At 30.5% G+C, this 57671-nt stretch carries 52 protein-coding genes and 2 tRNA genes (1 of these 54 running past the window's edge); 25 read left to right on the top strand and 29 right to left on the bottom strand.

Annotated elements, in window-relative coordinates; all coding sequences use genetic code 11:
* Positions 1-378, bottom strand: the 5' end (the start) of a protein-coding gene (gene porQ, locus RSC72_RS09750) for a type IX secretion system protein PorQ (protein ID WP_332544504.1). 648 nt of this gene lie to the left of the window's left edge; only the first 378 of its 1026 coding nucleotides appear in the window; it begins with the start codon at positions 376-378; the stop codon falls past the left edge of the window.
* Between the two features lie 194 nt (positions 379-572).
* Here porQ and RSC72_RS09745 point away from each other — a divergent pair, with 194 nt between their 5' ends.
* Entirely contained in the window at positions 573-2780 is a 2208-nt protein-coding gene (locus RSC72_RS09745) for a DUF2339 domain-containing protein (protein WP_332544506.1), read from the top strand.
* Here RSC72_RS09745 and RSC72_RS09740 read toward each other — a convergent pair.
* On the bottom strand, positions 2777-4090 hold the full coding sequence (locus RSC72_RS09740) for a mechanosensitive ion channel family protein (RefSeq protein WP_332544508.1): 1314 nt from the start codon (positions 4088-4090) through the stop codon (positions 2777-2779). The two genes, RSC72_RS09745 and RSC72_RS09740, sit on opposite strands and share 4 nt — an antisense overlap.
* A gap of 160 nt (positions 4091-4250) precedes the next feature.
* On the opposite strand from RSC72_RS09740, the gene zupT reads away from it, so the two are divergent.
* Both zupT and RSC72_RS09730 read left to right on the top strand, forming a co-directional pair.
* Positions 4251-5036 (top strand): zinc transporter ZupT, encoded by a 786-nt coding sequence (gene zupT / locus RSC72_RS09735; protein WP_332544510.1) that lies wholly within the window; start codon positions 4251-4253, stop codon positions 5034-5036.
* A gap of 150 nt (positions 5037-5186) precedes the next feature.
* Positions 5187-5510 (top strand): hypothetical protein, encoded by a 324-nt coding sequence (locus RSC72_RS09730; RefSeq protein WP_332544512.1) that lies wholly within the window; start codon positions 5187-5189, stop codon positions 5508-5510.
* Between the two features lie 93 nt (positions 5511-5603).
* Here RSC72_RS09730 and RSC72_RS09725 read toward each other — a convergent pair whose 3' ends face one another.
* The 4 genes from RSC72_RS09725 to RSC72_RS09710 all read right to left on the bottom strand — a co-directional run bounded on the left by RSC72_RS09725 (position 5604) and on the right by RSC72_RS09710 (position 8353).
* Positions 5604-6020 (bottom strand): hypothetical protein, encoded by a 417-nt coding sequence (locus RSC72_RS09725; protein ID WP_332544514.1) that lies wholly within the window; start codon positions 6018-6020, stop codon positions 5604-5606.
* The gene (locus tag RSC72_RS09720; RefSeq protein ID WP_332544515.1) at positions 6013-7299 is read right to left on the bottom strand and encodes an AAA family ATPase; all 1287 of its coding nucleotides are present in this window, start codon (positions 7297-7299) and stop codon (positions 6013-6015) included. The genes RSC72_RS09725 and RSC72_RS09720 overlap by 8 nt, the downstream gene beginning before the upstream one ends.
* A gap of 130 nt (positions 7300-7429) precedes the next feature.
* Positions 7430-7510 (bottom strand) — tRNA-Leu (locus tag RSC72_RS09715).
* 60 nt (positions 7511-7570) lie between these two features.
* Positions 7571-8353 (bottom strand): MBL fold metallo-hydrolase, encoded by a 783-nt coding sequence (locus RSC72_RS09710; protein WP_332544517.1) that lies wholly within the window; start codon positions 8351-8353, stop codon positions 7571-7573.
* Between the two features lie 41 nt (positions 8354-8394).
* Here RSC72_RS09710 and RSC72_RS09705 point away from each other — a divergent pair, with 41 nt between their 5' ends.
* A complete protein-coding gene (locus RSC72_RS09705; protein WP_332544518.1) occupies positions 8395-9837 on the top strand; it encodes a TonB-dependent receptor in 1443 nt (480 codons plus the stop codon).
* A gap of 163 nt (positions 9838-10000) precedes the next feature.
* Here the strand turns inward: RSC72_RS09705 and recA are convergent, their stop codons facing one another.
* A complete protein-coding gene (recA, locus tag RSC72_RS09700) occupies positions 10001-11050 on the bottom strand; it encodes a recombinase RecA (RefSeq protein ID WP_332544519.1) in 1050 nt (349 codons plus the stop codon).
* 9 nt (positions 11051-11059) lie between these two features.
* Positions 11060-11515, bottom strand: coding sequence for a thioredoxin-dependent thiol peroxidase (gene bcp, locus RSC72_RS09695; RefSeq protein ID WP_332544542.1), 456 nt, complete (start codon positions 11513-11515; stop codon positions 11060-11062).
* 273 nt (positions 11516-11788) lie between these two features.
* Between bcp and nth the strand changes: the two genes are divergently transcribed.
* Both nth and RSC72_RS09685 read left to right on the top strand, forming a co-directional pair.
* Positions 11789-12409 (top strand): endonuclease III, encoded by a 621-nt coding sequence (gene nth, locus RSC72_RS09690; protein ID WP_332544543.1) that lies wholly within the window; start codon positions 11789-11791, stop codon positions 12407-12409.
* Positions 12410-12431: 22 nt separating this feature from the next.
* Positions 12432-12848: a hypothetical protein gene (locus RSC72_RS09685; RefSeq protein WP_332544521.1), complete on the top strand. Its 417-nt coding sequence runs from the start codon at positions 12432-12434 to the stop codon at positions 12846-12848.
* 2 nt (positions 12849-12850) lie between these two features.
* Here RSC72_RS09685 and RSC72_RS09680 read toward each other — a convergent pair whose 3' ends face one another.
* The 4 genes from RSC72_RS09680 to RSC72_RS09665 all read right to left on the bottom strand — a co-directional run bounded on the left by RSC72_RS09680 (position 12851) and on the right by RSC72_RS09665 (position 16660).
* Positions 12851-13324, bottom strand: coding sequence for a lipocalin family protein (locus RSC72_RS09680; protein WP_332544522.1), 474 nt, complete (start codon positions 13322-13324; stop codon positions 12851-12853).
* Positions 13325-13413: 89 nt separating this feature from the next.
* Complete coding sequence (locus tag RSC72_RS09675; protein WP_332544523.1) at positions 13414-13860, bottom strand: lipocalin family protein; 447 nt, start codon at positions 13858-13860, stop codon at positions 13414-13416.
* Between the two features lie 141 nt (positions 13861-14001).
* A complete protein-coding gene (locus RSC72_RS09670) occupies positions 14002-14445 on the bottom strand; it encodes a lipocalin family protein (protein WP_332544525.1) in 444 nt (147 codons plus the stop codon).
* Positions 14446-14521: 76 nt separating this feature from the next.
* Complete coding sequence (locus RSC72_RS09665; protein WP_332544526.1) at positions 14522-16660, bottom strand: TonB-dependent receptor; 2139 nt, start codon at positions 16658-16660, stop codon at positions 14522-14524.
* Between the two features lie 518 nt (positions 16661-17178).
* Between RSC72_RS09665 and RSC72_RS09660 the strand changes: the two genes are divergently transcribed.
* Both RSC72_RS09660 and RSC72_RS09655 read left to right on the top strand, forming a co-directional pair.
* Complete coding sequence (locus tag RSC72_RS09660; protein ID WP_332544527.1) at positions 17179-19002, top strand: hypothetical protein; 1824 nt, start codon at positions 17179-17181, stop codon at positions 19000-19002.
* Complete coding sequence (locus tag RSC72_RS09655; protein ID WP_332544529.1) at positions 18999-20174, top strand: hypothetical protein; 1176 nt, start codon at positions 18999-19001, stop codon at positions 20172-20174. Before RSC72_RS09660 ends, RSC72_RS09655 begins: the two co-directional genes overlap by 4 nt.
* Positions 20175-20831: 657 nt before the next feature.
* On the opposite strand, the gene RSC72_RS09650 is transcribed toward RSC72_RS09655, so the two are convergent.
* Positions 20832-21773, bottom strand: coding sequence for an endonuclease/exonuclease/phosphatase family protein (locus tag RSC72_RS09650; protein WP_332544531.1), 942 nt, complete (start codon positions 21771-21773; stop codon positions 20832-20834).
* Positions 21774-21835: 62 nt separating this feature from the next.
* Between RSC72_RS09650 and RSC72_RS09645 the strand changes: the two genes are divergently transcribed.
* From RSC72_RS09645 to RSC72_RS09635, 3 genes are all read left to right on the top strand, one after another.
* Positions 21836-22966 (top strand): 5-(carboxyamino)imidazole ribonucleotide synthase, encoded by a 1131-nt coding sequence (locus RSC72_RS09645; RefSeq protein WP_332544532.1) that lies wholly within the window; start codon positions 21836-21838, stop codon positions 22964-22966.
* Between the two features lie 5 nt (positions 22967-22971).
* Positions 22972-23475, top strand: coding sequence for a 5-(carboxyamino)imidazole ribonucleotide mutase (gene purE / locus RSC72_RS09640; protein ID WP_332544533.1), 504 nt, complete (start codon positions 22972-22974; stop codon positions 23473-23475).
* Positions 23476-23603: 128 nt separating this feature from the next.
* Entirely contained in the window at positions 23604-24788 is a 1185-nt protein-coding gene (locus tag RSC72_RS09635; RefSeq protein ID WP_332544535.1) for an AlbA family DNA-binding domain-containing protein, read from the top strand.
* A gap of 160 nt (positions 24789-24948) precedes the next feature.
* Here the strand turns inward: RSC72_RS09635 and RSC72_RS09630 are convergent, their stop codons facing one another.
* The 3 genes from RSC72_RS09630 to RSC72_RS09620 all read right to left on the bottom strand — a co-directional run bounded on the left by RSC72_RS09630 (position 24949) and on the right by RSC72_RS09620 (position 29104).
* Positions 24949-27111, bottom strand: a complete 2163-nt coding sequence (locus RSC72_RS09630; RefSeq protein WP_332544536.1) for a peptidylprolyl isomerase — start codon at positions 27109-27111, stop codon at positions 24949-24951.
* Between the two features lie 113 nt (positions 27112-27224).
* A complete protein-coding gene (gene lptC, locus RSC72_RS09625; RefSeq protein WP_332578484.1) occupies positions 27225-27797 on the bottom strand; it encodes an LPS export ABC transporter periplasmic protein LptC in 573 nt (190 codons plus the stop codon).
* Positions 27798-27829: 32 nt separating this feature from the next.
* The gene (locus RSC72_RS09620) at positions 27830-29104 is read right to left on the bottom strand and encodes an OmpP1/FadL family transporter (protein ID WP_332544540.1); all 1275 of its coding nucleotides are present in this window, start codon (positions 29102-29104) and stop codon (positions 27830-27832) included.
* A gap of 247 nt (positions 29105-29351) precedes the next feature.
* On the opposite strand from RSC72_RS09620, the gene RSC72_RS09615 reads away from it, so the two are divergent.
* A tRNA-Phe gene (locus RSC72_RS09615) sits at positions 29352-29424 on the top strand.
* A gap of 166 nt (positions 29425-29590) precedes the next feature.
* Here RSC72_RS09615 and RSC72_RS09610 read toward each other — a convergent pair.
* Positions 29591-31855: an aconitate hydratase gene (locus RSC72_RS09610; protein ID WP_332545000.1), complete on the bottom strand. Its 2265-nt coding sequence runs from the start codon at positions 31853-31855 to the stop codon at positions 29591-29593.
* Positions 31856-32219: 364 nt separating this feature from the next.
* Here RSC72_RS09610 and RSC72_RS09605 point away from each other — a divergent pair, with 364 nt between their 5' ends.
* Genes RSC72_RS09605 through RSC72_RS09595 form a run of 3 tightly spaced genes read left to right on the top strand, consistent with a single transcriptional unit; the run spans position 32220 to position 33535 of the window.
* Positions 32220-32594, top strand: a complete 375-nt coding sequence (locus RSC72_RS09605) for a hypothetical protein (RefSeq protein ID WP_332545001.1) — start codon at positions 32220-32222, stop codon at positions 32592-32594.
* A gap of 5 nt (positions 32595-32599) precedes the next feature.
* Positions 32600-32980: a hypothetical protein gene (locus RSC72_RS09600; protein ID WP_332545002.1), complete on the top strand. Its 381-nt coding sequence runs from the start codon at positions 32600-32602 to the stop codon at positions 32978-32980.
* A 3-nt stretch (positions 32981-32983) separates the two neighbouring features.
* A complete protein-coding gene (locus RSC72_RS09595; RefSeq protein ID WP_332545003.1) occupies positions 32984-33535 on the top strand; it encodes a hypothetical protein in 552 nt (183 codons plus the stop codon).
* A gap of 105 nt (positions 33536-33640) precedes the next feature.
* Here the strand turns inward: RSC72_RS09595 and RSC72_RS09590 are convergent, their stop codons facing one another.
* On the bottom strand, positions 33641-36403 hold the full coding sequence (locus RSC72_RS09590) for a bifunctional aconitate hydratase 2/2-methylisocitrate dehydratase (protein WP_332545004.1): 2763 nt from the start codon (positions 36401-36403) through the stop codon (positions 33641-33643).
* 558 nt (positions 36404-36961) lie between these two features.
* On the opposite strand from RSC72_RS09590, the gene argH reads away from it, so the two are divergent.
* Both argH and RSC72_RS09580 read left to right on the top strand, forming a co-directional pair.
* Positions 36962-38263, top strand: coding sequence for an argininosuccinate lyase (argH, locus tag RSC72_RS09585; protein ID WP_332545005.1), 1302 nt, complete (start codon positions 36962-36964; stop codon positions 38261-38263).
* Between the two features lie 239 nt (positions 38264-38502).
* The gene (locus tag RSC72_RS09580) at positions 38503-38721 is read left to right on the top strand and encodes a hypothetical protein (RefSeq protein WP_332545006.1); all 219 of its coding nucleotides are present in this window, start codon (positions 38503-38505) and stop codon (positions 38719-38721) included.
* 64 nt (positions 38722-38785) lie between these two features.
* Here RSC72_RS09580 and RSC72_RS09575 read toward each other — a convergent pair whose 3' ends face one another.
* Genes RSC72_RS09575 through RSC72_RS09565 form a run of 3 tightly spaced genes read right to left on the bottom strand, consistent with a single transcriptional unit; the run spans position 38786 to position 42532 of the window.
* Positions 38786-39379 carry a hypothetical protein gene (locus RSC72_RS09575; protein ID WP_332545008.1) on the bottom strand — a complete coding sequence of 198 codons (594 nt, stop codon included), beginning with the start codon at positions 39377-39379 and terminating at the stop codon, positions 38786-38788.
* Positions 39380-39424: 45 nt separating this feature from the next.
* A complete protein-coding gene (locus RSC72_RS09570; RefSeq protein ID WP_332545009.1) occupies positions 39425-41290 on the bottom strand; it encodes a lysophospholipid acyltransferase family protein in 1866 nt (621 codons plus the stop codon).
* Positions 41291-42532 (bottom strand): aspartate kinase, encoded by a 1242-nt coding sequence (locus tag RSC72_RS09565; protein WP_332545010.1) that lies wholly within the window; start codon positions 42530-42532, stop codon positions 41291-41293.
* Between the two features lie 189 nt (positions 42533-42721).
* On the opposite strand from RSC72_RS09565, the gene fbp reads away from it, so the two are divergent.
* Positions 42722-43738, top strand: coding sequence for a class 1 fructose-bisphosphatase (gene fbp, locus RSC72_RS09560; RefSeq protein WP_332545011.1), 1017 nt, complete (start codon positions 42722-42724; stop codon positions 43736-43738).
* Between the two features lie 72 nt (positions 43739-43810).
* Here the strand turns inward: fbp and RSC72_RS09555 are convergent, their stop codons facing one another.
* The 5 genes from RSC72_RS09555 to RSC72_RS09535 form a co-directional block, all read right to left on the bottom strand.
* Positions 43811-45286 carry a G-D-S-L family lipolytic protein gene (locus tag RSC72_RS09555; RefSeq protein ID WP_332545012.1) on the bottom strand — a complete coding sequence of 492 codons (1476 nt, stop codon included), beginning with the start codon at positions 45284-45286 and terminating at the stop codon, positions 43811-43813.
* 8 nt (positions 45287-45294) lie between these two features.
* The gene (locus RSC72_RS09550) at positions 45295-46527 is read right to left on the bottom strand and encodes an OmpP1/FadL family transporter (protein ID WP_332545014.1); all 1233 of its coding nucleotides are present in this window, start codon (positions 46525-46527) and stop codon (positions 45295-45297) included.
* Positions 46528-46668: 141 nt separating this feature from the next.
* On the bottom strand, positions 46669-47877 hold the full coding sequence (locus tag RSC72_RS09545) for an NAD(P)/FAD-dependent oxidoreductase (protein WP_332545015.1): 1209 nt from the start codon (positions 47875-47877) through the stop codon (positions 46669-46671).
* Positions 47878-47971: 94 nt separating this feature from the next.
* A complete protein-coding gene (locus RSC72_RS09540) occupies positions 47972-48808 on the bottom strand; it encodes a universal stress protein (RefSeq protein ID WP_332545017.1) in 837 nt (278 codons plus the stop codon).
* 107 nt (positions 48809-48915) lie between these two features.
* Entirely contained in the window at positions 48916-49743 is an 828-nt protein-coding gene (locus tag RSC72_RS09535; protein ID WP_332545018.1) for a universal stress protein, read from the bottom strand.
* A gap of 165 nt (positions 49744-49908) precedes the next feature.
* On the opposite strand from RSC72_RS09535, the gene RSC72_RS09530 reads away from it, so the two are divergent.
* Positions 49909-50415 (top strand): acyl-CoA thioesterase, encoded by a 507-nt coding sequence (locus RSC72_RS09530; RefSeq protein WP_332545020.1) that lies wholly within the window; start codon positions 49909-49911, stop codon positions 50413-50415.
* Between the two features lie 4 nt (positions 50416-50419).
* Entirely contained in the window at positions 50420-51475 is a 1056-nt protein-coding gene (thiL, locus tag RSC72_RS09525) for a thiamine-phosphate kinase (RefSeq protein ID WP_332545021.1), read from the top strand.
* A gap of 145 nt (positions 51476-51620) precedes the next feature.
* Here the strand turns inward: thiL and RSC72_RS09520 are convergent, their stop codons facing one another.
* The 3 genes from RSC72_RS09520 to rplU form a co-directional block, all read right to left on the bottom strand.
* Positions 51621-52088 (bottom strand): hypothetical protein, encoded by a 468-nt coding sequence (locus RSC72_RS09520; RefSeq protein WP_332578483.1) that lies wholly within the window; start codon positions 52086-52088, stop codon positions 51621-51623.
* A 281-nt stretch (positions 52089-52369) separates the two neighbouring features.
* The gene (rpmA, locus tag RSC72_RS09515) at positions 52370-52627 is read right to left on the bottom strand and encodes a 50S ribosomal protein L27 (protein ID WP_332546837.1); all 258 of its coding nucleotides are present in this window, start codon (positions 52625-52627) and stop codon (positions 52370-52372) included.
* Between the two features lie 42 nt (positions 52628-52669).
* A complete protein-coding gene (rplU, locus tag RSC72_RS09510) occupies positions 52670-52975 on the bottom strand; it encodes a 50S ribosomal protein L21 (RefSeq protein ID WP_019975660.1) in 306 nt (101 codons plus the stop codon).
* A 167-nt stretch (positions 52976-53142) separates the two neighbouring features.
* On the opposite strand from rplU, the gene RSC72_RS09505 reads away from it, so the two are divergent.
* The 5 genes from RSC72_RS09505 (at position 53143) to meaB (ending at position 57578) form a co-directional block, all read left to right on the top strand.
* Positions 53143-53391: a FeoA family protein gene (locus RSC72_RS09505; RefSeq protein WP_332546842.1), complete on the top strand. Its 249-nt coding sequence runs from the start codon at positions 53143-53145 to the stop codon at positions 53389-53391.
* On the top strand, positions 53392-55491 hold the full coding sequence (feoB, locus tag RSC72_RS09500; protein WP_332546844.1) for a ferrous iron transport protein B: 2100 nt from the start codon (positions 53392-53394) through the stop codon (positions 55489-55491). It begins immediately after the preceding gene.
* Between the two features lie 5 nt (positions 55492-55496).
* Positions 55497-55667, top strand: coding sequence for a FeoB-associated Cys-rich membrane protein (locus RSC72_RS09495; protein WP_332546846.1), 171 nt, complete (start codon positions 55497-55499; stop codon positions 55665-55667).
* Between the two features lie 126 nt (positions 55668-55793).
* Positions 55794-56438, top strand: coding sequence for a helix-turn-helix domain-containing protein (locus RSC72_RS09490; RefSeq protein WP_332546848.1), 645 nt, complete (start codon positions 55794-55796; stop codon positions 56436-56438).
* A gap of 168 nt (positions 56439-56606) precedes the next feature.
* Complete coding sequence (gene meaB / locus RSC72_RS09485; protein ID WP_332546850.1) at positions 56607-57578, top strand: methylmalonyl Co-A mutase-associated GTPase MeaB; 972 nt, start codon at positions 56607-56609, stop codon at positions 57576-57578.
* Positions 57579-57671: the final 93 nt, after the last annotated feature.

Below are 57671 nucleotides of genomic sequence, written 5' to 3'. Positions count from 1 at the left end.
ATTTGCTTTAAAATTTCCTGTTACATTCCCGTTTTGGTCTGTCCCAATTAACTTTCCGTAATCAACATATTGACCATGAACAGATAAAAAGTTATTTTGATCTATTTCATAAACCGTAGAAAATGTTCCGAAATTGACATCTGCAATATAATTGACATAATTGACACCAAATTGACCATGCATTTCGCTATTCATCAAAGCAGGATTCCACAATGATGAATTTGGATCAGCATCCCAAGAAGTTGCTGCATTTCCACCCAAAGCTGCTTGACGAGCCGAAGTCGTAATGTTCAAAAATTCATACACTCGTGTACCGTCTTGCGCAAAAATTGCAGACGAACAGACCAAAAGACATAATGTATAGAGTTTTTTAAACATTCAGCAAAAGTAAATATTTTGTAGGATAACGAAAATAGATTCATTTTGGTATATGTTGATTTAAATATTAAAACGTTTTAAAATAATTGCTTAACTTCAACCTACCTTATATTAATGCTATGGAATTTATTATCGCCACAATTATATTTGTTTTGATTATCATTTTGTTCAATAAAGTTTCCCAACTTAAAAAAATGATTGATTATCAAGAGTTGAAAATTAAATTTTTGCAAGAAGAATTAGATAAGCAACCAAAAACTCCTGCAAAACAACCTGAAACAATTCGTCCTGAAATTAATCAACCAAAGATTGAAGAACCAATTCAGGAAAAAATTGTTGCACAAGCTAAACCTCAACCCGTTTTATTCGAAGAAAATAAACCAATATTTGACCAACTTCCTCCGCAAGAAAAAACAGAAAACACGTTTGACCAGTTTATTAATAATACGATTTCTTTTGTAAAAGATAATTTTTTAACCATTTTCGGAATTGTAACTCTGGTTCTCGGAATTGCTTATTTCGTAAAATATGCGATAGACCAAGATTGGATAAATGAAACTTTTCGTGTAATAATAGGACTTGTTGTTGGATTAACAATTATCGGACTAGCTCATAAAATCAGGAAGAATTTCGAAATATTTTCATCTATCTTAATTGGCGGCGGATTAACTGTTCTCTATTTTACTTTAACCATTGCATTTCGCGAATATCATATTCTCAGTCAAAACACCACATTTACGCTACTTACCGTTGTTACAATTTTTTCTATCATTTTGGCATTTTTGTATAATCGTCAAGTTTTAGCTATTTTTTCTATAATTGGTGGTTTTTCTGCTCCGCTAATGATTAGCACTGGCGAAAGTAATTTTGTCTTTCTGTTTTCTTACATTCTACTTCTCAATCTAAGTATGCTACTTATGTCGTGGCGAAAAAATTGGCAAATTATTACACATATTGCCTTTTTGTTTACTGCGATTTATAGTTTTGTTTGGATTGATGTAGAACATACGCAAACGCAATATATTTTCTTTGTCCTTATATATATCATTTTTGCGACGACAACTTTGTTTAATTATTTCCGAAAAGAAGAATTCTCAGTCTGGAATTGCATTTTATTTATTACAAATACACTTGTTTCGGTTATTTTACTCTCTTTAGTAAATGCAGAAATTGATTATTCGGCAACTATTACGGCAATTTTCGGAGTTATAAATGCTTTGTTTGCGTTTTATATTTACAAAACAACGCAACACAAATTATTGCAAAATACATTAATTGCACTTAGTATTTCTCTGATTACGCTTGTAATTGCGTTAAGATTTGAAGCAAATGTTGTTTCTATTTGTTTTGCAATAGAATCTAGTCTGTTGTTATTTTTATGGAAAAAAAGTGGCGAAAACATTTTCAAAATATTATTTATTGTGATGTTTCCATTCTTATTCATTTTTCTTTGTATCAATTGGATTGATTATATCGACGCAGAAAATCATTTACCTGTTATCTTCAATCACATATTTATAACAAGTTTCATCGTTTCTATTTGTACAATTATCAATATTTATTTGATGAAAGATTTCGAAACCGAAGAACATTTTCTTGGTTTTAAACTCTCACATTCCAAATTTATTTTTATCCTAACGTCTATATTATTCATTTATACAGGAATTTTATTCGAATTAATTTACCAAATAGAACCTTATTTCTCTGCGACATTCATCACAAGTTATGTCTTTATTTATACATTATTATTTATTGCAAGTCTTTTATTCGTACGAGAAAAACTGAAATTAGGCGAAACAATTCAGCTCGTTTTACACATCGGTGGTGCAATTTGTATTTTACTTTTACCACTTTTTGCAGATATTCCGAATGAAGCAAATCAACTAAATTTCAAGATAAGCAGCTATTTCATTTATCTCGTTTACCTTATTCCGAGCGCGTATTTGTTTTATTTAATTTTTACAAGATCAGATTTCAAAACCTCAACTCCACTACAAATCATTTCTGTATTATTACTCGTTTACATCATAAGTTTTGAGAGTTATAATTTGTTTATGATAACAACAGTAAATTCTACTGAACATAATTTTGATCATCAACAAGATATTTTTACGATGATTTTATTACCAATAATTTGGGCAATTTCAGGATTTGGATTAATGTATTATGGTTTGAAAAAAGAATTAAAAACCTTTCCTATCGTCGGAATTATATTATTTGGATTAATTATTCTGAAACTTTATCTGATTGATGTTTGGCAAATGAGCAATGTTTTCAGAATTATATCTTTTATAGTTTTAGGAATTTTGATTTTATCGACATCATTTATGTATCAAAAATTAAAAAATCTAATGAAAAACTTGATCGATAAACCCAACGAAAACACAGAAGCAGAACTTTAGAGTTCTGCTTCTGTGTTTGAACGTTGTGCCAACGCTTTTGCAATAGTTTGCATATCGTCGGACGAAGGCGATTCAAAAATTTCTAAATGAAACAACGGAACAACCGCAATAACATGGTCAAAAATATCTGCCATAATAATTTCATATTCATTCCACGCCGTTGTATTTGTAAACATAAACAACTCAATAGGTAATCCGTGTTCTGTCGGTTGAAGTTGACGAACCTCAAACATCAAATCTTTTCTGATATTAGGACTATTGTATGTATATGTTTTGATATATTGTCTAAACAAACCAATATTTGTCATTCGTCGTCCATTCGCCAAAACAGTCGGATCAACTTTGTTTGACATATTATATAATTGTATTTCGTGCGAACGATCTACAATATAATCGTGCAACATGCGAATCTTTTTCAATTCTTCAATTTCTTGTTCAGAAACAAATCGAATCGAATTCATTTTTATATTTATCGAACGTTTTATTCGTCGTCCGCCTGCATTTTGCATTCCGCGATAATTACGAAAAGAGTCTGAAACCAACGCATAAGTAGGAATTGTAGTTATCGTTTTATCAAAATTCTGCACTTTTACGGTTCCCAAATTTATTTCTGTTACCGTTCCGTCCGCACCATATTTTGTCATTTCAATCCAATCACCAACACGCACCATATCGTTCATCGAAACTTGAATACTTGCTACAAATCCTAAAATAGAATCTTTGAAAACCAACATCAAAACCGCTGAAGCCGCACCCAATGACACCAAAAATGTGATAGGTGATTTTCCCGTCAGAATAGAAAAAGTAAGAATTCCACAAATAAAGAAAATCAGAATATTCGCAACTTGTAAATAACTGTCAATCGGTTTGTCGGCAAAAGATTTGTTTCCACGAAGAAAATCACGAAAAGTTCTGAAAATTGCATTAAATAAAAATCCAACCGCGATTACCAAAGCCACATCAGCAATTTGTGTTGCAATTTTTATCCAATTCGGAAATCCCTGAAAAATAAGCGGAATTGCTTCTTCTGCAAGAAAAATCGGCACCAAATGTGTTGAATATTGTAAAACTTTATTCTTTATTAATAAATCATCAATCTTCGTTTTTGTTTTCGAAATTGCTTTTGTTACAATCAACAACAACACTTTTCGCAACAAAAAATCGACTGCATAAAGTATAATTAACAATGCGATGGACAAAATAAATGAAGTCAAAAGAATAGTCCAATAACTTGAAAACCCCATTTTATCAACCATTTGCAACATCCAACGATAGGATTCACTTTGTATATTCTTGTCTAATAATTCCATTTTAATCTAAAAATCTATCCGAACAAAAATAAGTTTATCCAATTAGAAAACGTACTAAAAGTGATAAATTGTAAAGAAATAGTTGTAGAAATCATATTTTGTTTGGTTCAGTAAAAATAATTAAATAAATTTGTTAGACAATTCTAACTTTTGAAATTTAATGTTTTCAAACTCTATCATATTTGCCTTTAGTTTAACTTTTTTTGCAGGAATTAGCACCGGAATAGGAAGTTTACTGTGCTTGATGTACAAAAAATTCAATCCGAAATTTCTTGGCGCTATGCTCGGAATTTCTGCTGGAGTAATGATGTACGTGTCTTTTGTAGAAATTTTAGCAAAAGCAAAAACTTCATTAAGTCTAGTTTTTGGAGAAAAATTAGGATATAGTTATACCATTTTAGGATTTTTTATTGGAATTGTATTAATGATTTTGATTGATAAATTACTTCCACATCATCACGAAAATAAAGAGGATAAAAATGAAACTTCTGATAAAAAGTTATTACGATTAGGATTATTTTCTGCCTTGGCTTTATCAATTCACAATTTTCCTGAAGGTTTAGCTACTTTTATTAGTGCCTTAGACGACCCTGCTTATGGTGTGTCAATTGCATTTGCTATTGCAATTCATAATATTCCCGAAGGTATTGCTGTTGCAATTCCTATTTACTATGCTACAAAAAGTCGTAAAAAAGCTTTTACTTATTCTTTTTTATCAGGGTTAACGGAACCAATTGGTGCTTTAATCGGTTATTTTGTTCTTTTACAATTTATTGACGAGTCTATATTTGGAGCAATTTTCGCGAGTGTTGCAGGAATGATGGTTTACATTTCTATCAACGAATTATTGCCAACTGCACAAGAATATGCCGGAAAAAAAATATCTATGTACGGATTTATTGCTGGTATGTTTGTAATGGCAATTAGTTTGGTGTTATTTCTATAAAAACAAAAAACTCCTCATAGCGAGAAGTATTTTTGAGAAATGATATGAATAACACATGAGGATTATGTTGTTGCAAACTTACGGAACTCAATTTCTATAAAGCTTTATTAAACATTATCGGATTGTTAAGAGAATATTAAATAAACAACTATGAAAAAAATATTTTTACTTTCTTGTTTTTCTATAATTTTTAGCTGTTCGTCATCTTCAGACTTTCGTAGCTTAAATGAAAATATTGAAGATGGACTATATTGTGCGAATGTTCAGGTTGAAACAAATAAGTCTATAAAAAAATATCAATTAACTATAACTGTAAAGAACAACTATTTACAAAAAATAGATTGGCCAAATAAGGGTTGGCTAGATAATACACATTATAAACTTCCTGAATTTTATGAAAATGAAGCAACTTTTATCGATGATAGAGGTCGGAAATTTGATGTGAAAATTATACAAGAAGGAAAATGTAAATAAAAAAAGCTCGAAACAAATGTTTCGAGCTTTTACTTCGTACTCAGAATCATATATCTTTAAATATAAAAGCTATCTTTTTGATAGCTTTTATATTTAAATACTCGTTTCAAAAATTAGATTTTTAACTTCTAAACTAGAATTATATTTTTTAAATTTTGCTTTAGCTGTTTTAATCGCACTTCTTGTACTAGGGCTTGTTTTAGTAGCTACAATAATAGCTTTTTTACCTCTCTTACTTTTAGAATCTCCTACATAAAATTTATGAATTGTATCTTCTAGTTGTTCAATTCCTGATTTTATACCTTCTCCTTTTAATTCTACTAAAAAGTCAAAATTTTCAGTACTTAATATATAGTCACATCTTTTTCCTTGTTTAATATAACAACCATCAACTTCTATACGTTGTATTTCTATTTGATTATTATTATTTAATATAAATTTACTCCTTCCGCCCCTTTTATCTGATAACGTAATTATTTTTAAATTAATTTTTTTTATACAACTACTCATCAAACTCAATATTTAATAAACTGTCATATTCATCATCTATTAGATAAGAGGCACTATCTAAATAATCAGCGTCAATAATTTTAACCTCATCATCTATTATATTTTTAAACACCCCTTTTTCAACACTATAAGCACTAGTAATATTAGGTTTAACAATGTAATCTTCAGAGATAATTTCAAATATTTTAGTTTTATTCAAAGATGTTGATTCCTCTAATAAATTACCTGCATATAACAAATTATTAAATGTTGAAACTATATAAGGACTATGGGTTGTAATGAAAAGCTCGTTGTTCATTTCTAAATTATTCAATATACCAATTATCAATTCGACAACATTTTTTTGAGCAGAAGGAAACAAATGAGCTTCTGGTTCTTCTATATATAAAGTCAGTCCATTAAAATTGAAATATAAAAATGATTTTAAAATTAAAAGTAATGGTAATATTTCTTGTTGACCACTTGAAGCATAAGTTAAATTAACTCTCCTTTTGTCTTTATGAACAATGAGATCATCAGATTTGTGTCTAGTATATTTCCCTCCTAATATTGATTCTATTTTCTTATCAATATTGAAATCCTTTAATATCATATCCCTCTTTACCGCACTCCTTTCTGAAATAAATGGTTTTATTTTTTCATAGAAAGAACCAAACTTAACCAAGAAGGGATCAACTGATTTTGATTTTGAAAGCAAACTAAATATGGAGCTTTGTAAAGTTGAAAAAAATGCTCTACCTGCTGGAATAAATATTTGTCTATTACCAGCATCTATTCCTATATTTTTTTTGGTATACTCATAAAAACTCAACCTAATTTTATGATTTATTTCAAAATCATAAATAATTTCATCTGAACGATTAATTTCTTTTTTTACTTTATTATGTAAACGCTTACCATATTTAAATACTTTTTGAATATTTTCAGTAAACTCAATTTTAATATTTTTATTTTTTGAGTTTTTCTCTATTTTTACATAATCAATCTCATTGTAAAAAAATTGTATTTCAAAATCTTCATCTCCCCAACATCCATAAGGGAATAATTCATAGAAGTTTTCTTTTAATTTTCTAACGAAATAATGTTTATCTTCGGATTCAATTATTGTATCAAAAATTTCATGGAATATATCTTTAAAGTAATATACTAACTTTATGGTAATACTTTTTCCAGAAGCTGAACTTCCAATAAATAAATTAAATTTATTAATATCAATTTGAGCATCTTTAATTCCTGCAAATTTTTTAATAAATAATTTCTCTTTTTTAAAACTTTCCATCAGTGCAAATTAGACAATAAACATAATTAGAATATTTTAAATAATAAAAATAAATTTAAAATATATTGGCTAGATACTGGCTAAACAGCAAAAAAGAAAACCCTAACTAATTAAAGTTAAGGTTTTTATGTACTCAGAATGGGAATCGAACCCACACTCCAAAGGAACACGAGTTTGAGTCGTGCGCGTCTACCAATTCCGCCATCTGAGCCTTTTAGAGTTGCAAATATAATATTAGTTTGTTTATTTCTCCAACTATTTTTAAAACTTTTTACAGAATTATTTCTAATGTATCGTAAGCCAAATGTTTACCTATTGGCAATTTTGCTTCTATTTCGTCATGAAAACCTAAATGATGCGAAATATGAGTGAAATAAGTTTGCTTTGCACCTATCAAATCTGCATATCGAATAGCTTCATCTAATAAAATATGAGAAAAATGCTCGTTCTCTACTCTTAATGCACTAATAATTAAAATTTCAACTCCTTTTAGTTTAACTAATGATTCTGCTGGAATTGTTTTTACATCTGTCAAATAAGCTATTGTATCATCTATCAAATAACCTAAAATTGGCAAAGATCCATGCAATATTTTAATAGGTTGAATATGAAATCCTGCAACCGTAAATTTATCTTCTTCTACATAATTTTCTATTAGAGTTGGTACACCAGGATATTTATGTTCCGAAAACATGTATGGAAAACGATGGTGTAATTCGTCCAAAACACGTTTCAAACCATAAACATTCATATCCTCTCCAGATTTAAAAACCAACGGACGAATATCATCCAAACCTAATACATGATCATTATGTTCGTGTGAAAAAACAATTCCATCTAATCGTTGCGCATTATAGCGTAACATTTGTTGTCTAAAATCTGGACCACAATCTATTGTTATTACTTTATTATCTTTCTCTAATAATAATGATGAACGCAAACGCTTATCTTTCGTATTAGTTGATAGACAAACAGGTTCATCACTTCCTATAATAGGAATACCTTGCGATGTTCCTGTTCCTAAAAAATGTATTTTTATATTTGATTTAGCCATAATGATTTGTAAATTTACCACAAACTATTTGAAATATACTTATGGCATTAGAACAAGTTCTTACTCCTAAACAAAAAGCTTTAGAGATCAATTTGAATCCGAAAATTTACGGTTCTTTTGCAGAAATTGGTGCTGGTCAAGAGACCGTTCGTTTTTTTTATCGCGCTGGTGCCGCTTCGGGTACTGTTGCAAAAGCAATGAGTGCTTATGACAAGGAAATGTCTGATTCTATTTACGGAATCGAAGAGAATAGACGTTATGTTACTCAAGCACGTTTAAAGAAAATGTTGGATCATGAAATGAAATTGATGAAAGAACGTCTTGTGCATGATCATTACAAAGAAAAAGCATTCTTTACTTACGCAAATACGGTAACAACAATTGATTATTCTAAGAAAAATGAAGGTCAGGGTTGGATTGGACTTCGATTCAAATTAAATGCAGAAGAAGAAAAAGCAAATGAAATTATCTTTCATGTAAAATTCAAAGAAAATTCGGCTGCTTTACAACAAGAAACCTTAGGTGTTTTAGGTGTTAATTTAATTTACGGTGCATATTATTATTACGATAATCCTCGTCGATTAATTAAATCCTTATATGATACTTTAGATAAAGATCAGTTAGAAATTGATATGATTAACTTTCGTGGACCACAATTCAAATATGTCGACAATCGTTTGATGTCTTTACAATTGGTTAGAAATGGAATGACAGATGTTGCAGTTTTTAATCCACAAGGAAAAAATATTTTACCAGCAGATCTTCTTTACAAGAAAAATATCTTTGCAATTCGTGGTTCTTTTCGTCCTTTTATGAATGTGAATATGGACATGTTCAAAGGTGGTTTAGAAATCTTCAAACAAGAAGAAAATGTACGACCTGATAATACAGAAATTTTGTTCGAAATTACACTTTCTAACCTTATTGCTTCTGGTTTTGAAGGTGAATTGAATGAGCGTGATTTCTTAGATAGAGCAGATATTATTGGTAACTTAGGTTACAATGTTATTATTTCTAATTTCTCTGAATATTATAAATTGGTTGATTATTTTTCTCAATTTACCCGAAATCAAACCAAAATAGGTTTAACAATGGGTGTAAATAATTTGGTCGAAATTTTTAACGAACAATATTATGCTGATTTACCTGGTGGAATTATGGAAGCTTTCGGAAAATTATTCAAAAAAGATGTCAAAATCTACTTATATCCATTCTTAGACAAGGAAAAAGATTTATTATTAACTTCTAAAAACTTGCAGGTAAGCGATAGCGTACATGAATTGTACAAATATTTCTTGTACAACGGAAGAATACAAGATATTATGAATTATAATAGAGGTTATCTGGATTCATATTCGCGCCGAATTTTAGAAAAAATTGCAAATGCCGAAGAAGGTTGGGAAACCGAATGTCCCGAAGGTGTGGCTGCAATAATAAAAGAACGTGGAATGTTTGGGTATAAATTAAATTATTTGTTGGAGTAAATTTAAAAATGTCAATCTGAACTCGTTTCAGATTCTCACTAAAAATATGCGATGTTGAAATAAATTCAACATGACAAACCACTTCTAATGAAGTGGTTTTTTTTATTACACAAAAAAAGCTCTGAGTTTCCTCAGAGCTTAAAATCATTATATAAAAAAAGAATTAGTCTTCTAATAAATCTGCTGGATCATCAACAGAAACTTCACCTGTAATTGGCTCTCCTTTTATTAAAGCAACAATTTTTGCTTCAATTTCTTCTGCTAATTCAGGATTGTCTTTCAATACTTCTTTCACAGCATCGCGACCTTGTCCTAATTTGCTATCATTGTACGAATACCAAGAACCAGATTTGTTAACAATTCCTTTCTCAACACCCATATCCAAAATTTCTCCAACTTTAGAAATTCCTTCACCATACATAATATCAAATTCTGCTTGACGGAATGGTGGAGCAACTTTATTCTTCACAACTTTTACTTTAGAATGATTTCCGATTACTTCATCACCATTTTTAATTTGAGTTGAACGACGAATATCTAAACGTACAGATGCATAGAATTTTAAGGCATTACCTCCTGTTGTAGTTTCTGGATTACCGAACATTACACCAATTTTTTCACGTAATTGGTTAATGAAAATTGCTGTACATTTTGTTTTATTAATAGTACCAGTCAATTTACGTAAAGCTTGCGACATCAAACGTGCTTGTAATCCCATACGAGAATCTCCCATTTCACCTTCAATCTCCGCTTTTGGCGTAAGAGCCGCAACAGAATCAATCACAATAATATCTATCGCTCCCGAACGGATTAAGTTATCTGCAATTTCTAAAGCTTGTTCACCATTATCTGGTTGAGAAATAATTAAATTCTCTACATCTACACCTAATTTTGAAGCGTAATAACGATCAAAAGCATGCTCAGCATCAATAAAAGCAGCAATACCACCAGCTTTTTGTGCTTCTGCAATAGCGTGTAAAGTTAATGTTGTTTTACCAGAAGATTCTGGTCCGTAAATTTCGATAACACGTCCACGTGGATATCCTCCAATACCTAAAGCGATGTCTAATCCTAAAGATCCTGACGGAATAACTTCTATTTTATCATCAATTGCAGAATCGCCCATACGCATTACAGTTCCTTTACCGTAAGCTTTGTCCATTTTATCAAGAATAAGCTGTAACGCTTTTTTCTTATTGTCTAAATCGCTCATTATATTTTTTTATTTTTCTAAAATTTGTTTTGCGTGTTCTTTTGTTTTTACTTTTTCTATTACGTCTGTAATTATACCATTTTCGTCAATAATAAAGGTTGTACGATGAATTCCATCAAATTCACGTCCCATAAATTTCTTTGGTCCCCAAACACCAAATGCATTGAGAACATCATGGTTTTCGTCTGCAATTAGAGGAAAAGGTAAACTATTTTTCTCAGCAAAATTATTTTGTCTTTTTACTGAGTCTGCACTTACTCCGATCAAATGATAGCCTTGGGCTTTTAATGCATTTTCGTTATCACGCAAATCGCACGCTTCAGCTGTACAACCAGGTGTACTTGCTTTTGGATAAAAGAAAACAACTAACTTTTTACCAACAAAATCTTGGTAAGAAATTGCATTTCCATCTTGATCAACTCCTTTAAAATCTGGAACTTTATCTCCTACTTTTAACATTTTGATTTTTATTAGAACTTCTCGTAAAAATAATGATTAAATCTTTAATCAAATTGATTTAACTAATTAATCTTTTTATTTATAAGACAAATATAACCACATAGAACGTCAAAATAAGTCGTTATATATTTAAATTATTTATTCCAAAAAATATTTTAGATTCCTACATTTGTCGGAATGACATTTTATTGTTTGTCATTCTGAGTTTGTCAAAGATGTTTTTAATGATTTATATAAAGATGTTTTCCTTATTTTTACAACAAAGTTTCAGAACTTATGATGTTAAAGAAAGAACGTGTCCAATTTGTGATAGATGAATTAGAAAAATTATATCCAGTTCCACCAATTCCGTTAGATCACCAAGATGCATTTACTCTACTAATTGCTGTTTTGTTATCTGCTCAAACTACAGATAAAAAAGTGAATGAAGTAACGCCAGAATTATTTGCAAAAGCTGCGAACGCAAAAGCAATGTCGCTTCTGGAAGTGGATGAAATAAAATATTACATTCGTCAGATTGGTTTGTCTAATACGAAAGCAAAAAACATCAAAAGATTATCAGAAATTTTAATTGAAAAATACAATGGCGAAGTTCCCGAAGGTTTTGAAGAATTAGAAGAATTGCCTGGTGTTGGACATAAAACAGCTTCTGTTGTGATGTCGCAATGGTTTGGACATCCTGCATTTCCGGTTGATACACATATTCATCGTTTGATGAAGTTATGGAAATTAACAAAAGGAAAAAATGTAGAAGAAACCGAAAAAGATGCAAAAAAATTATTCCCGAAAGATTTGTGGAATAAACTACATATTCAGATTATATATTATGGTAGAGAATTTTCGCCAGCGCGCGCTTGGAGTTTAGAGAAAGATTTTATCACTCGAAAAATGTTCGAATAACAATTCGTATTAAATCTAAAGCATGAAAAATTATATACTTCTTATAATCTTCTTTTTTTGTAGTCTAACTTTTGCACAAAAATCTCCTTTTACAGGTTGCGAAAATCCAAAAGGTAGAGATATGAAAACCGTTTGTAAATCAAAAAATTTTCCTGCGTTGTTCTCAGAATATATGTATCAAGTAGTTCGTAATTATCAGAATATACCAGAAGGACGCGCAAAATTAAAATTTGTTATTACGTCAAAAGGAGAAATGAGTCAATTAAGTTATTCGGATACAAATAATGAAGCATTTGCTAAATTGGCATTGACTATTCTTCAAAATATTCAACAAGATTTTCAGCAATATAAAATATTTTTTATTCCGATTCGAGAAAAAGAAACCAATCAACCCATCAATTTCACTTACGAATTTCCTATCTATTACTCAATTGATTAAATTTATTTTACCGGTTGATAAACACTTAATTGAAGCGTAGTTATTGTCTGTCCAGCCTCATTTGTTTCACTTTTCAATGTTTCTTGTAAAATCAAATAATACGGATCTAGCTGATTCATATAGTATGTTTTCATTGTACCATCAGCCATTTTTAATTGCAATTCGCGCTTTTTATTCGCTGTATTGTAGACATATGTACCGTCAGTTTGCGTTTGCACACAGTTGTTATCTACGGTTTTGTAGGCTACAGAATAAAATCGTTCTATATCTGTAAAATCTAATGTCGATTGACGCTCGCAATCTACCAATTTATCTACTGTTGTTACATTATTCACCGCAATACGAATTTCTTTTAATTGCCATTTATGCGCTCTCAACAATTGATCTTGAGAAATTGCCAATGAATCGTCTTCTTTACACGAAAAAATAGTTAGAATACTGATTGTTAAAAGAAATAACTTAAAAATATTTTTCATTCGATTTTTATAAATATTACTGTAAAAGTAAAAATTTTGAATGATGTAAAATTAATATAAAAAATAAACCTGAAATTTATTTTTTATATCTATTCTCTACGTAAAATATCATAGCTAATAGTGTTTGCTATTTTTTCGAAATTCTTATCTGTATCTACAATTTTTTTATCAAGAAATGTTTCGAAAGTTATCGTTTTATCTTCATTAATTTTTACAATTCTTTCTTCTAAAATAGAATCATCAATGTAAAATTGTATTCTATTATCAACTATTCTCCAAAGAGTCAATCGAGGTTCACTTGGACTACAACTCCCCGTTTTACCTTCCACATAATTATAAATTGCATAATTATTATCCCAAATCGTATAATTTCTCATTAATCTACAATCATCAAAATTTTTAGAAACTTTTTTACCGTTTTCATAAAAACCAGCTTCTTGCAATTTCCAAAAACCAATTACATTTTCTGGTTTCAATTGCTGTGAAAACATTTTTGCAGAAAATAATAGAACTAGAATTAAAATTAATTTCTTCATAAGATTAGGTATATTTTGTAAAAAGATTACTGTAAAAGTAAAAATTTTGAATGATTATTAATAGAATAAACCTTACTTAATCTAAAAGTAAATTATTATTCTGATACAAATAAAAAGCCCGAGAAATCTCGGGCTTCTATTTTATTTAATAAATGTTGCTATAATTTTATAATCAATCTTTCCATCAGAGTTATAATCTTCTTCACCTACTAACAACATTTTATTAGAAGAAATTTCTTGTATCTTCAACTTCGCTTCTTCTTCATGATCAATTAAATATCCATTTTCTATACTATACTTCCCTCCGTAAATTTCATTTTCACACGTGTTTGTATTAGAATTTTCCGAATATTCATCAGTCTTATATGTTTTATCTGCATTATAAGTCGTAGTAGATTTTTTCTCACAATTATCAGGAAAATATACTTCATCCTTTTCTCCTTCTTCTTGATAAACAATTTTCTCTAATTTCCATGTTCCTAAAATTTTCTCTTCGTTAGAATTTCCAGAATCATCATCATTGTTACAACTCATCAAACCGAAGGTTGTAAAAGAAAGCGCTAGTACGCAGAATATTTTTTTCATATTACTGTAATTTAAATTGTTAATACAGCAAAAATAGAATTATTCTTTAATAAAAAAAACAACTACACATAATAGATTAAAATCTTATTCCAATTCCTGCTAAAATATTAAAACCAGCTTGTGGATAATAATTTGCTCCTTCGTAATAAAATCCATTCGATTCGTATTCAACATCAAACAAATTATTCATCAAAAACGAAAATTGTAAATTTTTAATTCCTTTTACATTTGGCTTATATTGAATTAACATATCCGAAACCAAATAACTGCTCAACTTACCATCAGCAGGTTCTGTATTTGATAAATATTGTTCGCCAACATATTTGTTTGTCAAATTAATTAGAACATTTTTTATTGGAAAAATCTCAAAACCAAAAGCAGAAATCACATCAGGAGAAAGCGCAATTTTTGTTTTACCATAAGCTTTTATAGATGAATTTCCTGCTTCATCCCAAACTTCTTCTTGGTAATTTTTATGTTTATTTTGACTAAATGTTATATTTCCAAAGACATTTAATCTATTCGGAATAATTTTATAATTCGCATCAAATTCTACGCCTGCTCTATAACTACTTCCCGAATTTTCTCGTATTGGTGTTCCTACATCATTCAATCTTCCTGTCGGAACCAGCTGATTTCTATAATCCATGTAATATAAATTCGCGCTCATAGAAAAACGTCCCGATTTTTTATAACCAAATTCATAATCTTGTAAAAATTCTTCCTTTGGTTTCTGTCCATTATTCTCATAATCTACACGTAAAGGTTCACGCTGTGAAATTCCGTAAGAAGCATACAAAGTATTGGTTGGATTAATCTTGAAATTTACTCCAGCTTTCGGGTTTACAAAATTGAATGTATCGGAAAAAGGTCTAAATTCATCACTAATATTTTCTCCATTAGGTAAATATTTCGCATCATAATCTACATAACGATACTGTAAATCGCCAAAAATTTCAAACTTATTTAACTGATACAATACTTTTGCATAAGCAGCAATTTGTTTTTTCACAGATCTATTGTTATAATATTTATACGATTTATTTGTCCAATTATAACTTTTCATCCAAACTACATTTCCATAGTGATCACCATCATATTCATTTGCAGATAAACCAAAAAACACTTTAAAGTTGTTTAATTTTTGATTTTCAACTTCTAAATTAAATCCATAAAAATCATTATCCAACCATTCTTGTTTTACGAGATCTGTACGTTTATCTCCTAAAGATTCTAATTTATAATCTTTTAATTTCGCTTTATTTTTATAGCTCTCGTAATAACCTTTCCCTTTTGTATAATGAACGGTAAAATTTGATTTCCAATTGTTCCCAAAATCTTGTAACCACGACAAAAAATAATGATTTTGTTGATAGTTATCAGTTTGATTTTTATAAAAATCTATTACTTCTCCATCATCATTTTTAATTTCTCCAGACGTATTATATCTCCGGTTTTTATCTAACGTTTCTTGATTAATTCCATTCCAAGCTTGATAAGTTTGTTCTTTTCCAAACATATTCTGAAATCTGAACTTTGTTTTCTCGTTCAATTCATATAATGCAGTTACATCATACGAAATCAAATCTGCCCAAGATCTATCAATATATCCATCAGAATCTATTTTAGAAAAACGAGCATCTATACTTAATTTATTATCAAGTATTTTACCCGTACCAGCCTGAACTGTATATTTTTGCGTTTTAAAATTCCCGAAAGAAATATTAGCTTCTCCAAAAGGAGTTGTAGACGGATTTTGTGATTCAATATTTATACTTGCTCCAAATGAAGCCATTCCGTTAGACGAAGTCCCTACACCACGTTGTATTAATATTGAATTTGTAGACGAAGCTAAATCAGGCATATTTACCCAAAAAACACCTTGCGATTCAGCGTTATTCAATGGAACGCCATTTAGTGTTACATTAATAGACTGTTCATTAAGTCCTCTAATTTTTAGTGAAGAATAACCTATTCCAGTACCAGTATCTGTAGTTGTTGTTACTGAAGTCGCCGAATTAAGTAATGATGGTACATCTTGCCCTAAATTCTTTTTCTGAAGAATTTTTCTTGTTACTTTCTCAACTGTAATGGGTAATTTCTCTGTAATAGAGACTTCTTGTAGATTAATTTCTTCCTTTTGGATAGAATCTTTTTCTTGTGCATACAGAATTGATGCACCAAACATTGACAATAAAAAAATCGACCTTTTCATAATTTATATAAAATATTATGAAAGGAGCCATCTTACACTTTTAAAATTTATGCGCGTATGTAATTTGGTGAAAACCATTTCCCTTAGCAGCATTACCCGCCCAGGTTCATTGGGTGTAATCTCAGCCTTACAATAAAGTAAAGCACCCCTTTCGATTGAAGCTCAAAATTACACTTTTTTTTTAATTAACAAGTTTGTAAATAAATATATGTAACGTATTTTTGTAAATATTTGAGCAAAAAAAAAACCTTCCGGTAGGTATGCCGAAGGTTTTTTTTAGGTTTGGTAATAAGAGGTAATTGATTTTTTAAATGATCAATTGGTTTAGGTTTGGTTGGTAATGTATAGGTTTAGATTTTTATTGGTTAATAATCTGATACAAATAAAAGGCGATTTTTATACACTCCAAAAAAAAACACATTTCATAGTGTCTACATAAAAAAAATAAATGTCTACAACTTGTCTACATTATTTTTTTAACTACCTTTATACCTTTATTATTAATGCTTTAGCATAACATGACAAATCATAATTTTATTAGAAAATTAGAGAAAAAAGCGATTTTTTTTCTGTTTTTTATTTTTTCAACTTCATTATTTTCTCAAATAAACATTGACGAGCAGTTAATAACTATTAAAAAAGATATTACTGACAGTAAATTTGATGTTGCAAAACAAAAATTAGATCAATTATTAAGAGATAATCAAAACAATAGTCTTAATAAAGTTAAAATATACACTAGTTATTCGAGTTTGTTTAGTTCTCAAAATAATTTTTCTGATGCATTTTACTATACAAATTTATCTAAACAAATATCAGAAAAAACGGAAACAAAACTAGACGACGCTTACACAAACTATTCATTTTCTATGATTTACACAAATAATCAGGAATATGACAAAACAATTGAGTTTGCCAATTTAGCGTTGAAAAATCTTAAAAAATATCCTTCAGAGAATATATTGTATGTTAATATATACTTAATAATGGCTTATACTCATTCAACAAATGGGATATACAGTGAACAGTACGAGAATTATATACAAAATGCTTTGGCTTATGCGATAAAGTCTAATGACCCGACACTACTAGAGTCGGCACATTCCAACTCTATGTTAATGTATTTTCATAAATATAATAAAACAAAAAGTCATACTGACCTAGATAATGTTTTTTTACAAGCAGAAACAACATTAGGCTATATAAAAAAATTTGAACATAAGATACCCTCAAAAAATAAAGCAATGTTATACAATAACTTAGCTTCTATAATCAATAGTTTTCCTTATAAAAATTTATCTCCAACAGAAAGATATAATTTAGCCGAAAGTTATCTAAATGAAGCATTTAAGCTGTTAAAGACGTATAAAAATAATTTTATTACGGCAACTTGTTATATAACTTTTGGTGAAATACAAGAAAATAAAGGAAATATAAAACTGGCCGAAGAGAGTTATTTAAAAGCTTATCCTTTTATAAAAACACAATCTGTCACAAGTGATATTGTAACTTTATTTGATTTATCTCAATTATTATCTGCCTTTTATGAAAAAACCAATCAAACTGATAAAGCATTAAAGTACAACAAAGAGTCCTTGCAATATATGCAAACTGCTTACGAAAAAACTTTAGAAAATAAACGAAAGTTTCTTGAAGCGTATTACGACTTAGAAAATAAAAATCAAGAAATCAAACAATTAGAAGAAAAGAATAAAATCTATACAAGACAAAGAATACTTTACATTGGTATTATCTCTTTGGCATTGGCTGGATTGGTTTTTCTAACTTATTTGATCCGTTACAGACATAAACTAAATAAACAAAAAACGGACTTATTAGAGTCTGAAAAAATAGAATCTGAACTTACTTTACAATTAGAGAAAGAAGAAAAAGCCAGACTTAAGGCAGAAAAAGATTTGGCAGAAATACAACAAGAACATTCTCAGAAGCAAGCTTTGGCGGTATCTATACAGCTAAATCATAAAAATACTTTTATCAATGAATTAAAAGAAAAAGTAAAAGATGAAAAAAGTATAAATATTGATCGATTTTTGAAAGATGAAAAAATAGTTGATAATAATTTTGATGACTTGAATAATACAATTCAAAATGTACATCCCAATTTTTTCAAAAAGCTAGCGTCAGTTTCAAAAAACAAATTGTCAAATCAAGATTTAAAATACGCAACGTACATTTATCTAAACATGGATAATCAACGAATTGCAACTTTATTAAAAGTAGAATCAAAAACTGTTAGAATGACGAAATATCGTCTGAAACAGAAAATTGGATTACAAAAAGAAGATAGTTTAACCGATTTCATTCAAAATCTAGACTTATGATGATAAAAGTTATATCAAAATATTATTTTGCATTTATATTATTCAACACAATATTATGCTATTCTCAGGAAGTACAATCGAATAATACAAGCAATACATCATTTCAGAAAGAATTTAATAACTATGATTTATTTTTTCAAGATAATAAATTTGATGAAGCTATTAAGACTATGTTAAAAGTTTCAAATTCGAAAAATGAATTGGAGCAAGTTGTAGCTTATGCTAATTTAGCAGATGCTTATTTACAGAAAAAAGATTATAACTTATCTAATTTATATCTTAATAAAACTAAAGTAATTGCAGAAAGTACAAAATCTAAAATTGATGATGCGTATTATTATCAAGTAAAAGGTAGAATTTTTTATCGAAAACAACAGAATGAGGAAGCTATAAAAAATTTATTAAAGTCAATAAAAATTCTCGAAAATGAATCGAATCAAGATATTATGCTTGGTTATAATTATTATTATTTAACTTCTATACAATCAAGAATTAGAATTTATTCGGAAGATTATAAAAGATATAGCCAAAAAAATATTGAATACGCCTTAAAATCAAAAAATTTACAATTAATTTTACTGTCTTACATAGAACAATCTTTATTTTATGAGGCAGCTTATGTAAAGTTTAATCGTAAAAAAGATTTAGAATCTTTATTTTATTATTCAGAAAATTTAGTCGATTTAGTTAACAAAAATATCACTAAAGGACTTATTTCTAAACGTATAAGCATAATGGTTTTTAATAATTCGGCAAGTTTTATTAATAATTTTCCTTATAAAAATTACTCTAATATTCAACGAGCAAAAATTGCTGAAGAGCAAGTTTTGAAAGGAATAAAAGTCGCTAAATTAGAAAAAACAGATTCGGATTTGTTGGGAGTTTGTTATTTAACATATGGTGAAATTCAGAGTTCTCTTGGAAATTTACAATTAACAGAAAAATATTATTTAGATGCTTACAAATTAATAAATCAAATAACAGATATCTATATTCGTAAGATTATTGTCCAATATATTTCTGATTTATACAAAAAAACAAATAAAATGGATTTGGCTTATGAGTATAAAGAAAAAGAATATAAATACTCTAAAGAATCTTATGAACAACTTTTAGTTGATAAAAATAAATATTTAGAAGCTTATTACAATACCGAACAAAAAAATCTATAAATAAAACAATTAGAAGAAAAAAATAAAATCTATAACAAACAAAAGTTCTTATATATAGGAATCATTACTTTAGCAATTGCAGGACTAATTTTTCTTATCTATTTAATTCGTTACAAACACAAGCTGAATAAGCAAAAAACAGACTTATTAGTATCAGAAAAAAATGAAACCGAGTTAACTTTACAATTAGAAAAAGAAGAAAAAGCTCGACTAAAAGCCGAACAAGAATTAAATTCGCTACAACAAGAACAATTACAAAAAACAGCTTTAGCAACGTCTTTACAACTTGACAAAAAGAATTCTTTTATCAACGAATTAAAAGAAAAAGCAAAAGAAGAAAAAAATATACATCTTGATAGAATCTTTAAAGATGAACGACTTGTTGATGAGGAATTTAATGAAATAAAAAATATCTCTCAGGAAGTTCATCCCAATTTTTTCAAGAAAATAAATGAAATTTCTAAGAGTAAATTAACCAATTTAGATCTTAAATATGCAGCATATATTTACATCGGACTAGATAATCAGAAAATTTCAACTTTACTAAAAGTTGAACCAAAAACTGTCCGAATGAGTAAATATCGCCTTAAACAAAAAATTGGTTTAGATAAAGAAGATGATTTACAATCTTTTATACAAAACTTAAAACTGTAATAATTATTCAATTTTAAGTTCTGCAACAATCGGAAAATGATCAGATTTAATATCTTTTCCACGATAAAAATTCGTTACCTTAATTGGCTTCGAAACCCAACATTGATCGATGTTTGTTCTCAGAATAGGAATCATTGCATTCCACGAATTATTCAATCCAAAACCAGAACGAGCATCTTTCATTTTATCCGATTGTACCAATTTGAAATTTGGCGAATAAACAGTCGAATTCAAATCTCCAATCAATATAATATTTGTAGTTATAGATTCATCAATTTCTTGTTTCATCAACTCAAATTGTTTATTTCTACGCTCAAATCTTGCTTGATTCGGTAATGGCGGAACTGGATGTGTCGCCAAAACTGTAACTAACTTACCGTCTACAAGAAAATCAGCTAAAATAGAAGGATGCATCGCGTCTACATAATTTTTTGTAGACACTTTAACAAATGGTTTTTTAGAATAAATTGCAATTCCGAAATTATTCTCACGTACTTCTTCTTTATAATATGGATATTCTTTTCGGACAAATTCTACATGCTTTTGCCAAGCTGGCGTCAATTCTTGCAAAACAAGCATATCTGCTTTCTCTTCGTTCAAATATTCTTTCAGATATTTATAATCATCATTTCCAGAGTAAATATTAATCGAAATAATTTTAAAATTAGATTGTTCGCCTTTTGCGTTTTCTCCAAAATAGAAATTTCCCATATTTTGATACACAACGTAAGGAATTATGAACAATGGAAGTAAGAAAAATGCATTCTTTTTCTCTTGTTTACGGATAGAATAATTATAAATCAAACATAAAAAAAAAGCAATAATTAATGCGTAAACTGAATAATGCACCAACATATCAAACACAAAATAGTTGTAAAAACTTTTTCCTGCCAAATAAATTCCTACAAACACAAAAAATAAAATTTTACTCCATTTTGTTAACATCTCTTCAATAGTTTTTTAATTCTTGTAAAAATAGAAATTATATTATTCATTAACTTCGCAATATGATAAAAATCGGAATTATAGGAGGAGGACAATTAGGCTATATGTTTTTGCAAAATGCATTGCAATATCCTTGCGAGTTAAGTATTTTAGATCCGGCTGCTGATACACCTTGCGCGCCACATGCTCATCATTTTGTACAAGGCGATTTCAAAGATTATGACACGGTTGTAGAATTTGGAAAAAACTTAGATGCAATCGGAATTGAGATAGAACATGTAAATGTAGAGGCATTGCGTTATCTAAAATCTATCGGAAAGCGTGTTGTTCCAGATCCTGAAGCTTTGGCAATTATTCAAGATAAAGGTGTTCAGAAAGAATTTTATGTGAAAAATAATATTCCGACAGCACCGTATTTTGTGTTGGATAATTGGGAAGATTTTAAATCTAAACAAGATGTAAACTATCCAATTTTTCAGAAATCTCGTCGAGATGGTTATGACGGAAAAGGCGTTCAGTTCCTAAAATCTGAAGCCGATTTGGATAAAATGTTGCAAGCACCTTCAATTTTCGAAACGCCTGCCGATTTAGATCGTGAAATTGCTGTAGTTACAGTTGCCGATCATTTAGGAAATATCATCACTTATCCAACCGTAGAATTTATCATTAATGAAGAATATAATTTGTTAGATTATCTCTTGATGCCTTCTACTCTATCAAAAGAAGTGACAGATCGTGCAGAACAAATTGCGCGTGATGTGGTAAAAGGTTTAAATTCTCCAGGTGTTTTTGCAGTTGAATTATTCTTGAACAAAGATCAATCGCTTTGGGTAAACGAAACCGCTTCTCGCGTTCATAACTCTGGACATTCTACTATAGAAGCGGCTTATTCTTCTCAATTTGACCAAATGTTACGAACTTTGATGCAATTACCACTTGGTTCTACAAAATTGTTTACAACTTCTGCAATGGTTAATTTAATTGGTGCTGAAGGTGAAACTGGACAAGCTGAAATAGAAAATATTGAAGAATTATTAACTATTCCGGGAACATTTTTGCATTGGTATGCGAAAACAATTACAAAACCTGGTCGTAAAATGGGTCATGTAACCTTGGTTAATGATGATTTAGAACAATTAAAACAAAACATAAAACAAGTTAACGCAACGGTGAAAGTCGTGGCAAAAAAGTAACAACTATGGTCGGAATAATAATGGGAAGTGATAGCGATTTACCTATCATGAAACAAGCTGCGGAGGTATTAACTGAACTAAATATACCTTATGAATTAACAATCGTTTCGGCGCATCGCACACCAGAACGTATGTTTGAGTATGCAAAAACGGCACATCAACGTGGAATAAATGTTATTATAGCTGGAGCTGGTGGAGCAGCACATTTACCAGGAATGGTAGCATCTATAACGCCACTTCCTGTGGTTGGAGTTCCGATAAAATCATCAAATTCTATAGATGGTTGGGATTCTATTTTATCTATTTTACAAATGCCAAATGGAATTCCCGTTGCAACTGTTGCCGTGAATGCAGCAAAGAATGCAGGAATCCTTGCAGCGCGTATTTTAGGTGCTACAAACACTACAATTCAGCAACAAATGGTAGATTACCAAAATGATTTACAAAAAGCTGTAGAAGCTAAAATTGAAATTGTGAAAGGTGAATATCCGAATGGATTTGATAAGTAAGTTTTAATCTGTCCAAGTTTTTAGATTCGGTCAACATCAAACGTTTTTTATTAACAAATCATTAGGTCAAATTAAGAATTAAAACAATTGGAAGATAATTTATAAATTAGTAAGAAATTATTACTGATATGAATCAACATCTAATTGATCTAATTTTATATGAAAATGAAAATACAAGTTTAGATTTTAAAAAAACTGAATATAGAAAAGAGAATTACGAAGAATTTTTAAAAGATATTATTTCATTTGCAAATGCAAATAGTAAAGGGATAAAATACATTATTATAGGTGTTAAAGATCAATCTGATGGAGAAAGATTATTTTTCAATGTAGATTCAATAACTGATGACGCTATATTTCAACAATTAGTATCATCTAATATAGAGCCTGAAATTAATTTTAAATATTATCCATTTCAATACGATGAAAAAACCTTCGGAATTTTCGAAATTTCAGAAACTATCGATAAACCTTATATGATGAAAAAATCGAAAGGAAAATTATTAGAAGGTCACTCTTTTATTAGAAAAGGTTCATCAACAAAAAATTTATGCCGAGCAGATTTAGATCATATTTTTAATAATAAATCAGAAAACATTTCAAAAGATATTGCTATTTCATTATTTGAAGATAGAATTTTAAAGGAAGCAGAAATAGAATTAAAAATTTCTATATCACCTTCAACTCGAAGAGCTAACAAATTGAATAAGTTAATTGAATCAAAGAAAAAAACACTTGATGAGTTTCCAATTAAATTTTCAGCTCCAAGTTGGATGAAATCACATGGAGGTTTTAACCAAATTGATGATGAAGATAAAAGTATTACTGAATTAGAAGATGAATTAGAGAGTGTTAAAGAGTTATATAACGAAAATGATAATTACTTTTTTAAAGAAAAAAACGCTCAAAAATTAAATTTTTATATTAATAATTCAAGTTCTGTTTTTTTAGAAGAAGTATCTGTAGAAATATTTATTAAAAAATCAGATAATTATTTAATATTAGAAAAGAAAGTACCAGAACCATATGTATATGATATTACTAATGTTTTAAATAGGACTATACCAATAGATTATGATAGGATTAATTATCCAGATGTTAGATTAACAAACAACGGCTATAAAATTAGAGTAGATATTGACACTGTTAAACATCATTTACCAAAAAAAATTCTAAAAGTTCCATTACGTATGGTTCTATTTAATCATAATAAATTAGAATACGAAGTAGAATTCATAATTTTTGCAAAAAATTTAAAAACTCCTGTTAAAGACAAAATTAAAGTTAAATATATTTATAATGAAGAAATCTAATTAGAGTACTGTGTATCAGATGCTATACTTATAAATAATGTAACATATTAAATTATATTCTGATAAATCTAAATTTATTTTATCTACAATAAACCAAAAACTCCCAAATCTTTCGATTTGGGAGTTTTTTATGAAGTGAGATTTTATCTCCTTTAGAATTTTATCTTGTTAAAGCTCTGTCACGGTTATCTACAACATCAGCAGCCTGAATTAATGACTGTAATAATGTTTGTTGAAATTTACCTTGTAATTGACGATTTAAGTTATCTAAAATCATCGCTCCTTTTTGATTTTTCTGAATTTGTTGATTTGTTGGAATAATGTAGAAAACTCCTGCATTACCAGCAATCGCTTTAGAAGATGTATTTGGTTTTACACCAAAAGCAGCTCCTACAACACGAGGCTCTAAACCAACTCCTGTTAAATTAGAGTTTGAAAAGTTAACTGTTGCGTTTCCTTTTTTTGCTCCGAATTTAGATACAAAAGCATTTAATCCTCCATTTGCAATTTGCTCATCAATCAATTTCGATACTTTTTCTTGTAATAAAACTGGTTCTACAAATTTACGAACAACACTTGGTGCAGCAAGACCTTTATCAAACTTCTCTACCAAATGAACCACAATGTAGTCACCAGTTGTAGACGTAAATAAATTTGTTGCTCCAGCATCAGTTTTCTTATCAAACGCCCATTTTAAGATATCAGAATCTTGATCGTTTGGTATATCTTGCCCAATTCCAGCATAACGCTCGATACCTTCGGTTGTATTATTTAAATAACCTCCTTTTTTGGCTGCATTTTTAAAATCATTTAAAGACTTTCCTTCAATTGCCTGAACATAAGTTCTTGCATTTGTAAAAGCTTTTTCTGTTGTCGCTTTAGAAGGATCAATACGCTTAACAATATTTGCAACTTGATAAGCTACTTTATTTTTCGCGTCATCTACTTTGATAATATGATAACCAAACTGAGATTCTACTAAATCTATTGTACCTACTGGTTTTGTAAAGATAAATCCGTTGTAAGTTTGATCTAATTGATTGTTTTTACCAACCCAACCAATGCTTCCTTTTTGTACAGCAGAAGATTTATCGTCAGATTTTGTTGCTGCTACATCTCCAAAAGATGCAGGGTTTGCTTTTACTTGAGCTAAAATTTCTTCAGCTAATTTTTTTGCTTCAGCTTTTGTTCTTTTTACTCCTTTACCAGCTGCACTTCCTTCAAAAGCAACTAAGATATGACTAGATTTCACAGAATCTTTAACTTCTTTCGATTTAGAGATTTTGTATAATTGGTATGTATCAGCTACTTTAAATGGTCCTCCTATTTGACCTACTGTTGCGTTTTTGAAATACGCATTAATCTCTGGTGTTAACTGAGATTGTGCTAATTCTTCTTTTGTAAAATAATTAGAGATAAATGGTTTCTCAGAATTTTGAGTTACATAAGCTGAATCATTTTTAGCAGCTCCAAATCCTTGAATTGTATCTGTAATATTATTTACATCATCATGGATAATTTGAGTTGACAAGTATTTTTTGATATTAGCTAAAGCAACTGCATCATCAGCAGTAGAAGCTCCGGCAGGGAAATAAGTATAACTTAATTTCACTAAACCTTCTGCTTTAAACAATTTTGGGTATTTTGCTTCGTATGCAGAAATTTCGTCATCCGTTACTTTTACATTTAACTTTTTAGCTAAAGTTGTATAATCTAAAAATGCATATTGTATGTTAGCATTAGAGATATTATAACCTTGTTGTATATCTGCTTCTTTGTTTGTAACCGCTGTACCAGCCATTACATAACCAAAATATTTTTGAGATAATAATTGTATTTTTATTTGTTCTGCAGTTTGCAACCAACCTCTATATTGTTGTTGCGCTTCTGGAGTTGCTGCAGCATTTGCTTCTAATTGAGCAATTTGTTGTTGTGCTTCTTCACCAGAACCTAGACCAAAATTTTGTGCCACATAGCTCCAAAACTCATCATCAGAAACTTTTAAACCTAATTTTTCTGCATGTTGTTTCAATACTTTTTGGCTAATTAAACTGTTCCAAGTTTGTTGTGCTATTTGGTTTGGAGTTGCAGGTTTTCCTTGATTTTCGTACATACTTTGTGTTGCATCGTACGCACTTTGATATTCTGCTATACCAATTGTTTCTCCGTTAACTGTACCTACTACAGACGGATCTCCTGTAAATAATTGTTTTATTTTTGAGTTTTCTCCGAATAAATCTCCTGCAACGAAAGCTAACATTGCAATACCGATTACCACGAAGATAAGCCAAGTTTTTTTACGAATTTCTCCTAAAACTGCCATTGTTTTATTTTAATGTTATTTCTATAATAGGTGGCGAAAATACGACAATACATTGAATAATAAAATAGAAGAAGCGACAAGAACGCGCTTTTTTGTTAATTTTTTTAACTGATTTAGAATTTTTGATTGTCATCAACATACATATATCCTTGATTGTTGAATAATGTATAATTTTCTAAATCATCTGTAGACTGCAAGCCGTTTTTCGCTGTTAACGAATCACCTTTACTACTAATTAAGTAAACTTCTTTCGATGTATAAACCGTTTTTTTAACTTTATTCCAAAATAATTGTTCGCTTTTCAACGAATCACCTTTTTCATTTACAATTACGACGTTTCCTTTTCCTTCGTAAATTCCAGTTGCATCACTCAACCTTGCCCAATCTGCTTTGAAAAATCCTGGCTTTTGACTTCCTTTTTGATAGAAATCAAGATTCAATCCTTTTCTAAAAATGGTATAAGGCGAATCGACCAAAGTATATTCTTCGATCAATGGTGAACGCAAATTAATAGATACTCTACCCGAATCTTTAAAAATAATGTTTGCATTAATTAAGCTTCGCGTAGGAAAATCTACCTTTTTGGAATGATTAGTTTTAGGAACATCTCTGTTACATGAAAAAAGCAAAACGAAAATGCCTATTATTCCACATAATATGCTCGGTTTGTATTTAAACATTTTCATTTGTCTTTTTTCTTATTAATTGACTATTATAATTAGTCAATAACTCTTTTTCTGAACCAGATATCATTAATATCAAATCCAAGTTTAACTCCAAAGTAATTTTCTTTAATTAGGTTACTTGTTGCTTTTCCTTTTTGTCCATATTCAAATGAAACATTCATCATCGATGCATCGTTTTGTTTTCCTATTGGAAGTCCAAATCCTAATGTTGCTCCATACGACGTAATATCTGTTCCATAAATAGAATATTGTGCTGATTGATAATATGCACCTGCACGATAAATTACACGATTAAAATAGCTTTTGTAACTATTGTAATCTGGTATCCAATATCCACCAACACCCAAACGTACATTGTTTTTATAATCTACATTAGATGTCATCGATGTGTTTTCACCTTCGATTGGTTTTTTGAAATCAGACCAAGTATTATATTTTGCCTCTATTGCTAACGACCATGTATTGTCTTTAGAGTAAGATGCTCCTAATGCAAACGTTTGTGGTATTTTTGTTTTACCATTATCAATACGTTTAATATTTATTGTATCTACTGTTGATCCTACAAATGCATACGTTGTTGTTAAATCTGTAACATCTGTTCTCAAATTAGTTCCTAAAGTATAAGTTGCTCCCAAATTTAAGTTATTTGATTTACCAACTTTTTTCGTATACATAGAACCTAACGTAAATTGTGCGCCTCTATAATTAGATTTATCACTGTAATCTACAGCCAAACTTGCTCCATCTAAAGCTAAGATTTCGTTACGTTTTAATTCTCCGAATAAATAGTTTACACGAAGACCTACAGAAAATCCTTTTCCTAATTTACGTCCATAAAAAGCATGTAGGCTATTAATACCTCCTTCACCTTTCATACTAACATTTTGTTTTAAATCTCCTTTCGTCGAGCTACTTAAAATTTCGTAACCTAATCCCGAAAATGGTTGAAAACCTAATCCAAAACTTCCTTTTTCACCAACTGGAAATGCTAACGAAATATTCGAAACATTAAAACTTGATGAATTGTCGCTACCTGTAGATGATTTGAAACTGTTGTTTCTTCCACTTCCACTTGCGTTAAAAGTTGTCATGCGCAAATTTTGATTTGCTGCAGGATTAGAGAAGTTAGCACTTTGACCAAACGGATTGGTTGGAACTGTCGAAATACCGCCCATACCGGCTTGCTCTGTATTATTATCAAATAATTGTTCTCCTAATCCATAAGCAGAATAAGGGGATACCGTTACTGTTTGAGCTTTAATTGTTACCACGCTTAATAGTGATAAACTGCAAATAATCCACTTCATTATAAATGTATAATAGAATTCTAAGACGCAAATATGATGATTTGTTGCGAATTGGAAAAATTACAACGCAAAAATGCGCTGTTAATTATCTATTAAAATAAAAAAAAACTTAATTTTTACGTTTATCTAAAATAATTTTAAATTTATTTATCGGTAAATGAACAAGATAGCTTTTATGATAAAAAAATCTTTCTTATTTTATTTGGTAGAATAGATTTTCGCTCTATATTTGCATCACAATTAAGGCGGTGCCTTAGCTCAGTTGGTAGAGCAAAGGACTGAAAATCCTTGTGTCCCTGGTTCGATTCCTGGAGGCACCACTGCTTAAAACCTCAATCATTTATTTGATTGAGGTTTTTTTTTATTCTAAATTTTTACAATATTTTTTTTTATTTAAGCTCGCAATTCAAATATATAATATCAAAAATTAAAAAACCGATATATTTCTACATCGGTTTTGTTTTATAAATGAATTAAATCTAACGATTAAACTTCTTGTGCTTTAATCAAATTCAATGCAGAACCTGCTTTAAACCACTCAATTTGTTGTGCATTATAGGTATGATTTGCTAAAATAATCTCTTTAGAACCATCTGCATGTACAAATTCTAGTGTTAATGGTTTTTCTGGTGCAAATTCCGTTAAATCTAAGAAATTGATTGTATCATCTTCTTGTACTTTATCATAATCTGCTTTATCAGCAAATGTTAATCCTAACATTCCTTGTTTTTTAAGGTTTGTTTCGTGAATACGAGCAAAAGAACGAACCAAAACAGCTACAGAACCTAAATGACGTGGTTGCATTGCTGCATGTTCACGAGAAGATCCTTCTCCATAATTTTCATCACCAACTATTATTGTAGGAACATTTGCAGCTTTATATGCACGTGCTGTATTTGGCACTGGACCATATTCGCCTGTTAATTGATTTTTAACCGAATTTACTTCTTGATTAAATGCATTTACAGCACCAATTAAAGTATTGTTCGAAATATTATCTAAATGACCACGGAATCGTAACCAAGGACCAGCCATAGAAATATGGTCAGTTGTACATTTACCAAACGCTTTGATTAATAATTTAGCGCCCGTGATATTTTCACCATTCCAAGGTTTAAAACCTTCTAATAATTGCAAACGTTCAGAATTTGGATTAACAACAACTTCTACTTTAGAACCATCTTCTACAGCAGCTTGATATCCGTTATCTTCATAAGCATAACCTTTTTGAGGTAATTCTTCTCCTTTTGGAGCATCTAACATAACTTCTACTCCATCTTTGTTAACTAATTTATCAGTTAATGGATTAAAATCTAAACGTCCTGAAATTGCGATTGCAGCAACCATTTCTGGCGATGTAACAAAAGCGTATGTATTTGGGTTACCATCTGCACGTTTTTTAAAATTACGATTGAATGAGTGAACGATTGTATTTTTTTCTTCTTTATCCGCACCTTCTCTATCCCATTGTCCAATACAAGGTCCACAAGCATTTGTAAAGATAACTGCATTCAAATCTTCAAAGGTTTTCAATAAACCATCGCGATCCGCAGTATAACGAACAACTTCAGATCCTGGATTAATACCAAAAGATGATTTCACTTCTAAACCTTTATCAATTGCTTGTTGAGCGATAGAAGCCGCGCGTGTTAAATCTTCATAAGAAGAATTCGTACAAGAACCAATCAGTCCCCATTCTACATCTAATGGCCAACCGTTAGCTGCTGCTGTTTCTTTCATCTTAGAAACTGGTGTCATTAAATCTGGAGTAAATGGTCCATTAAGACGAGGTTCTAACTCAGATAAATTAATTTCGATTAATTGATCATAGAAATTTTCTGGATTTGCATATACTTCGTCATCAGAACGTAAATAAGCTTTTAATTTATTTGCTTCATCCGCAACATCATTACGATCTGTAGCTCTTAAATATCTTTCTGATGCATCATCGTAAGCAAATATAGATGTTGTTGCACCAATTTCTGCTCCCATGTTACAAATTGTTCCTTTTCCTGTTGCAGATAAAGATTCTGCTCCTTCTCCAAAGTATTCTACAATTGCACCAGTACCACCTTTTACAGTTAAGCGACCTGCAACTTCTAAAATTATATCTTTAGAAGCAGCCCATCCAGATAATTTACCTGTTAATTTAACACCAATTAATTTTGGCATTTTCAATTCCCAAGCCATACCTGCCATTACATCAACTGCATCGGCACCACCAACTCCAATAGCTACCATTCCAAGTCCACCAGCGTTTGGTGTATGAGAATCTGTACCAATCATCATTCCTCCAGGAAATGCATAATTTTCTAAAACGACTTGATGAATAATACCGGCTCCTGGTTTCCAGAAACCAATTCCATATTTATTAGAAACTGATTCTAAAAAATTAAAAACTTCCGATGATTTATTAATTGCTTCATGTAAATCTGCTTTCGCACCAACTTTTGCTTGAATTAAGTGATCACAATGAACCGTAGACGGAACTGCAGTTTTCACTTTACCTGCTTGCATAAATTGTAATAACGCCATTTGAGCAGTTGCATCTTGCATTGCAACACGATCTGGCGCAAAATCTACATAAGATTCCCCTCTTGTGTATGCTACAGCAGGTTTACCATCAAACAAGTGCGCATATAAAATTTTTTCTGAGTAAGTTAAAGGACGACCAACAATTGTTCTAGCCGTATCAACACGTTCTTGCATTCTTGCGTAAACGCCTTTAATCATATCTATATCAAATGCCATAATAATTGGTTTTATTTTTTTTAAAAATATTCAAAAAATACACAACAATTTAGTTATTATTTTTCTAAACGAAGGTTAATATTTGTTAAGATATTTAATTTAAAATGATTCTAACTAAATGGTTTATGAATTTAATCAATATTACTTTCAAGCATATCCATACAAAATTGAAACTTTTTAATTTTTAATTCATAAAAGAATGTCAACCAAAATAATTGATTACAAAAAAGACGAAAAATCTGTAGTCATTTTGTAGACATATAAAAAAAATAGAGTAGCAACTATGTAGTATCCAAAACTTCTGGTTAATAGTTTTAAAAATTCATCTTTGTTAAAGAAATAACCAATAAAATAATCTCGCAAAATGTTCATCATTACCTCTACAACAAAGTATGAATATCTTTTGGCTACAGAAGATATTCCTTTCAAATCTAAAGATGGAAATCCACTTAAAATGGACATTTGTCAAGGTTATGCAGCGATGTTTTTTGGAAAAATCCCTTCTAATCCTTTGGGAAAAAAATATGCATATGTATATGAAACGACAACGAAAAGAATGTTATCATTAGACGAATGGACACCTGAAATTAAAAATTATTTTGAGCAAAGAAAGTCTGCTTACAAACTACCTTTTAAGTATAGATTTGGGTGGATTTATATCATTTTGGGGCTTTTCCTTCTTATTGTTTTACTATTCGCAGGACTTTTAACTTACTTAATGTTAATCACAAAAAAATAAATATTATGGGAAATTTAGAACAGAACAACAGAAGCTTGTATACATACGATGGAAGTGCACAAAACAACAAAGAAGAAGTGCAAAAATTAAAACAATTTAGCCAATCTCGGGTGATGATTTATGGACTTGTTGTACTCTTTTTTGTTTTTGTATCCGTAAGAACTTTTCTGAAAATTACGAGTTTAGAAAAACTGTATCCAAATGCAATTCCAGAAGAAATAATGAACGCATCGTTTAACAACCAAACCGCGTACGACCTTTATTCTAGCATCGGAAAATGGGGTTTTGTTGGTGCATTTTTACTTTTATCAATCATCGTTTTTCTTTTTATGATTAATCCGCATTTAAAAAACATAAAAGAATACAATCAATTTCTTAAAAAATAAATTATGAAAAAGTACATCCTGTTCATTTTAATGAATCTCGCCGTAATTTCTTGTCAAAATAATGGCGTAAATCCTCAAAAAACATTTGAAGTTTTAGGTTTAAGTTTAAACAAAATTCCATACAAATTCAGTCAACATTTCAAAGAAATCCGGGCACAGTATAAAAATGGTTCTTTAACCTATGTTACGAAAGATAACCAAGTAAAAAAAGGCGTTTCAGCAGAAGAATATGTTCAGAATATGTATCCAAGTATGTTCGATAAAGAAATTGAAGCCATTAATAATCTAAAAGTTAACGACGAAACTCGACCAATGCAAGCAGCGTCTTTAGACGTTTTCAATTATTCTAAAGAAGTTTACGAAACCGATATGTTGCGCATTGCAAAAATGATTGACGAAGGAAAAAGTGATCAAGAAATAGATGCTGCGATAGAAGAATTACAAAATACAAAAGGAGATATTATTGATGAAAAATTCAATAAAGCACACGATTTGGTATTTCCTTATGCCGATAAGAATGGAATTGAATATGATATTTTGGAATATCCAAACTAAAAAAATTACAGCTATGATTTTTTTGATAAAAGTAAAAACATAAACCAACAAAAAAGGCTGTCCAAAAACGAACAGCCTTTACTATTTATAACTTTAAATAATTTCTTAGTTAACAGAAATAGGTGTAAACTTTGTAAGGTTGATACCTTCTACAGCAGCTTTGTATTCTTCGATAGATGGCATTCTACCTAAGATTGCTGATAACACAACAACTGGTGTTGATGCTAATAAAGATTCTCCTTTTTTACCTTCTCTGTCTTCTACCACACGACCTTGGAAAAGACGAGTTGATGTTGCCAAAACAGTATCTCCTTTTTCTGCTTTCTCTTGGTTACCCATACATAAGTTACAACCAGGACGCTCTAAATACATAATGTTTTCGTATTCTGTACGTGCTACACTTTTTGGTAAAGCATCACTAAATTCGAAACCAGAATATTTTTGTAACATTTCCCAATCACCTTCTGCTTTTAATTCATCGATGATGTTATAAGTAGGCGCTGCAACAACCAAAGGAGCCTTAAATTCTACCTTTCCGTTTGCTTTTTCTACATTACGTAACATTTGAGAAACGATTTTTAAATCGTCTTTGTGTACCATACAAGATCCTACGAATCCTAAATCTACTTTTTTATCGTTTCCGTAAAAAGATAATTCGCGAATTGTATCGTGTGTATAACGTTTAGATACATCTGCATTATTTACATCTGGATCTGCAATCATTGGCTCTTCGATCAATCCTAAATCGATCACAACTTCTGCATAATATTTTGCATTTGCATCTGGCATTAAAGCTGGTTTGTCGCCAGATTTAATTTCTTCGATACGTTTGTTAGCTCTGTTAATTAAACCTTGAAGAACTTGGTTATGGTTGTCCATACCTTTATCTATCATGATTTGGATACGCGCTTTTGCAATTTCTAATGATTGAATTAATGTATCATCTTGAGAAATACAAATAGATGCTTTCGCTTTCATTTCTGCCGTCCAATCTGTAAATGTAAAGGCTTGATCTGCCAATAAAGTACCGATATGAACCTCGATAATACGACCTTGGAAAACGTTTTCTCCGTCAAATTGTTTCAACATTTGAGATTGTGTTGCGTGAACTACATCACGGAAATCCATATATTGATTCATTTCTCCTTTGAAAGTAACTTTAACAGATTCTGGAATTGGCATAGAAGCCTCTCCAGTTGCCAAAGCTAAAGCAACAGTACCAGAATCGGCACCAAAAGCAACACCTTTAGACATACGCGTGTGCGAATCTCCACCGATGATGATTGCCCATTCGTCAATCGTAATATCGTTTAATACTTTGTGAATAACATCTGTCATTGCAAGATATTCTCCTTTAGGATCACGAGCCGTAATTACCCCGAAGTCGTTCATAAACTTCATTAATTTAGGAATATTAGCTTGTGCTTTTTTATCCCAAACTGAAGCTGTATGACATCCTGATTGGTATGCACCATCTACGATTGGAGAAATAACTGTAGCCGCCATAGATTCTAATTCTTGAGCAGTCATTAAACCTGTAGTATCCTGAGAGCCTACAATATTAACTTCTACACGAACATCAGAACCAGCATGTAAAATTTTACCATCTGTAACACCAACAGCATTTTTGTTGAAGATCTTCTCAACAGCCGTTAATCCTTGACCTTCGATCGTTACCTCTTTAGAAGGAGCGAAAACTGGCGTAGCTGCGATACCTAAAACTTTAGCAGCAAATGTTTGAATTTTTTTACCAAAAACGATTGCGTAAGAACCACCCGCTTTGATAAATTCCATTTTTTGAGGAGTTAAAGATTTTGAAATATCAATCAATTCTTCTGCTCCGTTATATAATTTTTTTGTTTTCGTATTAATCGTTAAAACTGTACCAGTTGCTACAGAATAAACTTCTTCTAAAACAGGATCACCAGCTTCATTACGCACAACATTTCCGTTTGCATCTACTTTTTTAACCCAGTTTTTAAGGTCAATTCCGATACCACCAGTTACGTCAACTGTTGTTAAGAAAATTGGAGAAATTCCGTTTGTTCCACCTACAATTGGTGCAACATTAACAAAAGGAATATATGGAGATGCTTGTTTCCCTGTCCATAATGCCACGTTATTTACACCTGACATACGAGAAGAACCTACACCCATTGTACCTTTTTCTGCGATAAGCATAACGCTTACATCTGCATGTTGAGCTTCTAAAGCTTTAATTTCTTTTTGAGCTGCTGGCGAAATCATCGTTAATCCGTGTAATTCACGATCAGAACGAGAGTGCGCTTGGTTACCTGGCGATAATAAATCTGTCGAAATATCACCTTCTGCCGCGATGTATGTTACAATTTTTATTTCTTCTGCAACTGCTGGTAATTCTGTGAAGAATTCAGCTTTAGCATAACTTTCCAAAATTTCTTTTGCAAAAGCATTTCCAGCATTATAAGCATCTTTTAAACGCTCCATATCAGCATCGTATAAGAAAACTTGTGTTTTCAAAACTTCAGCAGCTTGTTTTGCATTTGCTTCGTTGCTACCTAATGCTAAATTCAAAAGAACATCAATAGATGGTCCTCCTTTCATATGAGACAATAATTCAAAAGCATAAGTTGGCGTAATTTCCGCAACTACTTCTTCTCCTAAAATAATTTCATTCAAGAAATTAGCTTTCACACCAGCAGCAGGAGTTGTTCCTGGCAATGTGTTATAGATAAAGAAATTAACAGAATCCTTGCGGTATTGATTGTTAACGTCTTTAATTTGTGCAATCACTTCGCTTAGTAATTCAGCACCATCAATTGGTTTTGGATGTAATCCTTGACCTTTTCTTTCTTCAATTTCTTTGATGTAATCCTCGTAAAGGCTCATAATCTATATCTTTTTAATTTCACAAACAGCTTCCATGCTCATCACATATTATCCATCTGTAAATCATAACAATAACACTTTATTCTGTTAATTTCAGAAATTTAATTCTCTTAAAATTAATTAAATCAAGACATCATTTTTATGAATGTTAATCTTTTATTTGTATACAAAAGTACGTTTATAGTAAGAATTTTTCATCAAAGAATGATATATTTTAGTTATATACTAATAATTTAGACTAATTACAAAAAAGTATTAAATTTCACTTTTACAAGGATTTAGCTCCTAAAAAATTCAAGTTAGAAATTTTAGGATAGTCAAAATATCAAGTTGATAATTTTTGGCATGATTATTTACGAAATTGAATTAATTCACAATTTTTAATATCTTAATTAGAAACATTATTTCTCTAAAATATTCTTCATTTTATTCACTTTTATATTCAATAAAATTTTTCTTAGATGAATAAATATTAAATAATATTTATAATTATACGTCTTTTATGAAAAATTATACAAGTTTTTACTAACTTTGCGCCCTTAATTCATTATTATAAATATGAAACTTTGGGACAAAGGTTTTACCATTAATGATAAAATCGAAAAATTTACTGTTGGTAAAGACAGAGAATTAGATGCACATTTGGCTAAATATGACGCACTTGCTTCTAAAGCACAGGCGAATATGTTGGCAAAAACTGGTTTGATTACAAACGAAGAAAACGATGCATTACAAATTGCTTTAGACGAAATTTTGGTGTTGATCGCGGAAAACAATTTTGAAGTTGGTGATGATTTTGAAGATATACATTCTAAAATTGAAGCTTTCTTAATTGAAAAAACGGGTGATGCAGGAAAAAAAATACATGTTGCGCGTTCGCGAAATGATCAAGTTTTAGTTGCAATTCAACTTTTCGAAAAAGAATATATTAAAGTTACAACTGAAAAAATCATCAATCTGATTGAGATTTTTCTACAAAAGGCAGAAGAACTTAAAAATAATTTACTTCCTGGTTACACACACTTTCAGGCAGCGATGCCAAGTAGTTTCGGAATGTGGTTTTCGGCTTATGCAGAAAGTTTATTAACAGATTTATACTTTTTTGAAGCGGCTTATAAAATTGCAGATCAAAATCCTTTGGGTTCTGGAGCAGGTTTCGGAACAAGTTTTCCTATTGACAGATTGCAAACAACACAGGAATTAGGTTTCTCAGAAATTTTGGTTTCTTCTGTTGGCGCACAAATGTTACGTGGAAAAACGGAAAAATCTGTTGCAACTGCTTTAGCAATGATTTGTGGAACACTATCTAAAATGTCGTACGATTTAGTCTTATACAATTCGCAAGATTTGGCGTTTGTAAAATTACCAAATGAGATGACAACAGGTTCGTCTATCATGCCACACAAGAAAAATCCTGATGTTTTCGAATTAACACGTGCACATTGCAATCGTATTCAGGCTTTGCCAAATGATATTATGATGACGATTAATAATTTGCCAAGTGGATATCACCGTGATTATCAAATTTTGAAAGAAATTTTATTTGAACCGATGATGCAATTTGATAATATTATTGATATTTTGACTTTTGCAATACCGCAACTTCAGATAAAAGATGATTACATCAATCAAGAAAAATATGACCCGATTTATACGGTAGAAAATATCAACGAAGCAATCAAAAACGGAACACCTTTCCGTGATGCTTACCGTGAAGTAGGACTTTCTGTAGAAAACGGAACTTATGTACCACACAAAGAATTTCAGACTTCGCACATCGGAAGTATTCATAATTTAAGATTAGATTTAATTTTTAATAAAATAGAGAAGTTTAAACTTGAAGCGCAGGTTTTGAAGTAAAATTGATCGAAAACAACTCTAAAAACTCCTTATTTCTTTTAGAATTAAGGAGTTTTTTATGTTTTTAAATTTTAGAATTTCGGAAAATTTCAACGTTTATATAATTGTATTCTAGATTTTTGTAAAATAGAAATTGATTTACAAAATAATTACAATTAATTTTTATTAAATCACGTCAAAATCATTCTAACTTTGACTCATCAAATAACAAATTTGTTTAATCGATTAAATTAAAAAAAATGAAAAAATTTTTCGCAGTAGTTGCAGTTGCAACTTTATCATTAGGAGCAGTATCTTGTGGAGAGAAAACTGAAGAAGCACCAGTTGAAGCACCAGCAGTTGATTCTACAGCAGTAGCAGTTGATTCTACAGCAGTAGTTGCTGATTCTACAGCAGTAGTTGCTGATTCTGCAGCAGTAGCAGCTCCAGCAGCTGATTCTACAGCAGTAGCTAAATAATTAGAGCGAAGCTAAAATATAAATGCGTTCAACATAGTTGAGCGCATTTTTTTTATGTTTAATTTTAAGATTCTATATACAAAACTAGGCTAACAAGACCCTTATAATCTTTATAAACCTCTATATCTGTTAAATATAAATCACTTAAATCGTGTCCCCAAATACCAAATTTTCCATCAGTTTCATTACGATTTAATAATCCTTCACGATTATTTACTGGAATAGTTTTTATTTTCGCAGTTTCTTCTTCTATTTTATAAATTTCTTTATACTTCTCCTGAATTGCTAAAATTAAATCTTTACGAGAAAAACCTTTATCATTTTCAAGTTTGTAGATAACTGATTTTTTGAGTGGATAATCTATAATTAATTGTACTTTTTTATCATTCAAAACAATTTCATCAGCATCAATAATATTATGAATAAATTTATCAGCATCATTTATAGAAATACCAACAATTGCTTCACTTCCGGAATCTTTTGCTTCTTCAGCTGTAGGATAACTTAGAATTGAAATGGTAGAAATCGGTTTGCCATAATTGGTCGGATTGAAACTAGACTCTTTTTCAGAAATTATTTTTTCTTGATTTTCTGCTGGTTTTGGTGTACAGCTGTAAATCAATCCAACAATAATAAGTAAACGAAATACAATATTCATAGAAGTAAATTTTTACTCTATTAAATTACATAAAAAATGGGAACCTTAAAGTAGATTCCCATCAAATTTTCCTGATTGTATTTTACGATCTAATTCCGCTTGTATATCCTCTAATACAGGACGAACAGTAGATTCTGGTATATCGGAAACTCTGATATACATTAATCCATCAATAGCGTCATTAAATTTCGGATCAACATTAAATGCGATTACTTTTGCATTTTGTTTGATGTATTTCTTAATCAAAACTGGTAAACGCAACATATTTGGCTCTAATTCATCAATTAGTTTATCAAATTTGTTCAAATCTGCTTCAGATTCATCAAAAATAAATTCTTTATCCTCTTCGCGAAGTTTTACTTTAAATTCATTTTTAGCACGTACATATTGTGCAACTGTAGAATCATAATAATGAGATTTCATAAACTCAATCATCAATGATTTTGAGAAATCTGAAAACTTATTACTAATACTTACTCCTCCAATTATAAATTTTTGATTCGGATTACGTAACGTAATATGCACAATTCCACGCCAAAGCAAAAACAATGGCATAGGTTTTTGTTGATATGCGCTTGTTACGAAAGCACGTCCCATTTCGATACACTTATTAAAGAATGGATGAATTTCTGGATCAAAATTGAATAATTCGTGAACATAAAAACCACTAATACCATACTTTTCATAAACCTCCGAACCAATTGCCATACGATATGCACCAACAATTTTATTTCCATCTTTATCCCATAAAAATAAATGGTGATAGTGATTATCAAAACGATCTAAATCGATTTCATCGTTTGTTCCTTCACCAATTTCTCTAAAAGTAATTTCTCGTAAACGACCAATTTCTCTTAAAATATTTGGAATATTCTCTGCTTTCGTAAAAAAGCATTCATAATTGTTATTTGTAAATAATAATGAATCTTCGTGACGATGTAAACCTTCAATATCCTTTAAAATTAATTCTAAATTAGTTTCAGAAACAATCGGCTTAACCTTTTTATTTGAGGAAGATAAACTTGGTAAATTCGGAATTTTCAACTCTATATTTGAAGGATTTTTAAGAACCTCCGTAAAGCTTCGTTTTTTATTATAATAAGACGAAAGCATATATGTTTTCTTTCTCAAAAAGTCTGAAAAATCTCCAATCAACGAATGTTCGTCCTGTTGTTTTTGCAAAATTGGTTTCCCAATACGAATCTGAATAGGACGCGTTCTTTTTTTAACCATTTCCGAAGGCAACATTGCTGTCTGAAGATCGGGATGCATTTTTGCAACTCTATAAAAAACATTGCTATTTTTTGCTCTAAAAAACATTGGAACAACTGGCACCTTTGATTTTTTGATCAATTTCATTACTGATTCTTGCCACTGACGATCGGTAATTTTACCTTCATCATCACGATAAGAAACTTCACCAGCTGGAAATATCCCCAAACAACCACCATCACGTAACAACTTCAACGCATCGCGCATACCTGCAATACTACTGTATGCATCTTTACGCGTTTCGAATGGATTTACGGGAATAATCATTGGATCTAAAGGTTTTATTTTCTGTAAAAGAAAATTACCCATGATTTTAAAATCTGGACGAATTTTTGACATCATGTGCATCAAAATAATTCCATCTAAAGCCCCAAGTGGATGATTAGAAATAATAATAAATGGACCGTCTTTCGGAATCCTTTTTAAATCTTCTTCGTGTATTTCATAATCCACGCCCAAATCATCAATTAAATAATCTAAAAACGGTGAGCACTCTAAATGTTTCCCACGATTATAGATTTTATTTAGTTGATCTAATCTGGTGATTTTTTTCAATAACCAAGCTGCAGGCTTCCCTATTATTCCTAATTTTGAAAGACCTGTAGCCGAATATATATCCTGTGTAGTAACTAAACTCATTTAAGATTTTACAACTATTTGTAATGTTTCGCGTACAGTTTGACGCAAAAGTTCTTTTTCCTTTGAAATAACTTTGTCTGATTGATCATCAAAATGACGAATCGTATATAAAAGCACATCGTTTTCTTCATGCACTTTATATGCATTATTCATATCTGAAACAAATTTTTGCAAGTTATCATATTTATCCTCTAAACATAAAGATAATGAAATTGCTGAATTTTGCATCAAATTTACTTTTATTTGATAGTCGTATAATTTATTGAAAATTCCACTCAACTTGTCCTCTGTAATAAAAGAAAAATCTTTACTTGATAAACGAATTAAATGTTGTTCGCGTTTCAAAATAAAACAAGGTACGTTAGGCTCTAAAGGTTGTCCTTTTGCCACTTCTGTTCCTGCTTCCGTTGGATTTATAAATGATTTTACAAAGAAAGGAATCTCTTTCTGTTGCAAAGGTTGCAATGTTTTTGGATGAATAACAGATGCACCATAATAAGCTAATTCTATTGCTTCTTCGTAAGAAATATGATTCAATAAAATTGTTTCATCAAAGTAACGTGGATCAGCATTTAAAACACCTGGTACATCTTTCCAGATTGTCATACTATCTGCATTTAAACAATACGCAAAAATAGCTCCAGAATAATCTGAACCTTCTCTACCTAATGTTGTTGTAAAAAAGTTAGGATCAGAACCTAAAAATCCTTGTGTAATGTAGAATCCTGTTTTTGATAATCTCGAAATACTTTCTTCTGTCAATTTCCAATCAACTTTTCCTTCGCGGTAAGTATTGTCTGTTTTGATATAATCGCGTACATCTAACCATTCATTTTTTACTTGAATAGAATTAAGATACATACTGATGATTTTTGTTGAGATTAATTCTCCACAACAAACAATTTGATCATAAACATAACTGTAATTTGGCGATTTGTTACGTCTTAAAAACGAAATGATATCATCAAAAAATTGAGAAATCTCGTTAGAAACCTCATCCGCATTTTCAAACAATTCTTTCGCTAAATCCAAATGTTGCAATTTAACAGCATTTATTGTCTTCTCGAAATCTTCGTTTTCAAAATAGCGTTTGACTACTTCTTCCAATGCATTTGTTGTCTTGCCCATAGCAGAAACAATCATACATGTATTCTCGTAACCTACTGATTGCAGTAAATCTGCAACATTTCTAACGCCGGCTGCATCTTTTACGGACGCACCACCGAATTTGAAAACTTTCATTTCTATCTAATTTTTTGTAAAATATTAACTTGCAAATATAACCAAAGTAAAAATTATATATTGACCGATTTTAATTAAATCAAAAAATAAATTTTAAATATGATTTTCATGTATTTAGAACAATTTCAAACGTTTGAAATGATTGAAAATTGAGTTTTTATTCCGATATTTGACAAGCAAAACACAGTTATGGCAACAAATTCTCATCAAACTCTTGGAGAGTTTATTATTGAAAATCAAGAAGATTTTATCTATTCTACTGGAGAGCTTTCTCGACTACTGAGCTCAATAAAATTAGCAACAAAGGTTGTTAACTACAAAGTAAACAAAGCCGGATTAGTTAATATTTTAGGCGAATTTGGTAATGAAAATGTACAGGGCGAAAAACAACAAAAATTAGACGTTTTCGCAAACGACACTTTTATCGAAACTTTATCGCAACGTGAAGTAGTTTGTGGTATCGCGTCCGAAGAAAACGAAGATTTTATCGAAATTAAAGGCGCAGAACATTCTAAAAACAGTAAGTATGTTGTATTAATTGATCCATTGGATGGATCATCTAATATTGATGTTAATGTTTCTGTTGGTACAATTTTTTCTATTTATCACCGTGTTACAGAAACAGGAACGCCCGTTACTTTAGAAGATTTTTTACAACCCGGAAACAAACAAGTTGCTGCGGGTTATGTAATTTACGGAACATCGACAATGTTGGTTTATACAACAGGAAATGGAGTGAATGGATTTACTTTGAATCCAGGAATCGGAACTTTTTATCTTTCTCATCCAAATTTGAGAATTCCAGAAAATGGAAATATTTATTCTGTTAACGAAGGTAACTATGTTAAATTTCCACAAGGTGTAAAAAACTACATCAAATATTGTCAAGCTGATGAGGGAGATCGTCCTTATACTTCTCGTTACATTGGATCTTTATGTTCTGACTTTCATAGAAATATGTTGAAAGGTGGAATTTATATTTATCCTTCTGGAACAAATAATCCTTACGGAAAACTACGTTTATTATATGAGTGTAATCCGATGGCTTTTATTGCAGAACAAGCTGGTGGTAAAGCTTCTGATGGTTTTCAACGTATTATGGATATCGAACCTACAGAGTTACATCAACGTATTCCTTTCTTTTGTGGATCAAAAAATATGGTCGAAAAAGCTGAAGAATTTATGCGTCGTGAAGAATTGAAATAATTTTCTAAATGTATATAACAAAAAAATCCGCTCGATGAGCGGATTTTTTTGTTATATAATTAATCAAATCGATTAAGGAATTGCAATTCCTGGATAATTACCTGGATATACGTGTCTTAATGTTGATTGATATTTTCTGTTAATTGCATCGATAAACATATTAGCAACAATTGCATAACCACTTCCTGTTAAATGAACACCGTCTAATGAAAACGCTCCTCCAGAAACAAATGTAGTTGTATATGTTTGTCCATAATATTTAATTCCTGATACTGAACTTAACTTTTTCATTTCTGTGTATGCATCAACTAATGCTAAGTTATTAGCCGTAGCTATTTCAGCAATTGCAGCATTGTATTTAATAACTGCAGCTTCAGCTTTCGCTGTTTCTTTCGCTGTTAAAACATATTTATCCTCTAAAGGAGTTTGTGTACCTACTCCTTGTCTTAATAAACTTAATGCTGTTAAAACGATTAAATCTTTAGACGTTGTTTGACGATAATTTGGTAATCCTAAAGCTGCTAAATTCGTTAAATCTTTATCCAAAATTACAGCTCCATTAACAGCTGTACCTGCTGTAAACTTGATTAAACGTTGTTGATATTCAGCATCTGAAAGTAATCCTGCAGCTTTTGCTTGACCCAACCCTGCATTATATTTACCATAAGCTTGCGCAGACATCAAAGCCGTTACTTGTACATCTGTTAGTCCAGAAATAGGTGTTGCAGGAACAGTTGTAAAATATGGAATTGCTGTAACAGAAGGAATATTCGCAATAACACCTCCCTTAGCTCCTCCAGCTTTCATTGCTGCTGCAATACCAGCTATAGAGTTTTTAACAACTGCAACGTTAGAAATATCTCCAGAAGCATAAGTTGCCGCTGCTACATTTCCTGTTTCATTGTGATCTAAACCAACTCCTCCACCTGTTGCATAACCTAACACATCGTTATTACCAATCCACAATGAATAGAATGTTGGTTTCTGATCTGCTGCTTGAGAAACAACAGATGTTGTCGCACTATTAGAGAATCTAAAAAAGTATGGATTTGCAGTACCTGCTGCAATTCCTGCTTGGCTACCGTAACCTGGCGCTAATAAATGATAAGATTTGGCACCTGGTACTCCCATATTTTGATATGGTCCAGCAGCAGCAACATTGTCTAATGCTGCACCAGGAGCTGTTGCTACAGGAGTTAAAGCTCCTCCAACAATTTTTAATTCTAGTTTCCCTGGAAATAATCCTCCAAAAGAAGCATTATTAAATCCTCCTACATCATTTGGCATATAAGGAATTTTAAACTCTCCTCCACCTGCAGCTTTCATTTGTCCTGCAATGATATTTGGGTAAGAATTTTCTTGTCCAGATCTGTATAAAGCATTATCTCTATAACCAGAAGTTAATGAATTTCCTAAAGCGATATATTTTGTAAAGTCTGCATTACCTTTTGTTACTTGAAAATCTTCTACTGGATTTTCAAAATCTTGACTACAATTGAACATTGTAGCAGCTAATGCAACTAAAACTAGTTTATTAATATGTTTCATTTTTAGTATTATTTAAGGTTATACGATACTCCTAAACCAAAGTTTATTGCGCGTAATTTTACATCTCCAGAAAAATTTTGTTGAATGTTGTTAACGTGTCTTTCGTCACCTTGAACATAAGAACCAAATAAATCTAAATTAAATCCTGAACTAAATTTAAATCCTAAACCTGCTGAAACTGAGTTTAAGTTTGCACTAGGTGTTTCTGATGACCAATAAGAAGCTGGCACCGGAGATTTGTCATGATAGTAACCTACACGTCCTGTAATCATATCACTGAAAGTATATTCAGCTCCAAAACGTAATAGTGTATTATCTTTCCAGTTTTTAGTCGATGTTGATGTATAAAAAGTATTTGATGCGTCATTGTATAACGTAATATCTAAACTTTTGTAACGTGTCCAATTTTGCCAAACGATATCTCCAAAAATCTCTAATTTCGGTAAAACTTTGTAAGACATTCCGAAAGTAAACTCAGATGGTAATGGTAAAACAGTTTTCCATTGATCTGTGTTGAACGGTACATTGTTCGCAATTCCAGATGGAACTCCTGTCCATGTAACATCTCCTTTGTTAGCTGATATGTCTACATTAGAACGGTATGCAATACCTACTCCAAATTTATCTGACGGCTTAAACATTGCACCAATGTTAAATCCTAATCCGTGAGCATCTTTATCTTCTAATTTTAATTTAATATCATTTCCAGAAACAGATTGTACTCTTTCTAATTTTGCTGTACCATGAGAATAAATAAATCCAACTCCAATACTAAACCAATCATTAAAACGATAAGCTACAGTTGGTTGAATATTAAATGCTTTTAGATCTATATGTGTAATATTCGATTTATTTTGCCAATCTTCTGGCCATGTAACAGAACTACCAAATGGAGTAGAAACACTAACACCTACTGCTAAATCATCTGTTGGTTTATAACTTACAGCCAAATACATTGGTGTACCCATTTTACTATCTGTTTCTGCTGATTGCAATGTACTTGGATCTTGCCATTTTACATCTGTCATTACACCAAATCCACCTACTGCAATGCTTAGTTTACTATCAACAAAAGCCAGACCTGCAGGGTTATAAAATGCCACACTTGCATCATGTGTTTGTGTAGCCGAAGTCCCTCCCAAAGCTGCTTGGCGAACTCCCTGTAAAGCAACACGGTAACCACCTGCAAAAGCAGAAGATGATAAACCGATTAATGCCAAGGTTAAGAAAATTTTCTTCATATTTTTTGTTCGTTTAAATTAATACCTTTTAACAAAAATAACATAATTTTATAATAATGTTATGTTAACATAGTAATTTTTAAAAAAATCTTTATTATCAAGGTTTATCCCTCAATTTTTAACTGTGTAAAATATACACTATTAATAAATTTCTTTTAATTTTTCTGATATTACATACCCTTCAGACCAACACGCTTGAAAATTAAATCCGCCAGTTATTGCATCAATATTCAAAACTTCGCCAGCCATAAATAAGTTGGGTATTTTTTTGGATTGCATCGAGTGAAAGTCAATTTCTTTTAAATCAACTCCACCAGCTGTTACAAATTCATCTTTGAATGTACTTTTTCCGTTTATAGCATATCTACCTTGACATAGTTCTGTTGCAATTGCTTCTAGTTGTTTTTTAGATAAATCTGCATAAACTTTATTCTCATCAATATTGCAATAATTAAGAATACTAATCCAGAAGCGTTTCGGAAAATCGAATGGATTATTTTTATGGACATTTTTCTTCGCGTCAACTTGTTTTTTATCATTCAAAAAAGTAAAAACTTCTTCTTTAGATTGATTAACAAAATTTATTTCGATATCAAATTTATATGCCGATTCACTCAATTTTAAAGCTCCCCAAGCAGATAAACGCAAAATTGCAGGTCCACTAAATCCCCAATGCGTAATTAACATTGGACCTTCAGCTTCTAGTTTTTGATTGATAATTTTTACTTCAGCTTGCTCAAAAGAAATACCCATCAAACCTTCTATACGAGGATCTTTACAATTAAAAGTAAATAATGATGGTACAGGATTAACAATTTTTAATCCCATATTTTTTAAACTTTTCCAGAATTTTGGTGTACTACCTGTTGTTATAATTACAGTTTCGAAAAAATGTATTCCTGATTTGGTTGTTAATTCATAACCTCCCTCCACTTTAGCAATTTCTTGTACTCCGTCAGAAAAATTTAATTGAACTTTATTTTGATCAACAGCTTTAGTTAAAGCCTCTATAATTGACAAAGACGAGTCGCTTTCTGGAAAAACACGGTTATCGTCTTCTATTTTTAATGCAACTCCACGATCATCAAACCAAGCCATTGTATCGCCTGGTTGAAAAGTATAAAAAACACCTAATAATTCTTTCTTTCCACGCGGGTAGAATTCGACCAAATCCAATGGATCAAAACATGCATGTGTTACATTACATCTTCCTCCTCCAGATACACGAACTTTTTGAAGTGGTAAATTGGCTTGTTCAAACAATACAGTTTGTTGTCCGACAGTTTTTCCGAGGTTTGCAGCAACAAAATATCCTGCTGCACCACCTCCAACAATGGCTATTTTTTTCACGAGACAAAGGTATAATTTTTATTTATAACACTTTTTTAGATGATTTTTAGTAAAATACAAGTATAGAAAAAAGGAAATGTTTTTCAACATTTCCTTAAGCTTTACGTTCGTGAAAGACGAACAATGGTGTAATATTTTTATTGGCGATTTTTTTAGTAAATCCTGGCGAAAATATTTTATCAAAAAATCCTTTATTGCGACTTACAACAGTTAATAAATCAATCTTTTTATCTTTTATAAAATCTAAAACTGCATTTACTGGGTCAGCATCGTGATAGATTTCGAAAACAACAGGATCATTTTCAAATTGATTTTCCCAATCTTTAAGTGCTTGAAGATTAAACTTACCATCTTTCGAAACATGCATACAATGAATTTTTGCTTTGTGACGATTCGCTATTTCTATCAAATATTTGAGTGCATCTTTATCTTTTTGGTCAAAAACGGTTGTAAAACCAATATTTTTAAAGCCTTGAAAAGACATTCCTTGCGGTACACTTAGAATTGGAACTTTGAGCGATGTAATAACATTGATTGTATGCGAGCCAAATAGCATTTTCTCAAAACCAGAATTACCGTCTGTTCCCATAACAACAAAATCGACACTTTCTTCTTCTATTGTTTCACGTAAGATGTATAGAAAATTTCCTTCTTCGAGGATAAATTTCATCGGAATCTCACTTAATTGATTGTCTTCTGCTATTTTTCTTAATTGTGGAATATTATCTTTAAAATTCTCAAAACTTCCCATTTCTACTGTTTCATAAACATTCTGAATTAGGCCAGCACTCAAACTTCCCGTTATCATTGGCAACTCATAAACATGCATTATATAAACTTGTGCATCTATACTTTTAGCTAAATTCAAGGCGTAAAGAAAAGCATTGTTGGCTGTTTCTGAAAAATCGGTTGGGAATAATATTTTTTTCATTTTTTTAGTGTTTTGTATACTCAAGTTACAAATAATTTTATATCAGTAACAAAAAAAAGCTCAATCTATTTTACACAGACCGAGCTTTTTAAAAGAATTAGACTATTCTATTCATGAAAAACAAATAAAGGAATACTATTTTGTGATAAAATTTTCTTTGTAAAACTTGGTGAAAATAATTTTTCAAAAAAACCTTTATTAGTGCTTACAACAGTTAAAATATCTATTTTTTCTTCTTTTATAAATTCTAAAACAGCATCTACAGACTCATCTGCTGTATATATAGAAAAATCGACTGGCTCGTCTTTGTAATAATCTTTCCAATGATTAAGTGTTGGTATATCATAATTACCATCTTTCGAAACATGTAAACAATGTACTTTTGCTTTGTATCGGTAGGCAATTTCTGTTAAGTAGTCTAAAGCTTTTCTATCTTTATCTTGAAAAACTGTTGTAAAACCAATATTATTTATTCTTTTATATTTATAATTATGAGGAATACTTAGAATCGGAATTTTAAGATCTCGGATGGCATTCATCGTATTCGAACCAAAAATAACTTTCTCAAAGCCTGTATTTCCTGTAGTTCCCATTACTACGAAATCTATTTTTTCTTCTTCTATAATTTTTGGTAAAACGTATGTAAGCATACCTTCTTTTACTACAAATTTTAAATCTACATTTGTAAATCCATTATCTTCTGCTAATTTTCTAAGACCTGGAATACTTTCTTTTAAATTTTCAAAATTATTCAGTTCTATTGTATCATACACATCCTGTAAAATCACGGCATCAACTCCTCCACTAATCATTGGATATTGAAAAGCATGAAGTACATATAGTTCTGCATTTTGATTCTCTGCTAAATTCAAGGCGTAAATAAAAGCATTATTTGCGGTCTCTGAAAAATCTGTTGGAAATAATATTTTTTTCATAATATATCTGTTTTATAGCTTATTAAAGGTACAAAATTTACAGATGAGGTTTATTAATTTGATGTTAAATATTATTGTTTTTCTTAATTTCTATTCATTAAAAATATTATCCTTTATCCACTAAATACTTATCCGTAACTTTGCAATTACAAAAAATTGATTACAATGGAGAACACCTATTTTCAGAAAACCAGCGTACGTTGGTCTGATTTAGATGCAAATAGACATTTAGCCAACGCGTCTTACATGAATTTCACAAGCTTTGCGCGTATTTCTTTTCTTAGAGATTATGGTGTTTCAATGCAAAATTTGGGAGAATATGGGATTGGACCTGCAATTTTGCACGAACAATTTTCATTTTTCAAAGAAGCAATGGAAGGTGAAGACATTTACATTACGGTAGAAATTGGCGGAATGTCTGAGGATGGAATGATTTATCAATTTATTCATAATTTGTATAACCAAGATGGTACACATCTTTGTCATTCGGAATTGACAGGTGTTTGGTTTTCGATGGTGAAACGAAAAATGCAAGCTCCACCAACAGAAATGTTAGAAAATATAAAAAAATCATTTGAAGGAAAAACGATAAAAACGTTGTCAAAACAAGATATTATCAACTTACCATTTCGTTCAGAAAATGTAGATCCTTCAATTTTTACTCAAAAATAAACCGATGTTAGAAGATAAAAATGTTTCAAAAACAAGTTTAGCCGAAATTGGCGAATTTGGTTTAATCAATCAAATAAAAGAAGGTTTTCCAATTAAGTTAGAAAGCTCTATCAAAGGAATTGGTGATGATGCTGCTGTTTTAGATTACAAAAAAGAAAAAGTTGTTATCTCTACAGACATGTTGGTAGAAGGCGTTAGCTTTAATTGGAGTTATATGCCGTTGCGCCATTTGGGTTACAAAGCGGTTGTAACAGCTATTAGTGATATTTTGGCAATGAATGCAATTCCGAAACAAATCTTAGTTTCTATTGCGCTTTCTAATCGTTTTACGATAGAAGCTGTAGACGAAATTTATAACGGAATGAAATACGCATGTGACAAATACGAAATTGATATTGTTGGTGGTGACACGACTTCGTCTGTTCATGGTTTAATCATTAATATGACAGCCGTTGGTTCAGCTCCAGAAAAGGATTTGGCTTACCGAAATGGCGCGAAAGAAAATGATTTAGTTGTTCTTTCGGGAGATTTGGGTGCAGCATTTCTTGGTTTACAAGTTTTAGAACGCGAAGCACAAGTAACTAAAGTTAACCCAAATAATCAGCCAGATTTAGAGCAATATTCATATTTAGTAGAACGTCAACTGAAACCAGAAGCGCGTTTGGATATTGTAAAATTGTTGAAAGAATTGAAAGTAAAACCAACTTCTATGATTGATATTTCGGATGGATTATCTTCAGAAATCATTCATTTATCAAAAGAAAGTGGTGTTGGATTTAATATTTACGAAGAAAAAATTCCATTAGATTCTTCTGTTATTCGTACAGCCGAAGAATTTAAAGTTAATCCTATTACATGCGCGTTGAGTGGCGGTGAAGACTATGAATTATTATTTACAATCGATCAAAAAGATTTCGAGAAAATAAAAGGAAATCCACACTTAACAGTGATTGGACACGTAACAGGTAAAAACGAGGAAAATTATTTGATTACACGCGGAAGCGAGCAAATGGTTCCAATTACAGCACAAGGCTGGGGAATTGAAACGGAAGAAGAATAAAATTTTAAGTTGATGTGAGAATTAGACAATTCAACTTCATCTAAAATAATAAAATCAAAAAGCATTCAAGAAATTGGATGCTTTTTTGGGTTGAAATAATATACTATATAGAAATATCAGAATTTTTCTGATTATTTATCAACAATTATTTTTTATATTTATAAATATTAGCAACATGTACACCACTAATTTTCCCATCAATTCTTACAACTATATTATCTTTATTAATAAATAAAATAAATATGTCAGGATTCAAATCTTTGTCATAATTTAAATCCTCTTTACTAACTTGAATAAATCCATTATCCTTAAGACTTTCAATGTAATTAATTAATAATGAAGGGTTAGATGGTATGTATTTTACACCAGTTAAAATATTATTATCATCTTTCGTTAGATATATTAATTCTTCTACATCCTTATTGACATCTTTATATTTATAATAATATTCTATAGAACCTTCTTTATATATAGCTTTATGAAAACCTAAGGAGTTGGTAAGATTATTTTCTATTAGTTCAGCATTAAACCCAATAAATTTATCGGAATTTTTAATAGATTGAGAATAAGTTATTATACTCGTTAAAAATAATATTGTTGAGTAAAATTTCATAATTGAATTTTTAAAAATTGAGCAAGACTTGTAATTACTATATAATTGATTAAATTAAATGATAAAAATTTTATTTACAAAGTGGAGAACAAATGTAGTAATATATAATACATAACATTATAATATTCCTTTATTAATTACAATCAAAACTTATTATTTTTCAATCATCATTACTACAATTACCTTTATTAAAATAACATCAATTTAATGTAAAACAAAAAAAGCTCGAACCAATAAGTTCGAGCTTTTATATTTTTAGCGTTTTCGCGTCAAGTTAGCAATTAAGCTAATGGTTCAACTGAAACGTAAGATCTATCGTTACGTTTTTTAGTGAAAACTACTTTTCCGTCAACTAAAGCGAATAATGTGTGATCTTTACCGATTCCTACATTATCACCAGGATGATGTTGTGTACCTCTTTGACGAACAATAATGTTACCAGCGATTGCTGCTTGTCCACCAAAAATTTTAACACCTAAACGTTTCGAATGTGATTCACGACCATTTTTCGAACTTCCGACCCCTTTCTTATGTGCCATTTCGTTTTGTTTTTAAGAGTTAATAATAAATTAAAGCCAATCTTAACCGATTGAAGCTACTTCAATTTTAGTGAATTGTTGACGGTGACCGTTAGACTTTTGGTAACCTTTTCTTCTTTTCTTTTTGAAAACGATTACTTTGTCTCCTTTCACGTGTTCAACGATTTTAGCTACGACAGTAACTCCGTCTATAACTGGGGCGCCGACAGTGATTGCTCCGTTATCAGTCAATAAAACACGGTCGAATTTTACTTCGTCACCTGCTTCACCAGCCAAACGGTTTACAAACAATTGTTGGTCTTTTTCAACTTTGTATTGAAGCCCTGCTATCTCTACAATTGCGTACATAAATTAATGTTTAAATAAAAATTGACTGCAAAGATAATCTTTTTTTTGAATTTAAATACTTGAATTGATTGAAATTTAATCAGAAAGAAATTTAAACTATGATATTTCTTCTATTTGGATTAATTAAAAATTAGGTATCTTTGTGACTATTTAATACCATAAATGTAATGGAAGGATTGGTTGAGGAATTTACTTTAAGAGATTTAAAAATAGGCGAAATTGCAGAAGTTAGCGGTTATAATACCGAAGATATTCCTGCAAAATTATACGAAATGGGCTTTATCCCAGGAACTAAATTACAAATAAGAAACAAGGCGCCATTTGGTGGACCAATTTGTATTAGTATCGTAACAAACAAGTCTGTTTTAGCACTGCGCAGAAATGAAGCAGACAAAATCTTGATTAATAAAAAATAAATGACTCACTATAAAATTGCCTTAGTCGGTAACCCAAATGTAGGTAAAACTTCTGTTTTTAATAAACTTACAAATCTTCGTCAAAAAGTAGGAAATTATCCTGGTGTAACGGTTGAGAAACGCGTAGGAAATATAGAACGTAACGGAAATAAATTTCAGATTACAGATATGCCAGGTACATATACCATGTATCCTAGCTCTTTGGATGAAGAAATTGTTTTCAAAATTCTTGGAGATAAAACAAATGCTAATCACCCAGATTTAGCTGTTGTTGTTGGTGAACCTTTGAATTTGAAACGCTCTATTTTATTGTATCAACAAGTAAGAGATTTAGGCGTTCCTGCAATTTTCGTTATCAATATGATGGATGAAATTGACAGTAAAGGACTTCATATTGACATCAAAAAATTAGAAGAATTTTTACAAACCAAGATTTATCTTACAAATGCACGTACAAGCAAAGGTCTTGATGAGTTGATAAACGCATTAACACAACCTGCGCAAGCATATAAACCAATGTTAGAGATTCCTTCAGAATTTTCTAACCCAATACAACAAGTAAAAGAAAAATTTAATGTTGAATCAGATTATTTGGCTTGGCATTATCTTTCGCAAAAAGAAATTCCGTTTATTTCGCAAGAGGAACAACAACAATTAGATGCCTTAAAAAAAGAATTAAATCTAATTCCTCGTCGTTTACAAGTAAAAGAAACATTAGACCGTAATAAATTTCTTGAAGAACGTTTAGATTCTATTATTACATACGACTTCAAAGGAAATGAAACTTTTACAGATAAAATTGATAAAATTCTTATTCATCCAATTTTAGGATATTTAATTTTCTTCGTTATTTTATTAGTGATGTTTCAAGCAGTTTATGCTTGGGCAGCACCTTTGATGACGATGATTGAAGATTTATTTGGTTGGATTGATGAAAAAGCAATCACTTTAATTCCAGAAGGTCCAATCAACGATATTGTTGCAGGAGCAATAATTCCTGGTATAGAAGGAATCGCTGTTTTTGTTCCACAAATCGCCATTTTATTCCTTTTTATATCTATTATGGAAGAAACAGGCTATATGAGCCGTGTTGTTTTTTTAATGGATAGATGGTTAAAACCTTTCGGATTAAGTGGAAAAAGTGTGGTTCCATTAATTTCTGGAGTTGCATGTGCCGTACCAGCAATTATGTCTGCGCGAAACATAGAGAATAATAAAGAACGATTGTTAACCATTTTGGTAACACCGTTTATGACATGTTCGGCTCGTTTACCAATTTACATTGTATTGATCGCCTTGGTGATTCCTGATGAAAAAATACTTGGATTAAATTATCAAGCTTTAGCTCTTTTTATCATGTATATTTTGGGTGTTTTAGGAGCATTAGGAAGCGCTGTTTTATTGAATTTAATTATAAAAACGAAACATAAAAGTTACCTTATCTTAGAAATGCCAACATACAAACTTCCAGATTGGAAGAATGTTTTTATCAATGTTTGGGAAAAAACTTTAGGATTTTTGGTAGATGCAGGTAAAATTATTTTTGCAATTTCTATTATTCTTTGGGTTTTAGGATCTTTCGGACCCGGTGAACAATTTAACAATGCAGAAGAAATTGTAAAGGCTAATAACCCAAAAATGAATGAAATAGATTTGACAAACGAAATTGCTTCTTATAAATTAGAACATTCATATCTTGGTAGATTAGGCTCTGTTATAGAACCAGTTGTAGAACCGTTAGGATACGATTGGAAGATGGGAATTGGACTAATTTCTTCATTCGCTGCACGTGAAGTTTTTGTCGGAACAATGTCTACAGTTTACAGCTTAGGAGAAGTTGATGTAGAAGATGAAGGACAAAAAAACAGCTTACTTCAACGAATGAAATCAGAGATTAACCAAAATACAGGAGAACCTGCATATAATTTTGCAACAGGAATTTCTTTGTTATTATTTTACGCTTTCGCTATGCAATGTATGAGTACAATTGCAATTGTAAAACGTGAGACAAACTCATGGAAATGGACCTTATTACAAACAGGATTTATGACTGGTTTTGCATATTTAGTAGCTTTTATAGCTTATCATTTATTAAAATAATTAATATGGACAATATTTGGATACAATATATTTTTATAGCATTTCTTTTCGGATTTGCTGTTTGGTATGTTTTCAAACTTATAAAAAACTCATTTAGTTCAGGTAAAAGCGGTGGCTGCTCCAAAGGTTGCGGCTGCTCTAATGATAAAGAAGATTTACAAAAAAAGGCTAATTAAAATTAGCCTTTTTTTTATTTCAATATTTCGGAGTAAATTTACTAAAACAATAAAATTGAGAAAAACGTTTATTTTATTGATTTAATAATAGTTATATTTTAATTAATCCGAAAATAATTTAAAAAAATGAACACTTGGGTAATTGTTTTAATCGTTGTAAGTTGTGTAATTGTTTTAGGTTTAATCTATTACTTCCTAACAAAGAAAAGTAATCAAACAGAACAAAGTAATTCTTTAACAGAAAATACGACAACCAACAAAACTGAAGTAGTTAGAGAAACTTTATCGAATACTGTAAAAATAGAGGAAGATAAAAAGACAGAAGCCTTAACACAGGAAAATATTAAAACAACTACTAATCAAGAAATAATACAAGAAGAACCTCAATTATCAATCAATATTTCTTCTAAAACAGAGAAAATTCTTCTACGAAAATTAGAGTTATTCGAGAAAAACAAAGGATTCATCAAGAAAGATATTAATTTATCTTCTTTAGCAAAACAGTTTGAAACGAATACAAAATACTTATCAGAAATAATAAAAACACATCGTCAAAAACAATTCAACAATTATTTGAACGAATTACGCATAAACTACATTGTTGATCGACTAAAAAACGAACCAAAGTATATTAATACAAAAATCAGTTATTTGGCAAGCGATTGTGGATTTACTTCGCACAGTACCTTTACAACAATTTTTACGCAAATAACAAACGAATCTCCATCTATTTTTATGAAAAAAATTAAAGAAGAAAGATTAAATTCATAATTCTTTAATTTAAAAATATTAATAACTCATTTTAAATAACTTAAACAATATTAGTCAAATAATTACATACAATTAACATACACCAGCTATATAAAATAATAGATTAATTATTATTCTGATTTTTTTATTCTTATCAAAGCAATTATCTTTAAAATAAGATTAAATCATATGCGAAAAATAGAACCAAATATTCTTGCCGAAAAGATAAAAGAAGGAGATCGTTATGCACTTTCAAAAGCAATTACTTTAGCGGAAAGTAATCGTTTAGATGATTTAAAATTAGCCCACGAAATTATTAGTCTATTACCAACATCCAAAACTTCAAAACGAATTGCCATAACTGGAATTCCAGGTGTAGGAAAAAGTACTTTTATAGAATCTTTAGGAAAATATATCATTAATCAAGGTCAAAAAGTTGCTATTTTAGCTATCGACCCAAGTAGTTCTTTGTCAAAAGGAAGTATTTTAGGCGATAAGACGAGAATGGAAGATTTGTCTCGAGAAAATAATGCTTTTATCCGTCCAAGTGCTTCTAATGGCTCTTTAGGAGGTGTAACATCTCGAACATACGAGGCCATTTTATTATGCGAAGCGGCAGGTTTTGAAACTATATTGATAGAAACTGTAGGCGTTGGACAATCTGAAACTTTGGTAAATGAAATTTCTGATTTATTTTTATTCTTACAATTACCCGGTTCTGGTGATGATTTACAAGGAATAAAACGAGGAATAATGGAAATGGCGGATTTAATCTTCGTTAACAAGTCTGACTCGTTCCAAGAAAAGCTTGTAAAAGATGCTAAATTAGACATTGTACGCTCTTTACAATTTTTACCAACAAAGTCTTCACAATGGAAAAGAAAATCGATTATAGGCTCTGGTTTAATAGGAAAAGGTGTTCCTGAATTATGGGAAATGGTAGATGAATATTTCAGATTTATAAAAGAGAATGAATATTATCTAAAAAACAGGAGTAATCAGCAATTAAAACAAGCCGAACGCTATACAATTGACTTGGTGAATCAGGAATATCTAAAAGCACTAAAATCAGTTCCAATAGAATATAACCAAACTATTTCTGCATTTGAAATGGCGAAAAATTGGTTAGAAAATAATCCTGTAGAAATTAATATAAAATAAAAAAAGGCTATCAAAATTGATAGCCTTTCTATTTTATCGCTCCTCCTCTTGGGCTCGAACCAAGGACCCTCTGATTAACAGTCAGATGCTCTA

The sequence above is a fragment of the Algoriella sp. genome, from assembly GCF_036647415.1.
Taxonomy (GTDB): domain Bacteria; phylum Bacteroidota; class Bacteroidia; order Flavobacteriales; family Weeksellaceae; genus Empedobacter.
This window is presented reverse-complemented; position numbering and strand designations above follow the sequence as displayed.

Excerpts from the sequence above, each read along its gene's own strand:
- RSC72_RS09745 (WP_332544506.1), top strand. The coding sequence starts at position 573 with ATGATTGATTATCAAGAGTTGAAAATTAAATTTTTGCAAGAAGAATTA.
- RSC72_RS09740 (WP_332544508.1), bottom strand. The coding sequence starts at position 4,090 with ATGGAATTATTAGACAAGAATATACAAAGTGAATCCTATCGTTGGATG.
- zupT (WP_332544510.1), top strand. The coding sequence starts at position 4,251 with ATGTTTTCAAACTCTATCATATTTGCCTTTAGTTTAACTTTTTTTGCA.
- RSC72_RS09730 (WP_332544512.1), top strand. The coding sequence starts at position 5,187 with ATGAAAAAAATATTTTTACTTTCTTGTTTTTCTATAATTTTTAGCTGT.
- RSC72_RS09725 (WP_332544514.1), bottom strand. The coding sequence starts at position 6,020 with ATGAGTAGTTGTATAAAAAAAATTAATTTAAAAATAATTACGTTATCA.
- RSC72_RS09720 (WP_332544515.1), bottom strand. The coding sequence starts at position 7,299 with ATGGAAAGTTTTAAAAAAGAGAAATTATTTATTAAAAAATTTGCAGGA.
- RSC72_RS09710 (WP_332544517.1), bottom strand. The coding sequence starts at position 8,353 with ATGGCTAAATCAAATATAAAAATACATTTTTTAGGAACAGGAACATCG.
- RSC72_RS09705 (WP_332544518.1), top strand. The coding sequence starts at position 8,395 with ATGGCATTAGAACAAGTTCTTACTCCTAAACAAAAAGCTTTAGAGATC.
- recA (WP_332544519.1), bottom strand. The coding sequence starts at position 11,050 with ATGAGCGATTTAGACAATAAGAAAAAAGCGTTACAGCTTATTCTTGAT.
- nth (WP_332544543.1), top strand. The coding sequence starts at position 11,789 with ATGTTAAAGAAAGAACGTGTCCAATTTGTGATAGATGAATTAGAAAAA.
- RSC72_RS09685 (WP_332544521.1), top strand. The coding sequence starts at position 12,432 with ATGAAAAATTATATACTTCTTATAATCTTCTTTTTTTGTAGTCTAACT.
- RSC72_RS09680 (WP_332544522.1), bottom strand. The coding sequence starts at position 13,324 with ATGAAAAATATTTTTAAGTTATTTCTTTTAACAATCAGTATTCTAACT.
- RSC72_RS09675 (WP_332544523.1), bottom strand. The coding sequence starts at position 13,860 with ATGAAGAAATTAATTTTAATTCTAGTTCTATTATTTTCTGCAAAAATG.
- RSC72_RS09670 (WP_332544525.1), bottom strand. The coding sequence starts at position 14,445 with ATGAAAAAAATATTCTGCGTACTAGCGCTTTCTTTTACAACCTTCGGT.
- RSC72_RS09665 (WP_332544526.1), bottom strand. The coding sequence starts at position 16,660 with ATGAAAAGGTCGATTTTTTTATTGTCAATGTTTGGTGCATCAATTCTG.
- RSC72_RS09660 (WP_332544527.1), top strand. The coding sequence starts at position 17,179 with ATGACAAATCATAATTTTATTAGAAAATTAGAGAAAAAAGCGATTTTT.
- RSC72_RS09655 (WP_332544529.1), top strand. The coding sequence starts at position 18,999 with ATGATGATAAAAGTTATATCAAAATATTATTTTGCATTTATATTATTC.
- RSC72_RS09650 (WP_332544531.1), bottom strand. The coding sequence starts at position 21,773 with ATGTTAACAAAATGGAGTAAAATTTTATTTTTTGTGTTTGTAGGAATT.
- RSC72_RS09645 (WP_332544532.1), top strand. The coding sequence starts at position 21,836 with ATGATAAAAATCGGAATTATAGGAGGAGGACAATTAGGCTATATGTTT.
- purE (WP_332544533.1), top strand. The coding sequence starts at position 22,972 with ATGGTCGGAATAATAATGGGAAGTGATAGCGATTTACCTATCATGAAA.
- RSC72_RS09635 (WP_332544535.1), top strand. The coding sequence starts at position 23,604 with ATGAATCAACATCTAATTGATCTAATTTTATATGAAAATGAAAATACA.
- RSC72_RS09630 (WP_332544536.1), bottom strand. The coding sequence starts at position 27,111 with ATGGCAGTTTTAGGAGAAATTCGTAAAAAAACTTGGCTTATCTTCGTG.
- lptC (WP_332578484.1), bottom strand. The coding sequence starts at position 27,797 with ATGAAAATGTTTAAATACAAACCGAGCATATTATGTGGAATAATAGGC.
- RSC72_RS09620 (WP_332544540.1), bottom strand. The coding sequence starts at position 29,104 with ATGAAGTGGATTATTTGCAGTTTATCACTATTAAGCGTGGTAACAATT.
- RSC72_RS09610 (WP_332545000.1), bottom strand. The coding sequence starts at position 31,855 with ATGGCATTTGATATAGATATGATTAAAGGCGTTTACGCAAGAATGCAA.
- RSC72_RS09605 (WP_332545001.1), top strand. The coding sequence starts at position 32,220 with ATGTTCATCATTACCTCTACAACAAAGTATGAATATCTTTTGGCTACA.
- RSC72_RS09600 (WP_332545002.1), top strand. The coding sequence starts at position 32,600 with ATGGGAAATTTAGAACAGAACAACAGAAGCTTGTATACATACGATGGA.
- RSC72_RS09595 (WP_332545003.1), top strand. The coding sequence starts at position 32,984 with ATGAAAAAGTACATCCTGTTCATTTTAATGAATCTCGCCGTAATTTCT.
- RSC72_RS09590 (WP_332545004.1), bottom strand. The coding sequence starts at position 36,403 with ATGAGCCTTTACGAGGATTACATCAAAGAAATTGAAGAAAGAAAAGGT.
- argH (WP_332545005.1), top strand. The coding sequence starts at position 36,962 with ATGAAACTTTGGGACAAAGGTTTTACCATTAATGATAAAATCGAAAAA.
- RSC72_RS09580 (WP_332545006.1), top strand. The coding sequence starts at position 38,503 with ATGAAAAAATTTTTCGCAGTAGTTGCAGTTGCAACTTTATCATTAGGA.
- RSC72_RS09575 (WP_332545008.1), bottom strand. The coding sequence starts at position 39,379 with ATGAATATTGTATTTCGTTTACTTATTATTGTTGGATTGATTTACAGC.
- RSC72_RS09570 (WP_332545009.1), bottom strand. The coding sequence starts at position 41,290 with ATGAGTTTAGTTACTACACAGGATATATATTCGGCTACAGGTCTTTCA.
- RSC72_RS09565 (WP_332545010.1), bottom strand. The coding sequence starts at position 42,532 with ATGAAAGTTTTCAAATTCGGTGGTGCGTCCGTAAAAGATGCAGCCGGC.
- fbp (WP_332545011.1), top strand. The coding sequence starts at position 42,722 with ATGGCAACAAATTCTCATCAAACTCTTGGAGAGTTTATTATTGAAAAT.
- RSC72_RS09555 (WP_332545012.1), bottom strand. The coding sequence starts at position 45,286 with ATGAAACATATTAATAAACTAGTTTTAGTTGCATTAGCTGCTACAATG.
- RSC72_RS09550 (WP_332545014.1), bottom strand. The coding sequence starts at position 46,527 with ATGAAGAAAATTTTCTTAACCTTGGCATTAATCGGTTTATCATCTTCT.
- RSC72_RS09540 (WP_332545017.1), bottom strand. The coding sequence starts at position 48,808 with ATGAAAAAAATATTATTCCCAACCGATTTTTCAGAAACAGCCAACAAT.
- RSC72_RS09535 (WP_332545018.1), bottom strand. The coding sequence starts at position 49,743 with ATGAAAAAAATATTATTTCCAACAGATTTTTCAGAGACCGCAAATAAT.
- RSC72_RS09530 (WP_332545020.1), top strand. The coding sequence starts at position 49,909 with ATGGAGAACACCTATTTTCAGAAAACCAGCGTACGTTGGTCTGATTTA.
- thiL (WP_332545021.1), top strand. The coding sequence starts at position 50,420 with ATGTTAGAAGATAAAAATGTTTCAAAAACAAGTTTAGCCGAAATTGGC.
- RSC72_RS09520 (WP_332578483.1), bottom strand. The coding sequence starts at position 52,088 with ATGAAATTTTACTCAACAATATTATTTTTAACGAGTATAATAACTTAT.
- rpmA (WP_332546837.1), bottom strand. The coding sequence starts at position 52,627 with ATGGCACATAAGAAAGGGGTCGGAAGTTCGAAAAATGGTCGTGAATCA.
- rplU (WP_019975660.1), bottom strand. The coding sequence starts at position 52,975 with ATGTACGCAATTGTAGAGATAGCAGGGCTTCAATACAAAGTTGAAAAA.
- RSC72_RS09505 (WP_332546842.1), top strand. The coding sequence starts at position 53,143 with ATGGAAGGATTGGTTGAGGAATTTACTTTAAGAGATTTAAAAATAGGC.
- feoB (WP_332546844.1), top strand. The coding sequence starts at position 53,392 with ATGACTCACTATAAAATTGCCTTAGTCGGTAACCCAAATGTAGGTAAA.
- RSC72_RS09495 (WP_332546846.1), top strand. The coding sequence starts at position 55,497 with ATGGACAATATTTGGATACAATATATTTTTATAGCATTTCTTTTCGGA.
- RSC72_RS09490 (WP_332546848.1), top strand. The coding sequence starts at position 55,794 with ATGAACACTTGGGTAATTGTTTTAATCGTTGTAAGTTGTGTAATTGTT.
- meaB (WP_332546850.1), top strand. The coding sequence starts at position 56,607 with ATGCGAAAAATAGAACCAAATATTCTTGCCGAAAAGATAAAAGAAGGA.